The 41,805-nt window shown below is 62.6% G+C and carries 26 protein-coding genes, 1 tRNA gene and 1 pseudogene; 10 read left to right on the top strand and 18 right to left on the bottom strand.

The genetic code is table 11. The features are described from left to right. Together glgX and GSQ76_RS06670 are read right to left on the bottom strand one after the other, a co-directional pair. Nucleotides 1–1,485 (bottom strand): glycogen debranching protein GlgX (glgX, locus tag GSQ76_RS06665; RefSeq protein ID WP_158743136.1); only part of this gene is annotated, 1,485 nt, incomplete at its 3' end. A 321-nt stretch (nucleotides 1,486–1,806) separates the two neighbouring features. Then, the gene (locus GSQ76_RS06670) at nucleotides 1,807–2,631 is read right to left on the bottom strand and encodes a transglutaminase family protein (protein WP_335904885.1); all 825 of its coding nucleotides are present in this window, start codon (nucleotides 2,629–2,631) and stop codon (nucleotides 1,807–1,809) included. 395 nt (nucleotides 2,632–3,026) lie between these two features. On the opposite strand from GSQ76_RS06670, the gene GSQ76_RS06675 reads away from it, so the two are divergent. The 3 genes from GSQ76_RS06675 (at nucleotide 3,027) to GSQ76_RS06685 (ending at nucleotide 9,322) form a co-directional block, all read left to right on the top strand. Further along, nucleotides 3,027–3,650 carry a TylF/MycF/NovP-related O-methyltransferase gene (locus GSQ76_RS06675; RefSeq protein ID WP_158743137.1) on the top strand — a complete coding sequence of 208 codons (624 nt, stop codon included), beginning with the start codon at nucleotides 3,027–3,029 and terminating at the stop codon, nucleotides 3,648–3,650. A gap of 722 nt (nucleotides 3,651–4,372) precedes the next feature. Then, nucleotides 4,373–6,733 carry an FdhF/YdeP family oxidoreductase gene (locus tag GSQ76_RS06680; protein ID WP_158743138.1) on the top strand — a complete coding sequence of 787 codons (2,361 nt, stop codon included), beginning with the start codon at nucleotides 4,373–4,375 and terminating at the stop codon, nucleotides 6,731–6,733. A 1,200-nt stretch (nucleotides 6,734–7,933) separates the two neighbouring features. Then, nucleotides 7,934–9,322, top strand: coding sequence for a methyl-accepting chemotaxis protein (locus tag GSQ76_RS06685; protein ID WP_158743139.1), 1,389 nt, complete (start codon nucleotides 7,934–7,936; stop codon nucleotides 9,320–9,322). A 44-nt stretch (nucleotides 9,323–9,366) separates the two neighbouring features. Here GSQ76_RS06685 and GSQ76_RS06690 read toward each other — a convergent pair whose 3' ends face one another. The 9 genes from GSQ76_RS06690 to GSQ76_RS06730 all read right to left on the bottom strand — a co-directional run bounded on the left by GSQ76_RS06690 (nucleotide 9,367) and on the right by GSQ76_RS06730 (nucleotide 26,745). After that, nucleotides 9,367–10,731 carry an MFS transporter gene (locus GSQ76_RS06690; protein ID WP_158743140.1) on the bottom strand — a complete coding sequence of 455 codons (1,365 nt, stop codon included), beginning with the start codon at nucleotides 10,729–10,731 and terminating at the stop codon, nucleotides 9,367–9,369. Between the two features lie 388 nt (nucleotides 10,732–11,119). Continuing rightward, a complete protein-coding gene (locus GSQ76_RS06695) occupies nucleotides 11,120–12,049 on the bottom strand; it encodes a glycosyltransferase family 2 protein (protein WP_158743141.1) in 930 nt (309 codons plus the stop codon). Continuing rightward, the gene (locus GSQ76_RS06700; RefSeq protein WP_158743142.1) at nucleotides 12,046–14,454 is read right to left on the bottom strand and encodes a glycosyltransferase; all 2,409 of its coding nucleotides are present in this window, start codon (nucleotides 14,452–14,454) and stop codon (nucleotides 12,046–12,048) included. Before GSQ76_RS06700 ends, GSQ76_RS06695 begins: the two co-directional genes overlap by 4 nt. A 112-nt stretch (nucleotides 14,455–14,566) precedes the next feature. Further along, a complete protein-coding gene (locus tag GSQ76_RS06705) occupies nucleotides 14,567–15,661 on the bottom strand; it encodes a class I SAM-dependent methyltransferase (protein ID WP_158743143.1) in 1,095 nt (364 codons plus the stop codon). Then, a complete protein-coding gene (locus GSQ76_RS06710; RefSeq protein WP_158743144.1) occupies nucleotides 15,658–18,687 on the bottom strand; it encodes a glycosyltransferase family 1 protein in 3,030 nt (1,009 codons plus the stop codon). The genes GSQ76_RS06705 and GSQ76_RS06710 overlap by 4 nt, the downstream gene beginning before the upstream one ends. 6 nt (nucleotides 18,688–18,693) lie before the next feature. After that, on the bottom strand, nucleotides 18,694–19,083 hold the full coding sequence (locus GSQ76_RS06715) for a hypothetical protein (protein WP_158743145.1): 390 nt from the start codon (nucleotides 19,081–19,083) through the stop codon (nucleotides 18,694–18,696). Then, the gene (locus GSQ76_RS06720; RefSeq protein ID WP_158743146.1) at nucleotides 19,080–22,877 is read right to left on the bottom strand and encodes a glycosyltransferase; all 3,798 of its coding nucleotides are present in this window, start codon (nucleotides 22,875–22,877) and stop codon (nucleotides 19,080–19,082) included. The genes GSQ76_RS06715 and GSQ76_RS06720 overlap by 4 nt, the downstream gene beginning before the upstream one ends. Next, the gene (locus GSQ76_RS06725) at nucleotides 22,874–24,985 is read right to left on the bottom strand and encodes a glycosyltransferase family 2 protein (RefSeq protein WP_158743147.1); all 2,112 of its coding nucleotides are present in this window, start codon (nucleotides 24,983–24,985) and stop codon (nucleotides 22,874–22,876) included. The genes GSQ76_RS06720 and GSQ76_RS06725 overlap by 4 nt, the downstream gene beginning before the upstream one ends. 221 nt (nucleotides 24,986–25,206) lie before the next feature. After that, nucleotides 25,207–26,745, bottom strand: coding sequence for a hypothetical protein (locus GSQ76_RS06730; RefSeq protein WP_158743148.1), 1,539 nt, complete (start codon nucleotides 26,743–26,745; stop codon nucleotides 25,207–25,209). A 147-nt stretch (nucleotides 26,746–26,892) separates the two neighbouring features. Here GSQ76_RS06730 and GSQ76_RS06735 point away from each other — a divergent pair, with 147 nt between their 5' ends. The 3 genes from GSQ76_RS06735 (at nucleotide 26,893) to GSQ76_RS06745 (ending at nucleotide 32,739) form a co-directional block, all read left to right on the top strand. Further along, complete coding sequence (locus GSQ76_RS06735; protein WP_256366968.1) at nucleotides 26,893–29,247, top strand: acyltransferase; 2,355 nt, start codon at nucleotides 26,893–26,895, stop codon at nucleotides 29,245–29,247. Nucleotides 29,248–29,340: 93 nt separating this feature from the next. Then, a complete protein-coding gene (locus tag GSQ76_RS06740) occupies nucleotides 29,341–29,616 on the top strand; it encodes a hypothetical protein (RefSeq protein ID WP_158743150.1) in 276 nt (91 codons plus the stop codon). Nucleotides 29,617–30,435: 819 nt separating this feature from the next. After that, nucleotides 30,436–32,739 (top strand): Orn/Lys/Arg decarboxylase N-terminal domain-containing protein, encoded by a 2,304-nt coding sequence (locus GSQ76_RS06745; protein WP_335904886.1) that lies wholly within the window; start codon nucleotides 30,436–30,438, stop codon nucleotides 32,737–32,739. Nucleotides 32,740–32,885: 146 nt separating this feature from the next. On the opposite strand, the gene GSQ76_RS06750 is transcribed toward GSQ76_RS06745, so the two are convergent. From GSQ76_RS06750 to GSQ76_RS06770, 5 genes are all read right to left on the bottom strand, one after another. Then, nucleotides 32,886–33,371 (bottom strand): NUDIX hydrolase, encoded by a 486-nt coding sequence (locus tag GSQ76_RS06750; RefSeq protein WP_216850935.1) that lies wholly within the window; start codon nucleotides 33,369–33,371, stop codon nucleotides 32,886–32,888. Between the two features lie 427 nt (nucleotides 33,372–33,798). Further along, the gene (locus tag GSQ76_RS06755; protein ID WP_158743152.1) at nucleotides 33,799–34,278 is read right to left on the bottom strand and encodes a CYTH domain-containing protein; all 480 of its coding nucleotides are present in this window, start codon (nucleotides 34,276–34,278) and stop codon (nucleotides 33,799–33,801) included. 555 nt (nucleotides 34,279–34,833) lie between these two features. Then, on the bottom strand, nucleotides 34,834–36,306 hold the full coding sequence (locus tag GSQ76_RS06760) for an MFS transporter (RefSeq protein WP_174247298.1): 1,473 nt from the start codon (nucleotides 36,304–36,306) through the stop codon (nucleotides 34,834–34,836). Nucleotides 36,307–36,347: 41 nt separating this feature from the next. Continuing rightward, complete coding sequence (pstS, locus tag GSQ76_RS06765; protein WP_158743153.1) at nucleotides 36,348–37,433, bottom strand: phosphate ABC transporter substrate-binding protein PstS; 1,086 nt, start codon at nucleotides 37,431–37,433, stop codon at nucleotides 36,348–36,350. A 1,009-nt stretch (nucleotides 37,434–38,442) separates the two neighbouring features. Then, a tRNA-Gly gene (locus GSQ76_RS06770) sits at nucleotides 38,443–38,517 on the bottom strand. A 181-nt stretch (nucleotides 38,518–38,698) separates the two neighbouring features. Between GSQ76_RS06770 and GSQ76_RS06775 the strand changes: the two genes are divergently transcribed. From GSQ76_RS06775 to GSQ76_RS06790, 4 genes are read left to right on the top strand one after another with little or no spacing between them, the layout of a single operon-like run. Continuing rightward, entirely contained in the window at nucleotides 38,699–39,631 is a 933-nt protein-coding gene (locus tag GSQ76_RS06775) for a tetratricopeptide repeat protein (protein ID WP_158743154.1), read from the top strand. A 2-nt stretch (nucleotides 39,632–39,633) separates the two neighbouring features. Next, nucleotides 39,634–40,299, top strand: coding sequence for an LON peptidase substrate-binding domain-containing protein (locus GSQ76_RS06780; protein ID WP_158743155.1), 666 nt, complete (start codon nucleotides 39,634–39,636; stop codon nucleotides 40,297–40,299). Nucleotides 40,300–40,317: 18 nt separating this feature from the next. Beyond that, nucleotides 40,318–40,512, top strand: coding sequence for a Trm112 family protein (locus tag GSQ76_RS06785; RefSeq protein ID WP_158743156.1), 195 nt, complete (start codon nucleotides 40,318–40,320; stop codon nucleotides 40,510–40,512). Further along, complete coding sequence (locus tag GSQ76_RS06790; protein WP_158743157.1) at nucleotides 40,509–40,910, top strand: gamma-butyrobetaine hydroxylase-like domain-containing protein; 402 nt, start codon at nucleotides 40,509–40,511, stop codon at nucleotides 40,908–40,910. The genes GSQ76_RS06785 and GSQ76_RS06790 overlap by 4 nt, the downstream gene beginning before the upstream one ends. On the opposite strand, the gene GSQ76_RS06795 is transcribed toward GSQ76_RS06790, so the two are convergent. Beyond that, entirely contained in the window at nucleotides 40,849–41,376 is a 528-nt protein-coding gene (locus GSQ76_RS06795) for a L,D-transpeptidase (protein WP_158743158.1), read from the bottom strand. The two genes, GSQ76_RS06790 and GSQ76_RS06795, sit on opposite strands and share 62 nt — an antisense overlap. Further along, nucleotides 41,376–41,805: pseudogene (locus GSQ76_RS06800) on the bottom strand (hypothetical protein); the annotation flags it as partial. The pseudogene GSQ76_RS06800 and the gene GSQ76_RS06795, both read right to left, overlap by 1 nt.

Raw genomic sequence — 41,805 nt, forward strand, 5'->3', positions numbered from 1 at the left:
CTCGACACCCATGTTCCAAGAGCGATTGTCGGAACTGCCGTCCTTTCCATCCTCGCCATTCGCCTCGTTGTGCTTCTCATTATAGGTGACGATGTCGTTCGCGGTGAACCCATCATGCGCAGTTATGAAGTTCACGCATGCCCAGGGGCGGCGGCCCTGGTGGTTGAACATCGCCGATGATGCGCATAGGCGTTCGACCAACGCGGTCGCAGCCGCTTCACCCTTCCAGAAGTCGCGAACCGTATCACGGAACTTGTCGTTCCACTCTGCCCAACCCGGCGGGAACTGCCCCACCTGATAGCCACCGGGACCGCAATCCCATGGCTCGGCAATGAGTTTGATCGAATTGAGGAGCGGATCCTGCCCGCAAGCCTTCAGGAACCCGCTCTGCTCGTCAAAACCAGACGGCTCCCGCGCCAGTATTGTGCCGAGGTCGAAGCGAAAGCCATCCACATGTGTTTCCGACACCCAGTAGCGCAGGCTATCCGTCACCATCTGGATGACGCGAGGGTGACTTAGGTTGACGGTATTACCCGTGCCGGTGTCGTTGATGTAGAAGCGCGGCTTATCCGGCAGCAGCCTGTAATAGCTGGCGTTGTCGATGCCCTTGAAGCTGAGGGTTGGGCCAAGCTCGTTGCCCTCGGCGGTGTGGTTGTAGACGACGTCCAGAATGACTTCGAGCCCACCGTCATGGAGCGCTGACACCATCTCCTTGAACTCGCGCAGCGTCTGCTCCGGTTCGTAAGCGTAGCGCGGCGTCGGCGCGAAGAAGCCGATTGTGTTGTAACCCCAGTAGTTCGCCAGGCCCTTTTCGAGCAACTGGCTGTCCTGGACGAAGCTATGGATCGGCAGTAGTTCGACCGAGGTCACGCCAAGCGACTTGATGTAGTCGACCACGGCTTTTTGCCCCAGGCCGAGATAAGTGCCGCGCAGATGCTCTGGCACGGCCGGATGCTTTTTGGTGAATCCTTTGACGTGCGTCTCATAGAGGATGGTGTGGTCCCAAGGCACCGGATTGCGATTGGGTTCGCCCTTCCAGTCGAAGCCCGGATCGACAACGACGCATTTCGGCATGAATGGGGCACTGTCTCGCTCGTCGAACGTCGTGTCGTCGCCACTCTCCATCTGGTAGCCGAAGATCGCCGGGTTCCACTCCAACTCACCGGTGTGGGCCCGCGCATATGGGTCCAACAGCAGCTTGTTGGGGTTGAAGCGGTGGCCCTTCTCAGGTTCGTACGGACCGTGAACCCGGTAGCCATAAACTTGGCCCGGTCCGATACCGCCAACCCAGCCATGGAAGAACTGGTCGGTATATTCCGGCAACTCGATGCGTTCCAACTCGGTTTTGCCGTCCGCGTCGAACAGGCAAAGCTCGACTTTGGTCGCATTTGCGGAAAACAGAGAGAAGTTGACGCCGTCGCCATCCGACGTCGCCCCGCGGGGATGCGGCAGGCCTTCGCGCAGGCGGGGTGTAATATCTGGCATAGTGGGCTCCGGAGCAAAGTGTGAGGCCGTGTCGCAAGGATGGTAAGCAGCGCATTGGCTGCTGGTGCAAACTTTCGCGGGGCTTCAAGCCCCGCTGCGCAGTTCGAACGTGGTCCCACGACCGAAGTTTGGGTTGGGAGAACCCGCTACTCGGGTGTTGCTCAGCAGGCACAGGGGAGATCGGATCTCCAACCCTGTTTCACGAGCGATTAACGTCAACGTCGCTGCAGGGGGGCCTCGGCTCCATTTGCCAAATCGCAACGTCCACATCGCAAAGCCGTGGGCGCCGAGCCGCAGTGCCTCGTTGTAGAGCCTAGGCGATCAGTCCGGAATCTCATCGGTAACGACCTCGAACTTGGCTAGGAAGGCCGCGCCGTAGATTGTTGAAATCGCCACATCCGCGGCGTCCCGGCCATACGCCATCAAAAGGCGGCCGATCCGCGGGATATTGTTCCTGGGATCGAACGCATACCAATGCCCACCATTTGGGCCGTCCAGATAAACTTCGAGATAGCCCAGGAAGTCCATCGGCGCATTTGGCTTCGGCACTCCTATGTCGCCGAGATACCCGGCACAATAGCGCGCTGGAATGTTCATGCATCGGCAGAAGGCCACTGCCAGATGAGTGAAGTCTCGGCAAACCCCTCTTTTCTCGTTATAGGCATCAAGGGCGGTCTTGTCCGGCCGAGCGTATGCATAGCCAAACTCGATATGGTTGTGCACGAATTCGCAAATGGCCTGCACACGCTTCCAGCCCGGCGTAACCCCGCCAAACAAACCCCAAGCGATGTTGGAGAGGCGATCGGTCTCGCAAAACCGACTGCCGAGCAAAAAGGTGAGCGCCTCAGGCGGTAACTCGTCAACGGGAAACTGACTGGCCGTTGGCTCCACGATGTCCGCCCGGCCCGACACGAGGATTTCGAAGTCCGCTGACATGACCAGGTGGCCCGCCGGGGCAAGGATCTGGTGACACTGATTGCCAAAGATGTCCGTATAAGGCTTGGCCGCGATCGGTGGGTCGAAGGTGATCGTCTGGGACGTCAGAAGGTCGGCGTTGTGCTTCGAGTGCAGGCTTAACGCCAACGTCATCGGCACTGGTTGTGGGCAGTCATAGGCGATGGTGAAGCCTGCTCGAATACGCATCATGAACTCCGTAGGCTTCAGCCGTGAGTGGCTGCCCCCGCAGCAAATGCATTTTGCTGCGGAAACACACGTCACTAGCAGAAAAAGCACCGGTCTGCTCGTCGTGATTGCCGATTAAGGCACGAAACGTGACGTAAACGTGAAGGTTCCAGCAATAATAATCTATAATCGTGACTGCCTTGGAATCCGTGGAACAAAGACATTGGGCACGCGTTCGATCACCGTCCGGCGGATCCCACCGTGGCGCAACGGAGGTCCCGGCCATTCAAAACCACCATGCTGGCGCGCTGGATTCATCGCAGCTTGATGTCGCCCGGGCAGGCGCTGGCTTCGGCGCAATATGGCTTCACCGCCTCATGGCCTCCAGCCGGATGCTGAGGGGGCTAACCTTGGGGATTATGTCGCGGCTCGAACTCGCCATCCTCAGCGGCCATAAAGATGCTGGGGTGCTCGATGCCATCAAGATGACGAGGCGCGGCCGCGAGTCTTTGCTGAGCGGAAATGAGGCCTACACCCTGTTTTCCATAGCGCGTGCGCAGTCCGCCATGCCGGGCGCCATGGCAGAGGTTGGCGTCTATCAAGGCTGCTCGGCCAAGATCATCAGCATTGCGAGCCGCAATACCGACCTACGCCTCTTTGATACGTTCGAGGGGCTGCCGGAGCCGGGTAGCTCGGAAAAGGCCAGGCTGCGGACAGGCCTGTATGCAGCGGCGCTCCCCTCGGTCCGTGCGTTCCTGGCAGATCGGCATAATGTCAGCTTCTACCCGGGGTTCTTCCCGCAATCGACGCAAGACTGCCCCGAGGCGACATATTCCTTTGTTCACCTCGACGTCGACCTGCAGTCGAGCACACAGGCCTGTCTCGATTACTTCTACCCGCGCATGCTTCCTGGCGGGATCATCTTGTCGCATGACTACTCATATCTGCACGGGGTCAAGGCGGCGTTCGTTGAGTTCCTAGTGGCGCGACCGGAGCGCGTGATCGAACTGGCGACCTCGCAGGCAATGCTCGTGAAGAGCTGAGAGCCGCCAAGGCAGTCCAGGACAGCGTCAGTTGCTTTAAGATGAGTTGCTCAGGCTCGTCCCAGGAGAGCTCCAGCATGTCCGACACACAGGGTCCATCGTCCTCAACGCCCATTTTGCCAGCCCACATCCAAGACCCGATCCAGGCCATAGCTACGCTGTATGCCGAACACCGGCGTGAAGCCGGGTCGCTGCAGCAGCTGGTGGAGCATTCCACTGCATACAACGCAACGCCGAAAAGGGGAACTCGCCTGGACCATGCATATTCAGTCCCCATGCAGGGAGTAGACCAAGTCGATGAGGACCTAAGGCTGAGTTCGACCAATGGCGCCATTCAGAAGGTATCGCACGGCATCCTTGTAAATTGGCCAAAATAGACGCGTGCATGCTGGCCCTGGTTCCAGCTTCATCGGCGATGGTATCGCCGGTTGCGGTTGCTCAAAAGCGTTCGCGCCAAATAGCCCGCGCCGGCCGCGACCACTAGGCAGGCATGCGGCGCAGTTCGGGCGGCTATCGCCACTTGCTCCAACTGCAGCTCCACGGCCCCGGCCGCATCGATCAAGACGGGGAGAGCCCGCTGGTTGACAAATCGATGGATCGCCGAAGGTGGCTTCAGCAAGTAAGCCAGGCTTACCATGGGTATGACATTCCGAGTTCAACACGAGAACGAACCCGCAGTGGCTCCGCGAGTTTCCGTTGAGTTGCATCGCTGGGAATTTCACATGAGCCGTAAACCGACCTTCACGCCGTATGCCGGTCCATCTGGCGGCTGGGGATCGGCGCGCTCGCTTGGCAACATCTTGCGTCGGGAAGGCGTGCTGGCCAGTGGCGCCTTGACGCTGAGCCGGCAGAACAAAGTTGACGGCTTTCAATGCGTCAGCTGCGCGTGGCCGAAGCCGGAGAGTCCGCTGCCATTCGAGTTCTGCGAAAATGGAGCCAAGGCAACAGCGTGGGAAATCACGACTCATCGATGCACCCCAGCCTTTTTCGCGCAGCATACTGTGACAGACATGCTCGATTGGGACGATTATCATCTGGAACAAGCCGGCCGACTGACCCATCCAATGCGCTACGACGCAGCGACGGATAAATACCTGCCAGTTTCCTGGGAAAGCGCATTCGCCGAGATCGGCGCAGAGATGCAGGCGATCGAAGACAAGAAGAGTGTGGTGTTCTACAGTTCGGGCCGGTCGTCCAACGAGGCTAGTTACCTTTATGCCCTGTTTGCCCGGCTCTACGGTAACAACAACCTGCCCGACAGTTCCAACATGTGCCACGAAACCACGTCCGTGGCCCTTCCCGAAAGCATCGGGGTGCCGGTGGGCACAGTCACCCTGGACGATTTCGCTGAAACCGACTGCATCCTGTTCTTCGGACAAAACCCTGGCAGCAACAGCCCGCGTATGTTGCATCCGCTGGAAGAGGCGAGCAAACGCGGTGTTCCGATCATCACCTATAACCCATTGCGGGAGCGTGGGTTGGAGCGTTTCACGAACCCGCAATCCCCCCTGGAAATGCTGAGCGGGAAGCAAACCCGCATCAGTTTGCAGTACAATCAGGTCAGGGCAGGCGGTGACCTCGCCGCCTTGACGGGGATCTGCAAGGCAGTCGTCGCAATGGACGATGCGTCGGGCGGCCAGGTGCTGGACCACGCCTTCATCCGGCTGCACACGCATGGTTTTGCCGAACTCATCACCTGGTTACGGGCACAAGACTGGGTGGAACTTGAGCGACATTCTGGATTGACCCGGCAAGCGTTGGAAGCGACGGCAACTACATACGCCCAGGCGAAGGCTGCCATGGGCATCTATGGGATGGGACTGACGCAACACAGAGCCGGCGTCGAAACAGTCCAGATGCTTGTCAATCTACTGCTCCTACGCGGTAATATTGGACGGCCCGGCGCTGGTATCTCACCGGTGCGTGGGCATTCTAACGTGCAGGGCCAGCGGACTGTCGGGATTACCGAAAAGCCGGAACTGATCCCGATGGACAAGCTGGCGCAGCAATACCGTTTCGAGCCACCGCGGGACGCGGGGTACAATACCGTCGAGGCGTGCGAAGCAATTTTGGAGGACAAGGTTCGCGCCTTTATCATGCTCGGCGGAAATTTCGTCCGTGCCATTCCGGATCGTGACCGGATGGAACCAGCGTGGCGGCGGATCCGGCTGACGGTGAATGTGGCAACCAAGCTGAACCGCAGCCATTTAGTACACGGTGAAATCAGCTACATTCTGCCGGTCAAAGGCCGCATTGAAGTCGACCAGCAAGCGACAGGGCCGCAAGCGACCTCGATGGAGGATAGTAGCGCCTGCATCCATGGCTCGCGCGGGGTTCGGGCGCCGGCGTCCAAGCATCTGATCAGCGAGATCGACTTCATCACGCGTTTGGCCAGTGTAGCGCTAAAGCCGAATCCCAATGTGCCTTGGAAAGCCTGGAATGACGACTATCGACTGATCCGCCAATCCATTGCGGAAACCTACCCCGAGATCTTCCGCGATTACGAGACCCGAATGTGGGAACCCGGCGGCTTCCATCGCGATCTGCCGGCGCGCAGGCGAGTATGGAAGACCACGTCTGGCAAGGCCAATTTCATCATGCCAAAGGCGCTGGAGGAGGACATAGATGCGCCGGAGACAGATCCAGGTGTGTTGCGACTGATGACCCTGCGAAGCAACGACCAATTCAACACCACTGTCTACGGCTACAGCGACCGGTTCCGCGGGATCGAAGGTACGCGAATGGTGCTGTTCATGAACCAGGGCGATATCGACCGGCTTGGTTTTGTTGAGGGCGAGATCATCGGACTTGAGACCGTGGCCGGCGATGGGTTCAAGCGGCAAGTGAATGGCCTCCGTTTGACGCCCTACGACATCCCCGCCGGTTGCCTGGGAGCGTATTATCCAGAGGCGAACGCATTACTGCCGCTGGGACATTATGCCGAGGGCAGCAAGACGCCAGCGGCCAAGTCCATCCCAGTGCGAGTTCGACACTTGGCCAATGCCGGCCAACTCGCGCTAGAGACCGTGGCACGGGAAACTGGCCGAACCCATGTTGGCCCGGTGCTTGGGGTCGTGAGCTAGACCCGTCATCGAAGAAGCATTTAATATCCCGCGCTGTGGTGGGACGCGATACCAAGCGGATGACCCGATGTGACGGCAGGATCCCGAACGGTCTAGGGAGGTCGAATGCGCGACCTTTCCCAAATTTGTGATCCGGACAGGAGCTTTAGTTATAAAGTCACGTCCGCAAGAGTAGTCATCGCGCATGGACGAAGCCGGTCTTAGTTTCGCGAGTAATTTCGCGGAGCTAGTCAACCAATTCAGCGCCAAGAGCGCCTAGGTCAAGTGGTTCGGGCTTCAGAAACTCGCGCGGCTTGAAGCGCGACATCGGATTGGCGCAGCGCAATAGTCGACAGCGAACGACGAAGTGAGCAAGCGACCGCCGGATCGTCGGCGGTCGCTTGCAGAAGAACAGTGCGGCCTCGAAGACTGTTCTGTCGAACTACTTGGACGCGGCGCTCGTGGCGCCAGGCTGGGCGGTGGACATACCCGTGGTACCCGTCATCGCCGTTGTAGGAGCGGCTGAGGGTGCCATGCCCGCGCCACCTGTAGTGCTAGTCGTGGAAAGCTGGCCTGTAGACGGTGCGCTAGGCACGCCTTGACTCCCGCCCGTCGTCGTTGACGTTCCCTGGGACGTCGCATTTGCTGTGGGCGTCGTCTGGGCGGACGATGGTGCTATCGACGAAGTGGCCAGAATGCCAATGGTAGCGATAATCAACAATGTACGCATAATTTATTTACTCCCTCATCACGCCGTGCATCGAGCGTGCTGTTGATGACCCCAACGATCTGTCGAGCGTTGGGTTCATGATGTTTCAACAATTACCGTAAAGTTGCTCCACCGGATTGAATGGCGCTGACCTGAAGCCGGTGCGGCCGCGTCTAGCCCTTCAGACCATACGGGACTTCGCCTCCATTCTCCTCAAGCTTCTACATCACAGTCTTATGAAGCGCGGTGTTCGCTTCGGCGGAGTCATCCGCCCCAGTGTGAACACTGAACAGCAGACCACATGCGGTATAGGTCTCGTGTGGGCAATGCCCTAGATCCACCAAGTGTCCGTTCATCGGCCGGAAACTCGCGGCCGGTGGCAACTGCCGTCAATATCCTCGTTTGAACAATGTAAACCTTTAGTGGGTAAACAGTTTAACTGTTCGGCAGGTAAGAGCCTGCGGCAAGACCGATGCAAATGGGGGCTGCGCTGTTCAAGTCGGTTGACGACGATGCTTGATGGTATCGCGCGCCTTTATCATAGCGTCGAGCTCCTGTGTATTTCCCCATGGACCATGGAGGTGCTTGCGATTGCGCTTGGAGGTGCTTCAGTCCTATTCGCCTTTCTGTGGCTGTCCGGGCGGAGGCGGCTGTTAGCGGCAGCACATGCGCTTGTCACCACCGACGGGGCACGGCGCCTGTTGCTAGAGAGTATAGAGGCGACACCCTCTAATTTCGCGGTCTTTTCGGCCGCTGGCGAGCTACTCGCCTGCAATACGAGTTACCGGGAGCTGCATAAGCACGCGTTCGAAAAGCTGAACTCGCCCGTGCAGTATGCCGATCTCATGCGTGAGGCTGTATCCAGGACGTTTCCTGCCGAAGCGGTGGAGGATGAGGTTGAGAGGCGCGTCAACCGACACTTCAAGGATGACAGTGCATCGTTCGAGCGGCTCTACCCGGATGGTCAATGGATGAGCGTTACCAAGCGTCGTCTAGTTGGCGGGGAGGTTGCCGGGTTTGCGCAAGACATCACCGATCTAAAGCAGCGAGAGCTTGCAATCGCCACGATGATAGAAGAGCTTAAACAAGGAACGGGCGATCTATCGACCTCCCTGTCATCGGCTGGTGCCGAGCTTGAGACTGCGGCGCTCACGATGGCAGCGGCCACTCTCGAAGCCGATCAGCAAGCGGCCACGGTGACATCTGCCGCCCACATGGCAAGCAATAGCGTTCGTATGATTGCGGAAGCCGCGCACGACCTTGCCGAATCTGTCCGGGCGGTGAATGAGCAGATGGGTCGTTCGATGAGTAGCACCGCCCGGGTCGCCGACGTGGCATTACGGGCCGATCACGTCGTCGAAGTTCTGGCGGACGGTGCCGAAAACATAGGGATGATCGTTGATGCGATCGGGAACGTCGCGGCCCGGACCAAGCTTTTGGCGCTGAATGCGTCTATCGAGGCAGCCCACGCCGGGGAAGCCGGATGCGGTTTCGCGATCGTCGCGGCCGAGATACGAGACTTAGCCCAGCAGACGGCCCGCGCGACCAGTGACATCAAGGCGCAGATCAGTGGGATTAGATCGGCGATTCAGGAAACAGTAACGGCTATCCGCGACATCGGCGCAATCGTGGATGATTTGCAGAGGGGGGCCGTCGATGTCCCTGCCGCGATCGCCCGGCAAGAATTCGTAACAGCCGAAATCGCCCGGACTGTCGATCTGACCTCCACGAGTACCGATGTGGTCGGAAGATACATCGTCAATGTGAGCAATGCGGCCGATGAGACGCGGGGAGCGGCCGCAGAGGTTTTATCCTCGGTCAATCACCTTGCAACGCAGGCCGAGGTTCTCGCGTCTCGCGTGACAAATTTCTTGAAGGGCGTTCGATCGGCCGAGGGCTAAGGGAACCGGAGCGGGTGACGCCAGGTGCTGGCTCGGGGCATGGGCTATACCCGTGTCCGCGAGACACTGATGATCGCACCAACTGCAGCAAACACCATCCCGACCCATAAGCAGGTTATTGCGCCCGATCCGCCTTGCACGCCGAAGATCAGCGCGACCATGGCGGAGCCCATGGACCACCCAACGGTACGCGCCACCGCCTGCATACCACTCGCAGCACCCGTGCGCTCAGGCGGACCGGCCGTCATCAGGGTGAGGTTATTGGGCGTTTGATAGAAGCCGAAGCCGATGCCGCAGATCCCCATCCGCCAGGCAATGTTCCAGTCCGCAGGGTGGGCGGGCATGGTGGCCAACAGGAACAGGCCGATTGCCAGTAGGGTCATGCCGATACTGCCCAGGATTGCGGCGGGATAGCGTGCCGACAATCGCCCGGCAACCGGGGCAGCAAAGGCCACCAGCAGTGGCCATGGTGTGACCAGCAGGCCAGTGGCAACCGTCGTTCGGTGCATAACCGTCTCGAACAGGAATGGTAGCGACAGATACGCTAAGATTTGGGCAGCGTACGAGCAGATCGATGTGCAGACCGACAGCGCAAATAGTGGGATCCGAAGCAGATCAAGCGGCAGCATCGGCGCCGGCCGGCGGAATTGCTGCCACACCAGCAGAGCGCCGCACAGCAACCCGGCGGCCAGTTCACCGATCGCCACATTGATGCCGGTGCCGCCCAGGCCGTCTACTCCGGTCACTATTAGGCCGAGCGCGGCCGCGCTCAACACCGCACCAATCGGATCGAGGGGGCGGGGTCGCCGAGGGCTTGCAGGTGTTTTGACCAGGAACAGCGGCACGGCAATCAAGCCAAGCGGCACGTTCACCAGGAACAGCCAGGGCCAGGGTGCGACGGCCAGGATGAGCGCGGCTATGGTTGGGCCGAGGGCAGCGGAGATCGCCACCGCCAGCGCGATAAGGGCAAAGCCTTGGCCCAGCATCTTGCGGGGATAGATGCCGCGGACCAATGCCCCGCCAAGGGCTGCCATGCAAGCGCCGCCGATACCCTGCAGCGCGCGCGCCGCCACCAGCATGTCCAGGCTTGACGACAAAGCGCAGCCAAGCGAGGCAACCGTGAACAGCGTTAGTCCGAACCCGTAGATCCGCTTGAGGCCCATCGATTCGCCCAAGGCGGCCGCGGGCAGCAATAGAACCGTGACAGCAAGATTGTAGCTATTGACGACCCAGATCGTCGCTGCATCCGTGGCGACCAGTGCATGCGCAATGGTCGGCAGGGCGATGTTGGCGATAGCGGCGTCGAGCCCAGTCAGCACGATGCCGAGCAACGCGCATCCCATGACCCAACGTCGTTGCGCTGGAGGCAGGCCGTCGCTCCCCGCCGCAACCGTCTTCAGGCCGTTCATTGCAATCGCTTCCAGTCGGTTTCGCGTCGGTTTTGAGATAAGACGTAGTTCAAGGCGCTACCGTGTTGAGAATGACGTCCGGTGCCGGAAACAACCTGGCCACTGTCCCAAAGCAGATCGTGCCCGGCGAGCAACTCCGCCTGCGATCCAGCGACGGTGATGCGGTCTGCCGTGCGCCCGTAAGCTTTTCATCGACGGGCAGGCAGCGCCAAGAGAGCCGCGGTTGCCTCGTGTCGAGCCCTTCTGGTTCGATCATCTGTTCGGCCATAAGGATGAGCGGTCGCACGGATGCGACCGCGGAGTCGGTGGAAGACAATTAGGCGCGGTAAGTGCGAGGCTGGTAACGGCCCCGCCGGCGAAAAGCTGTCGCCGGGTTACGCGGGGCATCCTAAGACAGAGCAGCTGTTGCATCGGCCCGCAATATCGCCGGCCAAGTTAACCGCAGCCGCGCCAAGTCCGCACTTGACGGGCTGGGTCGCCGCGGCCCGGTGACGGCGGCGTGGGGGGTGCCGGCGATCCGTAGACCGAGTTGGCGTAGGCGCAGACAGAGATCCGCCACAGCCATATCGCAGCCATAGCGTGGGTCGATGCCGCCCATTTCTGCCATCAGAGAGTAGCGCGTGGCGACAGCGTAGAAAGGGAGCACCAGGGTTTCGTGCTGCACGAGCGCATCCGGCGTGATGCCGGCAAGCCCGGTGCCATCCTCCCCCGCCAGCGTCATCAGCGCGCGTAGCCAACCCGGCCCCTGTGGTTGCATGCCGGGAGCAAGCAGCACCAGGTATTCGGTGCGGGCGAGCCGCCAAGCGGTGTCTAGTCCGGCGGTGTAGCTGATGGCCTGCAGGCAGTCGGCGGGCCAGTCGGTGAAGGTCAGGTCCAGTGCAGGATTTTGATGCAGCACTGTGACCGGCGGCGGATTGGGGAAGCGGCGTCGCAACTCGGCTGTGCCATGCGTGCGCCCGGGCACCGCATCGCAGCCGGGTCGCAGCCGGGGCAGTATCGGCAATAACTCGGCCAGTACCGGGATGCCGGGCGTTTTCGGCCAATCGACATCGATACTGCCGATCTCCAGCCCGGCCAGCAGGGCGTGCAGCAGAAGGCGGTAGGGGGGGGCCTGCAACAGACCCTCCAGCAGCGGCATCGCCCGGCCACGCACGGCAAGCGGGCCGCCAACGTAATCCTCCGCGAGCAGTCGTGTCGGGTCGAACGCCGGGCGGCCGGCATACACGACGTCCAGATCTGGCCGCTCGACCGACAATGCAGCAGGAACCTTCATCCCATACCATGCCGCCTCATCGTAGGGAGTTGTGTGCGCGCTCATTCGGCGAGCACGTCCTGTAGTAGCGCCTGGATTCGTGCCCCGACCGCTGCCGGCGACAAGGTTGTCGCGACGCGGGCCCGCGCGGCCTCACCGACCGCTGCAAGCGCGCCCTGCGACAGGGCCGCCACTTCGCGCAGGGTAAGGGCGAGCGCGGCTTCGTCTATGTGCGCCCACTCGGTCCCAACGGCGTAGGGCCCGAGGTCATGATCCAACTGCCAGGTCGTGTAGCTCACCGGAAAGCCGCAACTCGCGTCCAACAGGTCCGTCGTGCCACCGAAATCTGTCGCAATCACTGGCTTGCCGCAGCCCATCGCCTCCGCGACCGTCAGGCCAAATCCCTCGGACGCGTGGGGAGAGGCGTAGACATCGGCAAGATCCAGCAGGGCTGCCGCCTCATCGGCCGGTGCTGCGCGGTCCACGAGCAGTGTGCCCGGCGTGGCCTTCACCAGGGCACGCAGGGAGGCAGCGGGCGCCAGGTGCTTCGTCTTCAGGATCAGCGCCCAGCCGTCGGCAGCAAGCCCAGCCCGACCGAAGGCTCGCACCAGCGCATGCGGGTTCTTGCGCTCTAGGAAACTGGACGCGTCGAAACTGAACAGCACCGTGCGCGTGCCCGGGGAGAGGCCGAGTTCGGCCCGCAATGCGGCAATGCGTGCCGGGTCTCCTTGGGCGGGCCGAACGGGCACGACGTAAGGAAGCACGTGCACTGGTGCTTCCGACACCTGGCGGAAGGCGTTTGCGCAATAGCGGCTTGGCACCCAGACGGCGTCAAGCTGTCGCGTCCTCTTGGCAAACTCTGGCGGCAGCATGCCGGATTCCCAGACGAATAGCCCCACCCGGTGCCGGGCCGCCGCGACCAGTGCCGCTTGTCCTGGGCTCAGCAGGGATTCCCAGGCTTCGGCATTGAGGTGCACCAAGGCCACGTCCGGCCGTCGTCCTACCGGGGTCGTAGCCAGTGCCGGTGCGATACGGGCGTGAACATGGAATGGACGCTCGATGGGCAGACTAATCGTTGAAAGCCCGGTTTGTGCCAGTGCGCGCATATATCCGCGCGAGGCGACGCCTAGCCCGTTGCCGTAGTTGAATGGGCCAATGAAGGCCAAAAACGGCTGCACTTGTGGCGTAGTCAGAGCGCTAGGCGAGGGGCTTGGCGGTTCGGCGAGAGGCCGGTTGTAGCCCTTCGCGGCGAGCGCCTGCTCCCACTCTGGCTGAGACGCGATGACGGCGCGCTTCAGGAACGGGAAGCCTTCGTCCAGCAATTCCTGCCAATCAGTCATCGTGCGGTTGTCGTCCTCGCGCCCATCTGCACTTGGAAACAGCACCTCGGTCGTGAGCCCCGCCATCCGGAGAGTGGCTGCGAAGGTCACTTCATAGGCGTTGATCACGTCGTCCTTCAAAGGAAGGCACTGGACGCTTGCGACGAAGCGCGTGAAGGCGGCTGCGCGAAGAGCCGCCGGTGAGAAGGCCAAGAAGTAGCTCTGGATATGGTCGCCACGTGATCGGCTGCCGGTCAATCCCACCATGGCGGCAGTGCTCGTCCGGACGCGGCTGAGCACCGAGTGGAAAGCGTTGGCATCGACCGGCCCGAGCACGCTGTCGTTTAGCCAGAACAGGAGCCGAGCACCGAAGAAGTGTGGGTTAAGCTGTAGAACATGACTCCACGCCGCGAAATCCCACCCGGTGTTTTGACGCACATACAGCCCGTCCAGCAGCGGAGCGAGCCAGGGCTCCGGCGTAAAGGGGTGGTCGGTGGCGACCACCAGGGTTGTGAAGACCCCCTCCGCCGACAACGCTGCTAGGTAAGGCCTAACATGCGCACCGAGGTGACCATCCGGGCAGTGGGTCACGAACAGCGCCACCTCCTGTCCGCCGCGCGGCGCGGCAAACTCGGCGATGTCGGCGATACTCGCCGGTAGCGCGGCGGGTGAGGGCGGTGCGGGCGAGCGGCCCTCTCGTCGGCCATGCGCGAGGTAATGCGCAAGCGGGTTCGTGCCATGCTCCCGCACGTCGCTATAATGGTCCAGATAGTAGCCCGTGGAGAAGGCCGGCGAAGGATTGTAACGCAGAGCTGCCCCGGTGCTCACGTAATGCAGCAGCGGGTTCTGATCGGACGGCAGCGCATAGGTGCGACTGTACCAAGCCGGGTCAAAAAAGGGGTTCGGGGCCAGGCCAGCCTTACAGCCGTAGTCCAGCCAATGCAGCAGCGGATCTGTGCTGCCGAGACCGGGCAACTTGGCAGCGTACCATTCCGTGTCGAGGAATGGGCGTACGATCTGCACCTTGGGGTCATCGCGCAGGCGAATGGCTTGCCGGTGGAAGCGTAGTCGAGTTCGCCACCACGACAGGCGGCGCAAGGCAGCGAAAGCAAAACGCGCGAGCAAAGGGTAGCGGCCGGCCAGAATACTCATGCGGTCGTGCCGGGATGCCGTGCTGGCATGGTCTAGCGCCCGACGTAGCTCATCTCGCTCCCCGCGCACGCGCCGCAACGTTGCTTCCCGGGCAGAGAGCCGGCTCGATAAATTACCCTCGTACACGCCGAACCAAGCTGCCGATCAGGCGCGTCAGCAAACCAAACGGCGGAGGCGGCGCCGGTTGAAGGACTTGCGGTGCCGGTGGTGTCCAATCGGCATAGTTGATGCGCGCGGCCTCGGCCTCGGACAGCGGGGGCAGTATCGTTGCGCGACGCCGGGCGACGACCGCCGTTTGGTAACTCGGGACGGCACCTTTTTCCACGAGCAGCCGCTCCATCAGGACCACTAAACGGCCAACGGTCTGGTCCTTTGGATCAGTCCAGTCGAAATTGGGCAAGATGCCGGTAAAGAAGGGCCGCATGATGCTACCGCCGTAGTCGCGGCGGTCGATCACATCGAAATAGCGATGGGTCAGCGGCAGGATTTGCGATGCGTGCACACCCTCCGACGGATCGTGTTGCAGCATCCATTGCAAGTCTGGCTTCGGAACGCCCTGCCGCTCGTGCTTGGCCAGATGGTCCCACCGATAAGCGGGCGACAGGCAGGCGTTGATGCGGTCCATGACCGCGACGACATGGTCGTCGTAGATATGGTGATCGGGGCCGATATACTCATCGTAGATCAACAGGCCGTCTGGCTTCAGCACGCGGTGCATCAGCTGGAACATCGCCTCAATATCGAAGAAGTGGTGGATGGCTGCCTGCACGAATACCACGTCGAATCCCGCCGTTTGCAGGTCTTCCGTCAGCACGTCCCCGGAGCGTAGTTCCAGCCGGTCGGCATAGGGCTGGCCTGCGACTCGCTCCTTGGCGGCGGTGATCGCCGAGCGGGACATTTCGTAGGCCAAGATGTGCCCGGCGAACCCGGCGCGCGCTAGATGCTCCTCGATAAAGGCCATTCCGCACCCGATCGACAGCATTTTGGCTGGTGGCGGCGTCAGGTATTTCTCGCCAATGGCGTCGATGATCCAGCCGTCCGGCGAGCCGGTGGTCGGCTCCGCAATAGCGTGGCGGTAGAGGAATTTGTGCTGGGTGTAGTCTACCGGGTCGCCCTCGATATTTTCGCGGGAGCCCACATGTTCGCCGCCTTCGTAGCGCTGGTCCCAAACGGCGGTTGAGGCGGCAGTTTCGTCGGGCGTGCTCATTGGGCTTCCTTTGGGGACCAGGTCGCATACCAGTCATCCGCCAACACGATCTCGGCTAGGCGGCGACTGCTCTCGTGCCAGGATATGAGGGTGATCTTCGCCGGGTCCGGCAGCCGACCCTCTCGCCGCAAGTATAGCCAGCGTCGCAAAGTTGATGCCATCGGTTCGGCGCCACCCGAGAAGTAAAGTGCATGGTCGCCGCACACCTCGCGGAAGATCGGGAGATCCCGCGTGATAACGGGCAGGCCGGCACGCGCCCCTTCCACAAGGGGAAGGCCGAAGCCCTCACCCTCCGAGGCGTTCAGCAGGGCGCCGCCAGCGTTATAAAGCGCGGACACCATGGCGTCATCGGCATCGCGCAGCCAGTGCAGGCGGTTGTTGAGCTGGGGATGTTTGAGGATACGGTCTTCCAGCGCCTGCATCAGCCAGCCAGTGCGGCCGACGAAGGTAAGGCCGACATCCAAACCCTCCGCCCACAGCAGATCGAAGGCGGTCAGGATATCGCCATGGCCCTTACGCGGCTCCAGCGTTCCGACCACCAACGCAGTGGGGCGTGCAGCGGCGGCCGCGAGGGCTGCGTGAACGGGTAGGGCAGCCATCGGACCGACCTGGCGGAAATCGGCGCCTAAGTGAAACCACGCTACTCCCAGCGGCCTAGTACGGGCGGGTTGGGTGCGGTCCAACCAAGCCAATAGGTCGTCGGCAACGGCGCGGGAGATGCATAACAACCCGTCCGCCAACTGACTGATCATGGTGAGCCATTTCGGGTACATCACCTGCACGGGAGCGGGGAAGCACGCGGGCATCTGTATCGGAAGCAGATCGTAGATCACCACCGTCGTGCGTGCACCTGCGGCCCGCATGGCTTGAATGGCATTGGCCAATCCGCTGACGTCGTGGATGTGGAGATCCAGCCCGATGAACACGTCGCCAGGCGCCGGCAAAGCGAGGATGGCAGGCTCGTCCAGCGACGGCAGGCCGAACAGGCGGCGACCGAATGGGCGAGCGAGCGTGACGGTCTCGCCCAAATGGACTGGCTCCACCCGGGCCGTCAGGTCCGGCATGCGGCCGAGTTGCCGCGTCATTTCCCGCACCACGCGCTGGATGCCCGTACCGGCATCGAACTCAGCAATGGTGGACACGTCCAGCATGAGTCTGCGCGCCGCCGGGCGGCGGAATGTGGCCGCCAAGGCAACTGCGACCTCGGGCAAGGCGGTGGCTTCATCGCCGGCTAGGGCGGCCAGGCAATTTTCGATCCCGGCACGCGGTGACGTATAGGCGACTTCAAGTGCGGCGTGGATCGCTTCGGGGCTGGCGGTTGGGTCAGCCACGGCGGCCAGGGCGCGAGCGGCTAGCACACCGTCCAGTGGGAAGCGTGCCGCGGCCTCGATATCTTCACGCAGAGCGGTTGCCGCGAGCCAACCATACTCGTCTAGCACCGTGGCCTGCAGCGCGTCGACGACGGTGGCCGAGCCCCGCGCCAGCACCTCTGCAACAGGGTTCGCGCCGGCCAGCACGACACCGGGATAGGAGTCCAACAGTTGCAACGTGAGCGCGGCATAGGAACTGTCATCGCCGGCACGGTAGAGCAGCCGGTCGGGAGTTCTGTCCACGAGGCTGGCGGTTGGCCGCCTGGCAAAGCACGCGCGCAACGCGACGTCGTCTGGTTGGGCGTCGTCGGTCAGCAAGACGACCTCGTACCAACGTGCCAGGCCGGGTAGCAATCGGCGCAGGTCGTCCTCGGCCCCTTTGACCGGCGAAACTATGCCAAGCAAAGGCTTGCGCGCAAGCCGGGCGGGGGACTTTAGGTTGGAAGCGGCCTCCAATGCGTCCCAGGTGCGGGATGCGGTGAGTGGCCACGTAAAACGGGCGGCCCGTGCCAATCCATATCTTGCGAGTTCCAGGGCCAGGTTTGGATTCTCGAGCACGGCACGCATTGCGGCCGCGATGGCTGCCGGGTCCGCTGGGTTGAACAGGGCGGCGGGGTGGTCCATCACCTCCGGCAGGCTGCTCGCGTTGCTGCATAGCGATGGCACACCGCATGCCATCGCCTCGGCCACCGACAAACCGAAGCCTTCGTGGAAGGACGGGCACACGGCGACTGCGCACCCGCGATACAGGGATGGTAGGTCAGCATCGGGCACGAATTCGGTGAGTAGCCGAACCTCGGCCTCCGTCAGTCCGCTCTGCGCTATCATCCCCCGCAGCAGAGGCAACTGATGGCTATCGTTCCAGCAGGTCAGCACCAGCGGGTGGCGGCGTCGCATCGGCTCGGGCAGCGTCGCATAGGCGTTTATCAGCCCGCGCAGGTTCTTGCGTTCCTCTGCCGCGCCAACGCACAGAATGTAACCTGGCTTCAGCCGGTAGCGGCCGAGCACGCGCTCCTGCGACGAGTCGCCGGGCGTGGCGGGTCGGAATCCAAGGCCGACACCCGCCTGGATGTTTGTCACCGATGCATCCGGCATCTTCAGCTGATCCCGGACCTCGGCGGCGCCGGACTGGCTGATGCACAGCAGCGCGTCGTAGTGCGACATGGCTTGCAGGCGAGGAAAGTACCAACCCTGCTGCAGCGGGCTGCTGAGGTAGAGGTCTGGTCGCGACAGCGGGATGAGGTCGTAGCAGACGCCAACGGTGGGTGGCGGCATCATTCCTGCCGGCAGCATGGTCACGGCGTCGTCGCCATAGCCCTCGAAGGTGCTGGCGACCAGTAGCAGATCGGGCTGCAGGCCGGCTAACACTGCTGCGCGTATATGCTCCGCGGCGCGGCGGCGCGGATGGTCGGCCGTCTTCCACGCGGTCTGCCGGCCCGGTCCATGCCAGACGTGGATGGCACTTGATGGTAGCAACGGGGCGAAGGCATCACGTAATGCCTCCGTCGCGTCGCTGAAGCCGCCATTCAGCAGCAGGCTTACAGCGTGTTCGCGCGGCTGGGCGGCGAGTGCCATGGCCAGCGCGCGGCTGTAGCGTCCGATGCCGCGGTTTCGGCTGTCGCTCTGGGCGCCTTGCAAGTCGATGACGAGGTGCACGGCCGGTTAGTCCGCCTGACGACGCAGCCGTTGCAAGATCGCCGCCTCGCGCCTCGGCAACGCCGGTTGAGCCGGGCGGGCTGCGACTTCGTCGTGGCACGCCTCCGGGATAGCGGGCGGCAGCGGCGACTGGCCTCCACGGACAGCTGTCAGTATGCGGCTGATAACACGCACTGGCCGGCTCAAACGCCACGACCTGCTGGCATAGACCTGGTTCAGCGCGGCCTGGAGTTGTGCAGACCGGGTGCGCTCCTGCGCCAGGGCAGTCTGCGCGCGTACCACATCCGCTTTGGCGTCGGCGGTGCGGCGCTGCGCCAATCCTGCTTGGCGCTCCGCACGCGTGAGGTCACGCTCCGCCTGCAGCAGCCGGAAGTCGGTGTTGGCAGGCCAGGTCACGCTGGTTGCGCCAAGCCAAGCACTTCGCTCACCCGTGCTAGCGCGATCGCACGGCTGAACCGCGCGGCAGCCACTGCGGCACCGGCGGCGGCGACCGCCTGGCAACGCGCGTCGTCGTCCAGCAGGGTGGCTAGGTGGGCGGCGATCGCCTCTGCCGTGTCGCCGATCAGAACCTCCGCGCCGTCTTGCAGGTAAATCCCCTCGTTGCCGATGGTGGTGGTCACGACAGGCAACCCGGCAGCGAGGCTCGCGACGATCTTACCCTTAACGCCAGAGCCGTAGCGTAACGGGTTTACCGATATCCGCGCCTTGGCATAGAGCGGCTCCAAATCTGCCGCATAGCCAGCCACAATCACGCGGGGTTCCACCAACGCCAGCAGTTCTGGCGGCGGCTGCGACCCCACAATGGTGACTGATGCATTCGGATGCGTCCGCCACAACGCGGGCATGATCTCTTGCACCAGCCACAGTGCGGCGTCGATGTTCGGCAGGTGATTGAAGCCGCCGACGAACAGCAGGGATTCCCGCCCAGCGAAGCCACCCGGGTCGGTGCGGACAGCATCATCCTCGTAGAAAAACAGCGGCAGCACAGTCACGCTCGCAGTAGGCTGCATCGTGCTAATGGCGCGTGCCTCGTCTTCGCTAAACGACAATATGCGGTCGACCTTGGCGAAGATGGAACGCTCGATCGCTTCCACGCGAATGGCCTCTTCCAGCGCGACAGGATCGCTGTCCAACTCAAAGCGGCGGCGCTCACGTTGGCTGTGCAGGTCATGCGTCAGATAGAGAATGGGCGCGCCAGTGTGGTGCAGCAACTCGTCCATCCGGTGACCGGACACATAGGGCCGCGTCGCCCAGACGTAATCCAGGTGGGGCCCGTTTTCCATCAGCCAGTCCGACAAATTCACCGGGCTGTGCAGCACCTCGACCCCTGCCTGCTGCAGCCGCGCAGTGTAGGGGGCGGGTGATTGGCCATCGTGCGGGAAGTAGATCACCCGGACGCCGAGGCTCGCGATCAACTCTACGTAGAGCGCCGTGGCAACGGACCCGGCATTGCGATCCGGCTGTGGAACCTGATCTTCCATCATGAGCAGAGTGGGCCTGTTGCCACGCTCCCGCGTCAGAAAGGGATGGGTCCCTCGCGGCGACTGCTTGCCAAGCGCCGATTGCCACTTGCGACAGAATTTTGCGTGATTGCGCAAGGACTGGGTGTCGCGTTGTGCCTTGCCGTAACTACTGCCGTCGAGATGCACGACGGCGCTGGCAGGCTGATACATCACCTTCAACCCGCGTTCACGTAAGGTGAATGCGAGGTCGAACTCCTCATAATAGGCCGGGGCATAGCGCGTGTCGAAGCCACCCGCGGCGCGGAACATCTCGCGCGGCACCAAGAAGGCGGCGCCAATGACGACGTCAACTTCCCGCACATAGTTGAACTCAGGCTTCGCAGGATCCTGCCCGGCGCCGAAAGGGCGGCCCCAGCCATCGTCAAGCATGGCGCCGCCGGCTTCCTGTATCGTGCCGTCGCGGTTCAGCAGTTTGCATCCGACCATCCCGATGGCCGGATCGGAGTCCGCGAGCCGGATCAGCGGACGAAGCCAGTCTTCTTGCACCACCGTGTCGTTGTTGAGGAAGATGAGGTGGCGCCCGCGGGCCAAGCGGCAGGCGGTGTTGCAGTTTCCCAGAAAGCCGAGGTTCACCGGATTGACCTGCATACGCAGGCCGCTGATCCAGGCGAGCATTGGGGCGATCGGGGCGCTGGGCCGGTCGTCGGCTACGATCACCTCGTAGCGCACATCGCCACTGCGGCGGGCAAGCGCATACAAGCAGCGCAATGTGTCCAGCACGCGGCCATAGACGGGAATAATGATGCTGACCTCCGGCGTATCGCCAGCCTGGGGCAACGTAAGCGCCGTGTCGTCTGGTATGGCGTCAGGAAATAGCGGGTGCGGCGCGAGCCCGGCGGCAGCGCCTTCTCGTAGCCAATGCGCTAGCGGATTCGTGGCGGTGTCGCCGCCAAGGTGGGTGTCGCGATACCAAACCGTGTCGAACAAGGCGTGCGGATCGCGTCCCTGGGCCGCGCCGCTGTAAAGGTAATGCGTGACCGGGTCCAAACTGCGGGCACCGTTGTCCGAGTTGTCAGCCTGGTAACCGGCGACATCGAAAAACCTCGCCGGGCAGCGCAAATCTCCCGCGGCACGGCGTCCGTAGTGCAGCAGAGCCTGGCCGGATGCTTCCGGTGCTTGTGCGCAGTAGTACTGGGCGTCGAAGATCGGGTGTGGATCCTCGTTTGCCGCCATACCTCTGGTCAGATAGTCGGCGAACGGATTGACCTCGCCCAGCGCTGGATGACAAGCCGCGTACCAGCGTGTGTCAAAAAGTGGGTGCGGGTCGTGCCCCATTGCAGCGCCCACCCACACGTAGTGAGCGACGGGATCGGTGCCTGGTTGATCGGCCAGATAGCGGGCGGAATACCAAGGGTGGTCCAGCAATGGATGGCCGGCAAGGGTCGCCATGTCCGCCGCGCGCTGACGCCGCAGGGCCAGCCTGGCCTTCAGCCGGCCGCCCCGCAGCAGGCGCAGCGCAGCGACCGCGCGTATGGCCAGTCCGGCCGCGCGGGGCTTGCGGCTGGCGAAGTGGCGGATCGCCTGCGCCACTCGCCACGCCATAGTGCCCGTCAACACCGCCAGCGCATCTCGTTCTGCGATGGCGTGGGCGTGCGCGGAGCGGGCCTCTGCCAGGCCGAGCCGCAGCCGCTGCAACTCGGCACGGGGCCACAGTCCCATAAGGGAGCTCACGCGGCCGCGGGCCTCGTCCCGTTCGACCTTTAACTGAATTGCTTCGCGTTGCGCCTCGGCCGTCTGCTCGTAGAATTGTGTTTCGAATTGGGCGGTGGCTGCGGCCATGGCGACCGCGTGGCTCGTCCGTGCCCGCTCTTCGATGGCGATCCGCTCGGCGGCTTGATCGGTCCGCTCGCGCTCTTGGATCGCGATACGCTCTTCGATTTCCTGCTTCAGCCACGGGATCGCGCTGGTCATCCCGGTGATGTCCCCGGTCTCGATAAACACGCTATCGGTCATATCGATCAACGGCGCATTGGCGCAGATCGCGATATAATAGCGCGGCTGCGACAACCCGCGGCTGACCCCAATTCGGTCGGCGTCCAGCCGCTCGAAGACCAGCGGCGGCCCGTCCGGCTTATCGCTCAACAGCACGGAGCCCACGATCGCTCGTTGGCCCAATAGCACGTGGTGGGCAAAGTGCCGCGCAATGAGGTCGGCAAACTCTACCCGATTGAGCTCCTTGACGTGGAACGGGTTCGGCTCCGACCCGGCGCCCGAATAGACGTCCCGCTCGGGGGTGCTGATGATTAGGCGGCCGCCCGGGCGTAACACGCGCCGCGCATCGGCAAAGAAGGCGTCGTGCTCGGCAAAGTGTTCCAGTGTCTCGAACGATACGACCAGGTCGACGCTTGCGTCGTCCAGCGGCAGGGCGGTTGCGCTGCCGTGGCGATACTGCAGGTTCTCGGCCGCATGGGAGGCGGTGGCGTGGGAGACCGCGGCCGGGTCGATGTCCACGCCGGTAACGCTTCGCGCCACCTGCGCCAGCATGGCGCTGCCATAGCCTTCGCCGGAGGAGATATCGAGCACGTCCAAGCCGGTCGCCATGGTCCGCGCCAGGTAGTAGCGGTGAAAGTGCTCGATCTCGGTTTCCAGGCTATGCCCTGTGGAGAGGCGCTCGCCGGTGTAGGCATGCGTCTCACTTGGGCGCACGGGTCGGAACTGGTCGGTCATGCTGCAGTGTCCGTCTGGTCCTGGGCCGCTAACCACGGTGGGCTGCGTCGGGGCGGGCAGGCCAACACCATTCGCTCACGTGCGTCGAGATTGGGGTTAAGGAAGGGGTCTTGATCAGTCTCGCCGGGCCAGCGGCGGCGTAGCACGGCGCGCTCGGTCTCGTGCCTGGCCTGTTGCTGCGGCGTGATGTCGCGACCACGGGTTGCCATCTCGTGATGGACCAGCGTGGCGGCGGGCACCCACAGCACGCGATAACCCGCCTCGCGCACGCGCAAGCACAGGTCGACGTCGCCCCAGCCGACATGCAGCGTCTTGGCTTGCAGACCGCCAACCTGGCCGAACACGTCCCGGCGGATGGCGAGGCATGCGCCCGTCACGGCCGATAGATCCCGCTGGGTGGCCACCTGGCCGGCATAGCCGGGATCTGCGCCATCGGCCCAAGTCAGCGCGTGCACCGCCTTCCCCTTCGGGCCAAGAAGCACGCCGCCATGCTGCAGGTTGCCATCTGGAAACAGTAGCCGCGCGCCCACCACGCCGATCTCCGGACGCATCACGTGCCCGACGAGCGCGCGGAGCCAGCCCGGCTCCGTCACCTCTATATCGTTGTTCAACAACAGCAGGATGTCGCCGGTCGCCTCGGCAGCGCCCTGATTGTTCAGAGCAGACCAGTTGAACGGCCCTGGAGCCTGCAGCACCCGCACCCGCGGATCGTGCTGGACGCGGACCAGGAGCTGCAACGTCTCGCCATCGTCGCTGTCGTTGTCCAGCAGCACGACCTCAATATCGGGATAGTCCGTGCCATGCAGTAGCCCCTCGAGGCAGCGTTCCAGCAGGTCGGCCCGGTTACGCAGGGGGATAATCGCGGTCACGCGCGGCATCGGGTCTTGCAGGGAGGCCTCTAGCGCTGGCCAAGGCGCCGGGCCGTGCAGACGCACGCCAAGTGTTAGGGCTGGCTGATGGTCGGCAAGATGCCGGCGCACGACCCCCTCCAGCGCCGGCATCGACGGCACTGCGCGGGCCTCCGGGAAGCGGGGCGGACGACCGTGTTGTCGACTGCGATGGAACAGCACGGTGGGAATGTGGCGGATAGCGTCGATCGGAGCACCATGGGCCAGGCGCAAGGCCATCCCATATCGCTCGAAAGGTGCGTCGATGGCGCGGAACGGGTCGGCCAGCGCCGCAGAGCGGTCGAACAGCGCCAATTGCCCAACTGTGTCGCCAGCGAGCGCGAGGTCCGGGCTCCAGTCCGGCTTGAACCACGGCGTAGAGCGGACGGCGTCGCCGTCAATGCGGTCTTCGTCGGTGTAGATCAGGCGTGGAGCGGCGCCGTCGGCGAGCAGGATTGCGGCTTCGTAGAAGGCATGCGGGTGTAACTGGTCGCCAGCCTCCAGCCAGCACAGCATCTGTCCCGTGGCATTGGCAGCGACCTCGTTGGCGTGTGCGGCGGTGCTGGGGCCTGCGGTGTCCAGCAAGGACACGCCGGGCACTCGTTGCACGATCGTCCGCAGGGTGGCCAGCACATGCGGTGGCAAGCCGGGTGGGCAGGCCAACACGCAATCCCAGTGCGGCCATAGCTGAGCGCTCAAGGACTCGATTGTCTCGACCACTAGGTCTGGACGGACAGGGGGCACCACTAGGATCGCCGACAAGCGTATGGGACTCAGGCTGGCGGCGTGGCGACCGAGCTTGGCCTGGCTAGATGCCGACAAAGCCGTCATCTCCAGCCACATCTGATACGCTACGTCGTCGTCCGGGGGCAGGCCATCGGGGAACAGGGCTTCGTCCAGGGCGATGCCGCCCTGCGCCCGGCGCGACTGGCTGACCGCCAGTAGTATGGTGGCGCGCGTGGCAGGCGGCGCCAACAAGGCCCTATCTGCCTCGTCCGGGTCGGTGCCATCCACGGCCCAGAACAGGGCTCGGAGATAGTCCTCGTCAGGAGGGCCGTCTGGCCCGTGGCGGGATAGGAACTCGGGCTGCGCCACGATGGCTTCGGCGAGGCCGAGCAAGCCGGTTCCAGCACGCCGGGCAGCGACTAAGGTGTCGAGCCCAGGCAGGTCCGGTAGCCGACCCAGCGCGGTGATAAACAGCCGTACGATTGGGGCGCCCAAGCCTTGGGCTTCGGCTGCAGAGTGAAAGGGTGTCATGCCCGCATAGCTATGCCCGTTTTCGAGTTCTGAAGGGGGAGGCAGATAGCGCGGCGCAGCGCGGCGAGCAAGGTGGCGTCATAACCCTTGGTCATGGCTTGAGGCAGATAGCGATGCTTGAGAACGCTCGCCCTGCAACGAACCAGGCACCGGAAGGCTTCGCGCCGCCGCACGATTCCGTGTCATCACTCGACGGTATCCACCTGCCGGCATGCTCGCTGGGCAGGGCGCAGGGCGCAGGGTAGGCCGAAAACGATCCCTTGGCGCAGGCTGCGAACGGTGGACGCCGGGTTGAGCCGCCAGGGCGCCGCCAGATGGAGCGTCGTGGGCCCGCGAATTGGCCGGAGCGGAATGACCGACATCCCGCCGTGAATCGCCACAGCCTTGAAGTCCACCCCCGCCATGAGCGGCCGGTCTGATCCGTCGATGGTATGGTTGCCATAGTAAATCGTCATGAAATCCTCCGGCGCGCGGACGTCGAGCCGATCGGTCACGTCGGGCAGCCCATCGGGCAGGGACAGGCCGCTGCCATCGGGCAGCACGCTGGCATGCAAGGTGCCGGGTAAAATGACCGGGCGCCACAGGCTCAATAGTACGATCGTGGCGATGGCAACCCCTGCCACGGCCCAGCAGCGGCGCTGGAGGGTCACCAGGGGGAGAACCACCGCATACAGCGCGAAGATTGGCAGCGTCCATTTGAAATAGTGCTGATTGCCGATCGTGAATAAACCCAGCACCTGCAGATCCCTGTAGCATAAGTAGAGACACAGCATGGCGACCGCGCCCCCCCCTACCGCCGCATGGGCGAACCGTCTGCCACGATCCGCAATGATGGCGACCAAGATCCCCCCCAACCCTGGAAGCACGTACGGGTAAACAATCGCGATGCCTTCACCTTCCGGGTAGAGGGGCTGCGGGCCAAGCACCAGCGTAACCCAGCGCAACGGAAGTAGCAGCGGCTCGAAGCCGATCAGCCGCGAAAGAGTCAGATAGTGGCCTAGCGTCAGGCCTTGTGTGAGCAGGTGTGTGGTAACCAGCAGCAGCGGGCCGACCGAGAATCCCGCCGCGATACCAGCCAGCATACCTACCATGCCGCGGCGATGCGGCAGGACGGAGGCGAGCAACATCAAGCCAGTGATCGGCATCACCACCAGGGCGTCGGTCGGCCGGACGAGGAATACCAGCCCGGCGCACCCGGCTGATGCGACGCTCCGCCAGCGTGACGGTGCTTCCAACTGGCGCATGGCCAGAAGCAGCGCCGCAAAGGTGAGGGTGGCAGCTGGCGTGCTCGTCCACGGTATTTCCCACGTGTAGAGCACGCGGGTGTCCGCGACCTCCGCCAGCGCGAACACGGTCGCAGCCAGCGCCAACGCGCCTGGAACACGCCCGAGCAGCCGGGCACCGAGTGCCGCGAACAGCCACATCGCGGCGATCCACAACAGTAGATCCGGCAGGGCAAACGGCTCCGCCGGGAAAAGCCGATAGAATGGCGCCACCATGAGCGCGTATCCCGCCGGGTAGAGGTGCTGCGACGGGGAAAGGTCCCACATCGCCCAACCGCGCGTGCTGAGGTAATAGGCCGCCTGGTCTGCCCAACCGAACCAACCGTTCGCCGGCTGCGTGTTCCCCGGGCCGAGCGGTCTATGGATGTAAACCGCCCCGTAACGTGCCGCCATCGCGATGGTGAGCATGACCAGCCAGACGATTTGCAGCGGCTGCGACACCCGGGCTAGAGCTTGCGCAACTGCGGTAAGCCGCGAAGCGATAATTCGGCCGCTCGTGGCTAAAATTGTGATCTCATCAGGGGTTGTTTGATGAGTTCGTACTTACGACGGGGCCAAAACAGTGTCAACGTATAGGGCCGCTCGATGATGTTCCGACCTGCCCCAGTCACGGGGCGTGAAAACAACTTCGGGGCCATCCGCCTTATTGCTGCGCTGCTCGTGATCTACGGGCACGGTGAGGACATGCGTGGCCTCGCAACTCCAATCCTCTGGTCGCGTCCTGTGGCACAGATTGGTTTAGACTTATTTTTCTGTGTGAGCGGCTACTTGATCTATGACAGCTGGCTTCGAGACCAGCGGCTCAATCATTTTCTGGCCAAACGTGCGTTGCGGATATTGCCGGGGCTGGCGGTCTGCGTCGTGTTCTGCATCGCCGTGATTGGCGCGGCTGACACCGCGCTCCCCTTGGGGCGCTATTTCCGCCATCATGGCACCTGGCAATTCCTTCTGAACATCGCCTTCTACTTGAAACTCTATCTGCCTGGTGTGTTTACCCACCGTCTCCTAGGTGGTGCGGTCAACGGCTCGCTTTGGAGCCTGTTGCCGGAGGTGCTGTGCTATCTTGCCGTCCCGCTGATCTGCTTGGCGCCGGGCCGGCTCCGCGGTGCGGTGCTGCTGGTTGTCGCGGTGGTTTGCGGTGGCGGCGGCCTTTACATGTTCGCCTATCACCCGACCGGATACAGCCTGATCTACAGCGCTGATCCAAAATACGTGCTGGTGGAAGTGCCGTTCTTTATGGCTGGCGCAATCTGGCGTCAGGTGCGGGTGCGCGTGCCAGCGCTGTTGCGGTTGGATATCGCAGTCCTGATGTGCGTTGCGACGTTCGCCCTACCGGTCGCAATCGGGAGCTATAGCGTGCCGCTGCGCTGGTTCACGCTGTCCTACACGATCATCGCGTTCGGCGAGGCATCGACACCAGGGCTGCGGGACGCCCTGCGTTACGGCGACCTTTCGTATGGTGCCTATCTATACGCGTTTCCAATTCAGCAACTCGCGCTGGAGTATGGGGATTCCCTTGTGCTCCCAACCATTGTTACTTTCGCGATTGCATTCCTGTCGTGGCACCTGGTGGAACAACCGGCATTGCGTTTGAAGCCCCGAGGCGTTCAGCAGTTTGAGACCAGTTTGCCGTCGGCCGTGGAGAAGGACGGGATTGATTGGCTTGGCGCGACCTGGCGCCTCGCGACGCAAACGCCGCTGCTGCCCGGCGTTGCAGCGTTTACCTGTCTGGCGATGTTTGCCGCGCGCTTGGGCACGGGGAATTGGCACGAGGGCGAATACGTGCTGTTCGGGGACTTGCGGGTCGGGGACTGGGCCAGCGCGCTGCCTGCGCTGATGGCCTATCCAGTCCGGGGTTTGTTGCTTGTACTCTATGGGCTCACTGCCATGGCAGCCCAAACAACTGGGTTGGTGAGTGCGCTGTTGGTGCTTTGGCTGGGCGCATTGGGCGGCGCCGTTCTGGCAGCCTGGTTTGCGATGCCGGGCCGGCCTGCTCTGGCGGGGAGTTTGGCGCTGGCGCCCTTCGCGTTCATCTTGGCGGTGACGGGCGCGATCGACGGGCCGACGGCTGCGGCAGGTGTATTGCCGACCGTCGCGGCCATGACGGCATTGTGGTTCTTCGTCGGCAAGGCCCCGGTGGCTTGGTGCGGCGTCGTGCTGACGATTGCTGCGGGTAGCAGCGTGGCGGGGGCCGGGTTGGCCGTGGGAGTGGTGGTCGGACTGTTGCTGATTGGTTGGCCGGGTTACCAGGCGGCACTGTGGCTGGTTCTGCCCAGTCTGCTCGGGGCTTTAGTGCTCGCGCATGGGCTCTTGGACCATGCGGTTGCGACTTGGCCCATCCTGTTTGCTCAGCCTGGCGCTTTGATCTTGTTTGCCGTCGGCTTTGCAGTTGTTCCCTGGAACATGGGTGTGGCAGCCATTCGCCCACGTGACATGGCCGCTCTTGCGTCTGGCTTGACCGCGGCCACACTTGCCGCCGTGGTGGCGGGCGAGGTGACGTTGGCCCCACTAGCACTCGCGCTGCTATTGGCACTTGCAGTGCGATCGATGACGCCGTTCCTATCGGCGAGGGGGTGGTGGTGGGCCCCGGCTGGGTTGGCTCTCGCGTTCTACCCGGCTGCCCTGACACCTGCTGCCCTCAGCCAACAGGACGCGCAGATGGCTGTTAGCGCGCGATCTCGCACCTGGGCGTCAGCGCGTCGGCCAGGCGAAGCAATGGAATTCTACTTGTCCCCCGCCGAGACCAGCCTGTTTGGCCTTCCTCCCGGGACGTATACAGATGCCGGTCCACTGGCGCCGATTAGCCGCGTGTTCGGCAAAAGCACGATCACCGTGTGCAATGCCTGGCAGCAATCAGAATCCTGGCTGATCGACGGTCGCTTCATCCCATCTTGCCCGCCCCATGAGGGTCCTCCTGACCGGGTGGCGAACACGCGGCCCTAACGGGGGCGGAGTGGCCGTTCGCCATAGCGCTGCAATGCGAACTATTCGAGGCCTGATATCCGCTCATACAATCCGTGCTGCCCATTTTCGTCTATGTGGAAGGAACTGAAGCGCTTTCTTGCGCAGTACCAACCTCAAATCATTCCGACCAAGCCCGTTAACCCTGCCCATGAGGTGCATATCGAAAGCACCGATCTTGTCGGAAAAGTCGTATTGACGAGCCGCCTAGACGCATCGTCCGAACAGCGTTTTTTACTGTGTGTCTGCACCATCGAAGCTCGCAAGAATCATATCTACTTGTTTTACATATGGCAGCGCATGATCAGCGCCAGGGACGCCATGCTGGTGGCTGGGATGGCTTGCCGTTGACCGGCGGCAGGAAGGCGCAGGGTTTGGCAAAGCCAGGACATATCTGGCAGAACGAGGATCCTTGGTCCCGAAGTCGGTTGGCGGCCCAGGCTGCTGGAGCCGCGCGTCGTGCGAAGATCAGATTTGGGTGATTGCGGTCTGCCTCGGCTGATCGAGGTGGGAGCCGGCGGCCGCCTGCTGGGCGTCCGGCTGGCGTCGCGTGAGTGTTGGATGGGATGGGGCAAGTTCGGGGTGTTTCAACACATCTTTGCGACGACCCAAGATGCAGAGCGGGCAGTCGAGCTCGCCACACAACTCGGCTGGCGAAATGTCCGTGCCAGCAAGAGGAGGGAGTTGCAGGCAGCGGGACTTCTCGCCGAAGCGGGTGTGCAATTGATACCTCGACGGGAACGTCGATGGGGGCCGTATGCAAGGGTCCTGGAGATCTACAATGGTGTCCACAGGCTCTACCTGGTTGAAGAGAGGGGCGTGCGGCTGCTTCAGATGGCGGCCACGACGTATGGAGGCGCAGCTGCCGCGGCAGGGATCATCGCCGTGGAGCGCTCCGCGAGAGATCATGAGGGCGCGGGGCCGCCGGCCGATATGTCAAGGCTCTAAACCCAAGCTGCCAGCAATGGCGCAGAATTGTCATGCAGCCCGCCTTGTGTGCCATGCCTCAGCGGTGGCGGGGACCGTTACGGTGTAGAAGCTGACGTAGGCGCAAGTTTGCTATATGGCGGCTCGAACACAGAGATCGAGCCAAGCATGGAATACGAGCGACGTTTCAAATTCCTGATCTGCGCGCCGTCTTTCAATCCGGCCGATATGGATTGGTTGCGCTTGAAGCAGATCGTCGATGAGACGGAGCGCCTGGGCTACACCGTCCTCGTTGCCCGCAGCACCGAGGATGCCGAGTTGGCGATACAGACCGACGCGGCGATTGGCTGCATGGTCGTCGACTGGGGCAAGCGCGGCCTGCTCAGCAAGCCCGCCGGGTTGATCTCGTTGGTGCGCAAGCGAGGTCTTGAAATGCCCGTCATGCTCATGCTGCGGCGCAAGCGGCTGGAGGACATCCCGGTCGAAGTGCTGAACCACACGGATGGGACAATCTTCCTGTCGGAGGAGACGCCGGAGTTCATCGCCCGCAACCTGATCAGCCGGCTGCGGAACTATGCCGCCACATTGAAGACGCCGTTTTTCGGCGCTTTGCTGGACTATGCCGAGCAGGGCAACCAGCTTTGGACCTGCCCGGGCCATAATGGCGGCATCTTCTATAGCCGCAGCGCCATTGGCCGCATCTTCACCGAGCATCTGGGCACTGCCATTTTCCGCGACGACCTCGACAATTCAGTCGTCGAGATGGGGGATCTGCTCACCCATGAGGGACCCGCTTTGGCAGCGCAGAAGGCCGCGGCCAAGATCTTCGGGGCCGAGCGCACGTATTTCGTGCTTAACGGCACCTCTGCCTCCAACAAGATCGTGCTCGGCGCGCTGGTGGCGGAGGGTGACCTGGTGCTGTTCGACCGCAACAACCACAAGGCGGCGCATCATGGCGCGCTGCTGCTGGGCGGCGGCACGCCTATCTACCTGCCGACCGACCGGAATGCCTATGGCATGATCGGCCCGATTGACTACGCCAGCCTGGACGAAACCCGTATCCGCGAGGCGATCCGCGCCAACCCGCTGGTGGACGATCCGGAGGCATGGCAGCGCCCGCGCCCGTTCCGCGTCGCTGTTATCGAGCAATGCACCTATGACGGCACGATCAACGATGCCAATTTCATTCTCGAGCGCCTCGGTAAGCTCTGCGACTACATCTTGTTCGACGAGGCTTGGGCCGGGTTCATGAAGTTCCACCCCCTATTCAAGGGGCGGTTCGCCATGGGGCTGCCGCCCTTGCGGGGCGACCAACCCGGCATCATGGCCACCCAATCCACCCACAAGCAGCTCGCCAGCTTCTCCCAGGCGTCGCAGATCCATGTCCGCGACGGCCACATCAAGGGGCAGGACCGCCGGGTCCACGCCCGCCAGTTCAACGAGAGCTTCCTGGTCCACTCCAGCACCTCGCCCTTCTACCCAATCTTCGCCTCGCTGGACGTGGGTGCACACATGATGAAGGGCCGTTCCGGCGAGGTATTGTGGGACGACACCATCCGCCTGGGCATCGAAATGCGGAAGAAGCTGCGGCTCATCCGCCGCGAGTATGAGGCGCAGGAGGCCGACCCGGCGCGCCGCTGGTTCCCCGATCCCTTCGTGCCGCACTCCGTCCAGTGGCAGGGCCCGAACGACACAGCTCCCATCCGCACCCTATGGGAGGACGTGCCCACCGACGAACTCGCCAGCAACCCGGCGCATTGGATGCTGGCACCCGGCGAAACCTGGCACGGCTTCACCCAGGTGGCGCCGGGCTACGCCATGACGGACCCGAACAAGCTGACCTTGCTGATGCCGGGCTTCGACCGGGTGACGGGCGAGTACGAGGACCACGGTGTTCCCGCCGTCCTGCTGGCCGAATACCTGCGGGAAAACCGCATCGTTCCGGAAAAGAACGACCTGCACAGCATCCTTTTTCTGCTCACGCCTGGGGTGGAGAGCAGCAAGGCCGGCACGTTGCTGGCGTGGCTAGTGACCTTCAAACGGCTCCACGATGAAAATGCGCCTTTACAGGACGTCATCCCAGGCTTCGTCCGCAAGCGCCCGGAACGCTACCATGGGGTTGGGCTGCGCGACCTTTGCGGGGAGATGCATCGGTTTTACCGGGAAGCGGATGTCAGCCGGATGCAGCGCCAGCAATTCCAAGCCGAGCATCTGCCGGAATTGGTCATGACGCCGCAAGACGCCGCCCGGATGTTGACCCGCAACAAGGTCGATTATGTGCCGATCGGAGAAACGCGTGGGCGAATCGCGGCGACCCTGATGCTGGTGTATCCCCCCGGCATTGCGACCGTTATCCCCGGCGAGCGCATCGGCCGGCAATCGGCCCCGATGATCGACTATTTGCAGGCGTTCGAACGAGCGGAGAACACGTTCCCTGGCCTTAGTACGGAAATTCAGGGCGTGTATCGCGAGAAGCAGCCGGACGGCACGGTGCGTTTTTACACCTACGTCGTGCGGCAATCGCACGAACCCGTGCTGAACGGCTGACGTAACCGGCAGTGCCCGGAGCTATGAGAAGGTAGCAACTTCGCTTGGATCGCCTGCAGCCGTCCGAAGCGACGGATCTGCTGAGCGCCGACGCCGTGACATAGCCAAGGCGACCATGACAAGCCCCTGAGCCGTCGCGGCCTTTGCTATGCGACCAGGGGCTGGGAGGGTGCCAGCCCCGCTTTTACCAAGAGCGTCATGAGGTTGCCGAGAATGGTGGCCAGGTCAGGCTCCGCAACCAATGCCTCAGCTTGCTTCGGCTTAAACCAATGGGTCTCACGCTCGGCCTGCTCCGGCCAGGTGGCAAGCTGACGCACGACCTCCAACAGGAAGAGGTCCACGGTAATGGTGCGCACACCACCGCCGACCAACTGTTTGTCGTAATAGTATCGGCCGATGGGCGTAGGGCCGATGATGCGGCCTTTGATCCCCGCCTCCTCATAAGCCTCCGTGGCGGCCGTCTCTGCCGGAGAGCGACCAAGCATTGGCCACCCTTTCGGCACAACCCAGCGCTTGGTTCCCCGTGACGTCAGCAACAAGACTTCCGGCTCGCCAGAAGCAAGGTGCCGCACCGGCAGCGCCGCATATTGCTGATTGCCTTTTTTTGCGGACTTTATGGGCACCTTGGACACCGCAATCCTCGCACGAATCGAGGCACTATAGGGTCAATGCTACCCGAGAATATTAATCTTGGTTATCGCAACTCAAACTGTCTTCGAACTGCAACCTTCTTCAGAACCGTTCGGTGAGAGCAATTGCCTACAGGCAGTCTGACAGGGGGCGCCAATCTAGCAGGTCGGCCGATACATCTTCTTCATGCAGATCCAGTTTCTGCAACCCGGAGGACCGGGACGAGATTGCCACGGCCGCTTCGTCCGCAGTTTTCCAACGGCCACGCCTGACGCCTCTAAATTCCACAATCCAATGACCCCGGGATTTCAGGAGCCGCAGGTTGCCGTCGTGCCTTGGATACTCGAACGGCATGTCGCTCCCCGTGTTGCTGGACGACGCTAACCTGAATTGGGCACTAGGGGCTGCCCAGGATGCCGCATATTACGCCTATGACATTGGAAGGGCCGCCTCCTCGACGCAGCGCCGCAGCAAGGTTTCTTTGCGGAAGCGGACGTCATGGGTGATTTCCTCGCCGATCCATTCCGGAAACTCAACGCATTGTCTCGGGTCGGCCAATTCGACTTCGGCAAACTCGATCCCAGCCAACACGCCATGATGGATGTCGACCGACCAAGCCAAATCGGCGTATATCACAGTGTGCCGGGTTTTCTGGATCGCCGGCCCGCACAAGGTCTCAATCATCTCCACGGCATCGCTTATGGGAATTTCGTACTCGAATTCCGGCCGCCGAATACCGTGCCGCGCCCCTTTGACGGTAATCCACGCCTTCTGCAGACGTTGGCGCACGCGGACCTTGCCAGACCTGGATCGCAGCAGCAGGCCGTCGCGGAAAGTATCGACGGCTATCACAGCGGGCCGCCAGCCTTCATTCAGGAGGAGAAACTTCCTCTCGATCTCATAGCCCATCGGGTTTCACCAGAGGTCGCCTGACCCCGCGTTATCTGCCAGATCCCGACATTTGTATATAGCGGCCAACTTGGCAGGTGCCCGCCTCCATTTGCGGCGGGGCATAGCGCCGCCGGCAATTACTTTGAACCCGACGCAGCCCTACTGCGTGTTGCCGTAATGCCTCGAGTGATAAGAATTTCCATCTTCCCTCGGACTTTTTGCCCGGCCGCTTGTCTTTCCAGGGGCTCTACGGGTGGCGTAGAGCCGAGGCCGTCCTCGGCCGGATGCGGGGCAGATCGGCGAAAGCAGTGGGGCCTTAACAGCGCGTGTAAATCGTAGCCTGGAACAGAGTAGTAGTGGGTCATACCGTCACTCGTTGGAGACGGCGGCGTTCTACTCGGCTTCCGAGACTAACGGTGTAAAGCTCTCGTGACCCTTGGATGACCAAAGCGGCAGATAAAGTCCCACGCTATACATTAACTTTCGGCGATGTTGGAGAGCAGGCCTTGACCCAACATTCGATTGCCCGACGAGCGATCTGCTCTCCTCAAGCGAACCAAGCCTGCTGAAAGGCTAACCTAACGTGTCCAGGTTCACTCCTGTCGTCTCGATCCGGCAAAGCCATGTGACAATGGCACCTAGGAGTGAGGTCGCAATCAGGCTGTACAGCAGCCAGCGCGTGCCGATCGCCACCAGCAGGACCGGGAATAGGAACGCTGTCGCCACCGCGCCAATTTTTGCGAACGCCGCCGCGAACCCGGCACCGCTTCCCCGGATGGCGGTCGGAAACACCTCCCCAGCCAGCAGGTAAGTTTGCGCATTCGGGCCTATGTTTGTCATGAAATTGAACAGCATGAAGCCAGCGAAGATCAGGAAGATCTTGAGGTCGGGGAAATCTGTCGACAGCGAAGCAAGTAGCAGCCCAACAGCGCATCCCAGAAAACCACCAATCTGCAGACGGATCCTTCCTAGGCGATCAGCGAGAACGACAGCAAAGGCAATGCCGACAATGAGCAGCACAGTGACCAGCGCTGCCCCTTTCGTCGCCAAGATATCGTTGGCGATGAGATCGCTGACGCTGCGCACGTGGTCGGCAGTACTGCCCAAGGCCGAGGCCAGAATCGTCGGTGTGAAGATGCCTATTCCATACGTGCTCAAGTCTTGCAGGAACCAAGGCACTGATGCGAGGATCGTGGCGCGAATATAGCGCGGTCGGAACAGTGCGATGAATGAGCCGCCACCATGACCTTGCGCTGCGGCGAGCACATCCTGTTCCGAGAAGGTCACCACCCCTGGATAGCTCGGCGTCCGCACCAGCAGCCGGCCAGCAGCGACCTCGGCCTCTTTCAGACGCCCGCGCGCATACAGCCAATTGGCACTTTCCGTGATGAAGAACCGATAGACTGTCACGACGAGCGCAGGCAGCAGCGCTGTCGCAAACATCCACCTCCATGCGGTCAGGTCTGGTACAAGCACCAAGACTGCGTAGCCGACAAGCGTCCCCACCAAGGCGCCGCACGCCTGTAGTGCGAAGGCGCCCAAAACGAGCTTGCCGCGGCTGAGGCTGGGAATGCTCTCCGAGATTATCATGTGAGCCGTTGGATAATCGCAGCCGAGCGCCATCCCAAGGCCGAACAGGCAGATCACCAGCGAGGTGACGTTCTGGCAGACCACCAACAGGGCGAGAAATGCGCAGAAGATGATCATCTCGGCGATGAACATCGATTTACGCCCAAACCGGTCGGATAATCCACCGAGCGCCACCGCGCCGACGAGGATGCCAAAAAGCGTCGCCGAACTGACAAAGCCACCTTCGCCCGGTGTGATCTGGAAATCACGCGAAATCAGCGGTAGTGCCACGCCAGTCATGAACACCACGAAGCCTTCGAAGAACTTTCCCGCGGCCGCCAGTGTCCAGATGCGCCACTGCATTGACGTCATCGGAGTCGATGGCAGCGGCGTTCCATCCGGCCAGATTGGCCGTTCGTCGATGTAATCTTGCGGTGTGCGACCGCGCGTCAACGCTTGAACGGCTTCGTCAGACATATCCTACTCCTATGACTTCGGCGTTGTTCCCGTTGCCGCTGCTAATGGATGGCGGCGATCTGCGACTCGCTCAGCGCGCGGATGCTTGTCGGCAAGCTGATGAAATGCAGTGGCGCTAGGAAGCTGGCGGTGCTGCCGCCGGCTGTGTTGACACACCAAAGCAGCAGATCGCGTAGCGCCGCCGCCGTTTCCGCATTTGGTTGTTTGGCAGAGACGACCGCGTATTCGTAGTTGATCAGCGGGTAGGATCGGGCGCCCTGCGCGAATACCAGGGTTAGACGCTCATCCGGAGGTGTTCGCGGGGTCAGCAGGGCAGCGGCGTTCGTGACGCTTTCGTCCGTTGGCAGCACGAACTGGCCATCTGCGTTCTGCAGCGGCGCGATCTGTAGCCCGGCCTTGGCTGCGTCGGCCTGGAAGCTCCCGCCAAGATAGCCAACCGAATAAGGGGTAGCCGCTAGCAGCTTGACCATACCGTCATTGCCAGTCGCTGTTTTCATCTCCGGAACGGAGGGCCAGTCGACAGCAGTGCCATAATTGATGCCGTCTTCCCAAGACGGCGTCGAGAAAGACAGGAATTGCGTGAAGACGAACGTGTCGCCGGAGGCGTCCTGACGACGAATAGGCACGATGGATTTGTGGGGGAGGGACACGCCGGGATTCAGCGCAGCAATCGTAGGATCGTCCCAATCATGAATATGACCGGAATAGATACCTGCAAGGACTGGCCCGCTCAGCCTCACAGCCTTCTCGTGCAGGTCCGGCAAATTCATGTCGATGGTCTGCGCCGAGATGACAAGGGGAATATTGAGAATGAAGGGGTGATCGTGCTTCTGCTGGTCACTCATATACGCGTCTGATGTGCCCAGATTGATCTTGTTCCCAATCGCATCATCAATGCCTTCGCCCGATCCAGTGGATCCAAGGGTCAAATGCAAGTCGGGTGCAACATTCGTGTAGCTGCTCGCCCAAGCCTGGAACAGCGGATATATCAGCGTGGATCCTGTCTCGGTCAACGTAAGGGATGCTGATCGGGCCGGAAGGGCTACAACTAGAGGCACTGCCGAGATGGCAGCTAGCACCGCAACGTGCTTGCCCCTCAGAGCCCATCTCTGTCTACGCTGCACCATCTGGAGGCTCCCTCATGACCATCGCAGGCTAGCAGCACCCAATATCAACAAGTGGCCGACGCGATGTATCTTTCGTGACATTTCCCTTCACGTCAGTTGCGACACACATCATTGCTCCGATCGCGGAGATCTGCATTTAAGGGCCGTGGTTTCGGCGTTCAGCCCCAAGGGGCCTGCGGCAATTGGACATGATCACCATGGCTCGTTTGTAACGTCGCTGCTAAGGCCGAGGTAAATGTTAAGCCAGTTTCGCCAGTCACGATTTCGGAGATCCAGAGCTGTCATCGCTCGTCGGTGGGTCGATATGCGCGGGCTTGGCCAATCGCCCTTGTCGTAGTCCCGGCAGTATGCTGGCAAGAAGCGCGGCAATCTGCGGCGTTCAATGCGATGCAGAGACCCTGGGTCGTGTTGGTAACGACGCGACATCGGCTGAACTCGCCCCACTCACCGCGGATCGGCTGCCGACGCTACACGTGCCGGCGGACGCCGGCTAACGATGACCAGCCGTGTGCAATTACCTGGCAAAGTGGCAGACGGGGTGGCTGCACCTTTGCAGCCAAGTGTCACCCCGCCGTCCGCCATCCTAACCAGATGTAGGCCTCGTGCTTCTCGAATTACCTCGGCCCATCGGACCGCTGGCCTGATAGTCGGCATCAAAGGGTTCCGCATCCACGATTGGCGGCACCATTGGGCCATGCGGTTATTGAAGTGGGCTGTAATCGTAAGGTGCGGCAGTGCGTGTCATCATGGCGTCGAGGTCGGATTGCTTGGACACCGCGTAGCACTCGACCATCAGCGACGCCGACGGCATCCGAATGACGGGGCCAGGGCCAACTTCAAGCCATGGAAAATTTGCATAGCAGTCTGTCTTGCCCAGCCATCGGCGCAAACGACGACATGAAGACCTCGGCAATCTGGTGGCCAGCGCATGGCCGAGGTCCCGCCCCACGCGAGAAAAGGCAGCCTTGCGGCAGCCTTGCCATAACGCACTGGAATTACTGAGGTAAACTGGAGCGGGCGAAGGGATTCGAACCCTCGACCCCAACCTTGGCAAGGTTGTGCTCTACCCCTGAGCTACGCCCGCGCTCCGCGGCAGCGTCTAAGCGGGTTTGCAGGGGATTGCAAGCGTGCGAAATGAGGAACGGTCATGTTAGGGGCTAGCCAGAGTTCTTCGCGCAGCATGCAGGCGCCTGCTTGCGGCCGCTCTGGGCAACTACATTTAACACAGGCGCAGCGGGGCACGCGCGCAGAGGGGTAGTCAGACGATGGATACGATCATCGGGCAGCAGCCCGGCAAGGGTGGGGCGGCGGCCTATATCGTCGATGCCGATCAGACCAGCTTCGTCCGGGAAGTTATCGAAGCATCGCGCACCATACCTGTGCTGGTGGATTTCTGGGCCACCTGGTGCGGCCCGTGTAAGCAACTCACCCCGACGTTGGAGAAGGTCGTCACGGCGGCAGGTGGCCGGGTGAAGCTGGTGAAGGTCGATGTCGACAAGAGCCGGGCGCTCGTCGAACAGCTATCCCGCATGGGGCTGCCGATGCAGTCCATCCCAACCGTGGCGGCATTCTGGCAGGGGCAGATCGCGGACATCTTCCAGGGCGCCCAGCCGGAGAGCGAGGTCAAGCGCTTCGTCGAGCAGTTGCTGAAGCTGGCCGGCGGGGCCATGCCAGCGGCGGAGATGCTGGCCGAGGCGAAGACCGCCCTGGACGAGGACCGGCTGGAGGAGGCTGCGGAACTGTTCAGCGCCGTGCTGGCGGAGGAGCCTGAGAATCCGGAGGCGTGGGGCGGCCTAGTGCGCACTCTGCTGGCCCTGGGCCAGCCGGAGCAGGCAGCTGAGACGCTGGCCCAGGTGCCGGCGAAGATTGCCGAGCATGCTGCCGTCAGTGGCGCCCGCAGCGCCCTGGTGCTGGCGGAGGAGGGTGCCAATGCCGCTGGCGAACTGGCTACGCTCGAAAAACAGGTCGCCGCGGACCCAGCTAATCACGAGGCGCGCTACGAATTGGCGACGGCGCTGAACGCGGTCGGCAAGCGCGCCGAGGCGGCGGCCGCCCTGCTGGAGATCATTCGCCAGGACCGCACCTGGAACGAGAGTGCCGCCCGGTTGCAACTGCTGAAGTTTTTCGAGGCATGGGGCAACGCCGAACCGGCGACCGTCACGTCGCGGCGGAAACTCTCGGCATTGTTGTTTAGCTGACAATGGAGGGGGCGCAGCCAACGCTGTATGAGCTACCGACCGAGTTCCCGGTCTTCCCGCTCACCGGTGCGCTGTTGCTGCCCCATGGGAAGCTGCCGTTGAACATTTTTGAGCCGCGATACAAGGCGATGGTGGAAGATGCGCTGGCCGACCAGCGCGTGTTCGGGATGATCCAGGCAGACGAAGCCCAGCCCGGCGGCGAGTCGGGGCCCGGCCTATTCGGCGTCGGTTGCCTTGGCCGGCTCTCGTCGTTCAGCGAGACCGACGATGGCCGGTATCTGATCGCGCTCACTGGGATGATCCGGTTCGATGTTCGATCCGAACTGGTCGGGCGCCGAGGCTATCGCCGGGTATCGGCGGATTTCAGCCGGTTCGTGGTAGATTTGGATCCGCCAGGAGCAGGGTTGCCCCAGCGGGGGGTTCTGCTGGCGGCACTGCGGGGGTATTTCGCCAGCAACGGGTTCGATGCGAACTGGCAGGCGATCGAGGGCATGGACGATGACGATCTGGTCGTCACGCTGTGCATGGTCTGCCCGTTCGGCCCGATGGAGAAGCAGGCCTTGCTGGAGGCGGCAGACCCGGCGGCCCGGGCGGACACATTGGTCGCCCTATTGCAGATGGGCGCCCATGGCCGTGAGGGCGATGCCGGTGGCCGTAAGCTGAGTTGATCGTCCGGAGGACACGCCTTGTCTGATGCCGCGCCCACGACCACCGAAGTCGACCCGAAGCTGCTGGAGATCCTTGTCTGCCCGATCACGAAGGGGCCATTGATCTATGACCGCGCGGCGGGCGAGCTGATCAGCCGATCCGCTGGCGTGGCCTACCCGGTGCGCGATGGCATCCCGATTATGCTGCCCGACGAAGCGCGGCAGCTGGAATGACGGCGGCGCCCATCGAAATTCGTGTTCGTCGCGCATCGCGGCGGCTGGAGGTGGATTTCGAGGGCGGCGTGCAATTCAGCTACCCGGCGGAATACCTGCGGGTGGAAAGCCCGAGCGCGGAGGTCCAGGGCCATGCTCCGGCCGACCGGGTGACGGTGCCGGGCAAGCAGAATGTGGGCATCGCATCGTTGGACCCGATTGGCCACTACGCCATTCGCATCCATTTCGACGACGGGCACGACACCGGTATCTACACCTGGGAGTATTTGATGCAGCTCGGCCAGGAGCACGACACGCGCTGGGAGGCTTATCTGGCCGCGCTGGCAGTGAAGGGGCTCAGCCGCGAGCCCCAGCTTGGGAAGCCCCAGCTTGCACCGGGCCGATCTGGACGGCGCTAAGCCCGGCGGCTAGTACCTCGCGTAGGTCGCGAAGGGCAAGTGCGACGCAGCCCTCGGTCGGCGCGTAGTCTGGGCGGGCGATGTGCAGGAAGATGGCGGAGCCGTTGTTGCGCTGCACCGGGTCGTCGTTCCAGCCGAGTATGCCGACGATGTCGTACAGGCCGTCATCGCGCCACAACTCCTCGTACCGCGCCGAATGGGGCAGCCGAACGGGGCGGTTATAGGCGCGGTCGGTCGGGTCATCGCACCAGCCATCGTTGCGGCCGATCGGCTCGACGGGGGCAGCGGTTTCGGGCGCTGGGCCACGATCGGCCCGGTAGAGCACCCGTCGCAGCGGCAGCAGGCCGATCGGGCTGGCGCTATCGCCCTCCTGTTTGTGCAGGCGCATGCCCGCCGCACCCAGGCAGCAGCGCCATTGCTGCGGCCCGATGCGGAGGAACCCGTCGCCCAGCACCACGGCCTGCATCAGCCGTTGCCCATCATCGTGCCGGCATAGGCGTTCAACGCCATCTGAACGGGCCTCGCGGCAGCCTGCGCCGTATCATCTGGTGAGGACGGGCAATCCGCGCTCGCGAACTGCGTCGCACCGGCGGCACCGCCCAGGAAATCGGGGTTGACCGTGGCAAGCGTGGTGTAGGCCTTCGGGTCGGTGATGCTGCCGGGTGTCACAGATCGCATAGCGGCCTCGCTGCCGGTCACGTCCATTCCCTCCGGCACTGCGGCACGGGTGGTATCCGGCTTCAGCATCAGGACTTCCTGCAGGAAGCTCATGCCGATGGTGCCAACGACGCCGAGCGGGCCGCCGAAGGCTGCGCCGGTGATCATGGAGCCGAGAACCGATGCCGTCGTCGGGATCGTCTCGCCCGTGGCCTGGCGGTAAATCATGCCGACCACC

It is taken from the genome of Acidisphaera sp. L21 (genome assembly GCF_009765685.1).
In the GTDB taxonomy this organism is placed as follows: Bacteria; Pseudomonadota; Alphaproteobacteria; order Acetobacterales; family Acetobacteraceae; genus LMUY01.

Bases quoted from the DNA above. Each gene is read 5' to 3' on its own strand.
- GSQ76_RS06670 (WP_335904885.1), bottom strand. From the start codon at position 2,631: ATGATGCGTATTCGAGCAGGCTTCACCATCGCCTATGACTGCCCACAA.
- GSQ76_RS06675 (WP_158743137.1), top strand. From the start codon at position 3,027: ATGTCGCGGCTCGAACTCGCCATCCTCAGCGGCCATAAAGATGCTGGG.
- GSQ76_RS06680 (WP_158743138.1), top strand. From the start codon at position 4,373: ATGAGCCGTAAACCGACCTTCACGCCGTATGCCGGTCCATCTGGCGGC.
- GSQ76_RS06685 (WP_158743139.1), top strand. From the start codon at position 7,934: ATGCTTGATGGTATCGCGCGCCTTTATCATAGCGTCGAGCTCCTGTGT.
- GSQ76_RS06690 (WP_158743140.1), bottom strand. From the start codon at position 10,731: ATGAACGGCCTGAAGACGGTTGCGGCGGGGAGCGACGGCCTGCCTCCA.
- GSQ76_RS06695 (WP_158743141.1), bottom strand. From the start codon at position 12,049: ATGAGCGCGCACACAACTCCCTACGATGAGGCGGCATGGTATGGGATG.
- GSQ76_RS06700 (WP_158743142.1), bottom strand. From the start codon at position 14,454: ATGAGTATTCTGGCCGGCCGCTACCCTTTGCTCGCGCGTTTTGCTTTC.
- GSQ76_RS06705 (WP_158743143.1), bottom strand. From the start codon at position 15,661: ATGAGCACGCCCGACGAAACTGCCGCCTCAACCGCCGTTTGGGACCAG.
- GSQ76_RS06720 (WP_158743146.1), bottom strand. From the start codon at position 22,877: ATGACCGACCAGTTCCGACCCGTGCGCCCAAGTGAGACGCATGCCTAC.
- GSQ76_RS06735 (WP_256366968.1), top strand. From the start codon at position 26,893: ATGTTCCGACCTGCCCCAGTCACGGGGCGTGAAAACAACTTCGGGGCC.
- GSQ76_RS06740 (WP_158743150.1), top strand. From the start codon at position 29,341: ATGTGGAAGGAACTGAAGCGCTTTCTTGCGCAGTACCAACCTCAAATC.
- GSQ76_RS06755 (WP_158743152.1), bottom strand. From the start codon at position 34,278: ATGGGCTATGAGATCGAGAGGAAGTTTCTCCTCCTGAATGAAGGCTGG.
- GSQ76_RS06760 (WP_174247298.1), bottom strand. From the start codon at position 36,306: ATGTCTGACGAAGCCGTTCAAGCGTTGACGCGCGGTCGCACACCGCAA.
- pstS (WP_158743153.1), bottom strand. From the start codon at position 37,433: ATGGTGCAGCGTAGACAGAGATGGGCTCTGAGGGGCAAGCACGTTGCG.
- GSQ76_RS06775 (WP_158743154.1), top strand. From the start codon at position 38,699: ATGGATACGATCATCGGGCAGCAGCCCGGCAAGGGTGGGGCGGCGGCC.
- GSQ76_RS06780 (WP_158743155.1), top strand. From the start codon at position 39,634: ATGGAGGGGGCGCAGCCAACGCTGTATGAGCTACCGACCGAGTTCCCG.
- GSQ76_RS06790 (WP_158743157.1), top strand. From the start codon at position 40,509: ATGACGGCGGCGCCCATCGAAATTCGTGTTCGTCGCGCATCGCGGCGG.
- GSQ76_RS06795 (WP_158743158.1), bottom strand. From the start codon at position 41,376: ATGCAGGCCGTGGTGCTGGGCGACGGGTTCCTCCGCATCGGGCCGCAG.